The sequence below is a fragment of the Paenibacillus sp. FSL M8-0228 genome (genome assembly GCF_038007385.1).
GTDB lineage: Bacteria > Bacillota > Bacilli > Paenibacillales > Paenibacillaceae > Paenibacillus > Paenibacillus polymyxa_D.
The window spans coordinates 645,031-702,701 of sequence record NZ_JBBOXA010000001.1; the positions used below are offsets into that span (position 1 = coordinate 645,031).

Genomic DNA, 57,671 nt, shown 5'->3' on the forward strand with positions numbered 1-57,671 from the left:
TGGTCAGATTTATAAGCCCTAAAGGGCAAGGAAAGGGATAAGCCATGACTGCAAACATCTCGAAACATATGAACGTTACCACGCTTGAGATCAAAACAGGATTGAAAGGTTTCGTGTACATCCATAATTACGGTAGGCACTCAATACAGGGATCAGGCTGGGGATTCTTTGCTGGTGGTAATCTTTACGCACTTAATCTTGTCATGGTAATCAACAACAACGATGACGTGCATAAGTGTATCGCAAAAATTAACGAAATTGACTGGATCGATTTGTATGACAAAGCGGAATGCACAGACTTTTTGCGCCGGATGATTAGAGATTAGGGATTACTAGCATATCAAAGGAGAGGAATAGATTGATTGAAAAATGTAACTATTGCGGTAGCCAAGTAATCTGCGTATCGACAAAAGAATTCTATGGTCGTGACTACGGCGGTCACATATGGAAATGCACAGGCTGTGACGCTTATGTGGGGACGCATAAAGGCTCTAAAGTTCCACTAGGAACCTTAGCTAATAAGGAACTGAGGAAGCTTCGTAATCAGGCTCACACTTTGTTTGATCCGTACTGGAGAAAAAGACATATGAGCCGCCATGGAGCATATCGAAAACTTAGCGAATTTATGAATCTTCCAAAGGCGGAAACTCATATAGGTATGTTTGATGCAGATAAATGCCGCAAGTTAATTAATGGATTTGCTGATTTTATTGAAAAGGGAGGTCTAAACCATGGATAAGAAGATACAAGAGATACGGGAAGCACATGCACGTGAAGATAATATGCTGCTGAAATACCCAACGAGCAGTACGCGGAAGGCGCATGAATATATTGGCTACCTCCTACAACAGATAGAGATTAAGGATAAGGCACTGGAGTTTTATGCGGATAAGAAAAACTATGAGCAGGAAAAAGTGAGTTTTGATGCTGAAGGCATAGATGTTTACTGGGAAGCGCCTGAAATACAAAATGACGGTGGCGAACGAGCCCGTGCAGCTTTGAAAGGAGAGGATACAGATGAGTAAAGCAAAGATAACAATCACTTTCGAAGCTGTATACGAGGTGAATCACAAAGACTATTTAAAACACGTTAATACAGATGAACAAGCACTGGATTGGGATATAAGAGCGATAAAGTCGGAGCCTGAAATGTTTTTGGAAATGTTCGATTATGAAGATATGGCACTGGTAAATGTAAAAGGCGAGTTGGTGGAAGGAGAGGATACCCCATGAATCCAATAGACGACTATGACTACTTAGATAAGGACCTAGAAGGATCGCTTCGTATAGCTAGAGCAGAGGTAGAGTGGGAGAAAGCACAGGAGGATGAGGCAGCATGATGAAAAAGCATTATCGTACAGGTGGATCTATCCGGGAGCAGGCACAGCCAGTAAAAACAAGTAAGTTGCCCATGTACGCTGATGACCTCATAGAAAGCCTGTATAAGCCATTACACCCAAGGGATACCCAATACATTCTGTTTCAGGATGAACAAGGCGTGGCGCGCTCCAAGATTGCTAAGAAGCTGGGTATATCAAAAGCCAGAGTAGTCCATGAGATTATACTCCTTCAAGAAATGTCTACAAGAGAAAGGAATAAGTACCGCAAGTATGAAGAGGATGAATCAGCATGAGGGCTAACAAGTATGGAGCCCAGCAGACAGTATTAAACGGGATAACCTTTGATAGCAAGATGGAATCTATGTATTACACACAGCTGAATCTTATGGAACGAGCTGGCTTGATATCGGATTTAGAGTTACAGCCGGAGTTTGTATTGATACCAGCATTTAAAAAGCTTGGTAGGACGATCAGAGCAACAAAGTACCGAGCAGACTTTAAGTATAAGGAGCACGGTAAAACCATAGTGGTAGATGTGAAAGGGGTGAAGACCAAAGACTTTAACATCAAGCGAAAACTATTTGACTCCAAGTACCCGGACATTGAACTCAAGTTGATTACTTACAAAAATGGAGGGTGGGAAGAGATATGATAGCATGTTGGATCAACCACAAAGACGGATATACCCTTATGGACGATTCTGGGACTTGTATAGGCGCGTTACTGGTCATGGATGACCGAATACTAGGACGCAAGTTAAAAGGCCTCTACGAGCCTGTTACGTGGTTTAAAATGGATGGTCATATTTTCATAGGCAAACCACCTGATAGACAAATAGGAGCCTAACCATGGATTTAATAGCAGCGTTATTAATATATGCAATCGTAATGGTTGCCATACGCAAATATTTGAGATAGTCAAGTGACAGACACATACGAAATGTTGTGTAATAGTGCGAAAAATGTACTATAACGACACTATATATGGTATAATCATAGTATAGAGATGAAAATAATCGGATAACGAGGTGTGTGTAGGTGGACAAACAACAACAGCTAGAAATTTTGCGATATGAATTACGGACGGAACAGCAAAAACTCGCAGCAGCGGACCAAAACAAGGTGGCTGTGCTTACTCAACAAATAGCAGATCTTGAACAGGAAATAGAACAAGAAGCGCGACTTGCCGAATATAGTCAGCGAGAGGAAGAAGCGCATGCTGAAATTGCTTATATACTGGACGGGCTTGAAGTAGATGGTATGAAAATGCGTCAGCTATGCAGTAATGAGGGAGCTTACCAGGTTCTGCGTATCGCAGTACAGCAAATGATGACTGAACGGGACACAAAATATCTTGAAGAACTAAAACGAACACAAGAAGAGGCAACGGCCGTTAAAAAAGAGCGCGATGATCTTCAAAAGCAATACGATGACCTTTATGAACAAACAGACAGTCTTAAAAAGGAATTACAAGCGGCTCAAGAGGAGATTGCAGACCTTGGACAGAAACGAGATGCAGCTGCTCAAGAAATTACACGGCTTAATAGCCGCATTGATGACTTAAGAGCTGAGGCTGCTATTGGTGCATCTGCTGCAACTAAGGTGATCAACAGCAATACATCTGGCGCACTGGCTGAGGCTGTTAAGGCATATAAAGAGTCATTGCCAGCTATTTACGACGTGACCCCATTGGATAACGCCGGAAAAAAATTCGGTGCTAAATACGCCGCAACAGACGAATATTTTGAAGACTACTACCTGTATATACGCAAATACCGGGAGGTAACGGCCCAAGAGGCCGAGCAGTTTCGAAGAGAAGCCGAAGAACAAAAACGTGCTAATGAGGATCTGGCACAATCTGGCGGTGTGGAAAAGGCAGACATCGTAGAACTGCCTACGCAGTTTCAAACGCAAGAGGACACAACCGACGGAGTGGCTAAAGGGGACGCTGGTGAGCAAGTGGCAGGAAAGACAATTGAGGAAAGACTCACGGCGTTAGAAGCAATGGTATATGGTAAAGGAGAGGTAGCCTAACGGCTGCCTTTTCCTCACATGCTTGAGCGAGATAAAAGCGTGATGCAGCATTATTGGTTTAATCATCCGGGTATAGAGCACCCATACGCGGTGATGATTGACTTAAAGGATGAAGAGGCGACAGGTTCATTGCTGGTCTACTTCGACTTTGATAGACGAGGTTGGAGTATTGGACGTTGGACAAAGCCATCATTTCACTTATACGAAGAATACAAATTACATGAAGGGTACAGAGAAGTTGCTTTTGTGCCATTGACCGAACTGAAGGAGGGAGAACATGGATAAGGAAAAAGTTATTAAATTACTTATAGACTACAGGTCTTATGAATTTGCTGTAAGAAATATAGAATCAGGTATAGGTTCATCAGGACCATTAATGCCAATAAACATGAAAAATCACAGGCTAATGAGGGCAGGTGATTGGGATTATAGACGATATTCGTTGATTGTAAAAATGATCAAAGGTGCAGTTGATGAAGTATTATCTGATAACGAACGAACTGTAATCACCCGAAAATATCTGGATCAAAATAAGAAGTCTATCAAACAGATAGCACATGAACTGCATCGAGATCGTGGTACAGTAACCTCCTGGCATACATCAGCATTAAAACATCTGATAAATGCCTTGAGCCCGTTGGATGAAGAATTTGAACATATTGAAAACTGCGACCACATGTATGATAGGGACGGACACTTTCAATATCCCGCATAAAACCCTCATAAATCCAGCATATTATTCCCACAAAACCCACACGGGAACGGGTATAATAGTAGTATAGGAAATATGCGATGGGCAACGGTAGCTAAATGCGCAGTCGCTGTCCACGCTGTTTCTTCAAGATAGCCACATGCATAAGGGGCTTATCGGATTAGCCATCGGAAAAGATGCATGAAAAGGTGCATGCGAATAACCGATATACATGCAGCTGAGGCGAATCAAAAATGATATCTGTACAGAGAGGGTAACGGGTAACCGTTGCTCTTTTTGTTTTGCCGAAGGCCATCGAGTCGACCGAAATACTTAACGAAGTGGAGGCCGTATAGAGGGTTTACTATATAGCATCCCGTAATCTAAACCCGAAACACCGAGAGGTGACGGTAAAGTAAGGTACACGGGAGAGAGGAGGTACACATGGCAGGACGACCGAGTAAATACGAATCGCATGTACAACCAAAGCTCCTGCTAATTGAGGCTTGGGCAAGGGACGGATTAACTGAGGCTGATATATGCAAGAATCTAGATGTTGGCAAGGATGCGTTCATTTCTTACAAGAAAGAATATCCCGAATTGGTAGAAGCCTTAAAAAACGGTAAGGAAGTCATTGACGTTATGGTTGAGAACGCGTTGCTCAAGGCTGCACTTGGATATGAATACAGGGATGAGGAACTGAATAAGGCCACAGGAGAACCGATTGAGCTAAGGAAAACTGCTCATCCTAATACAACAGCGTTAATATTCTGGTTGAAAAACCGTAAGCCGAAGGAATGGAGAGACAAACAAGAAATAGGTTTGGAAGGAGATCTGAACATAAAAGTATCACTGCCGAAAGGGTTTGGAGCCGATGCCGACGATTAACATCGATTTAACCGAGTTGCCGAACCTGACGAACGACACGTTCTATCCACTCTACGGCAACAAGGATAGATATCTGGTGTTAATGGGTGGCGGCGGTTCGGGTAAGTCGGTGTTTACGGCTCAGAAGATCATCCTGCGGCTGCTGACTGAACAAAAGCATCGTATCCTTGTATTGCGTAAGGTAGCTAAAACATTGCGTGAGTCGGTGTTTATGGAGCTTAAGAACGCCATATACCGATGGGGGCTTGAAAAGCTGTTTAAGATCCCAAAGGGCACCAGCTCTGAATTGCATATTAGCTGTATTAATGGCAACGAAATATTATTCGCTGGTTTGGATGATGTTGAGAAGCTTAAGTCTATCTCAGGTGTAACCAGCGTTTGGATGGAAGAGGCGAGTGAGTGTACTCCTGAAGACTTCCGTCAGCTTGATATACGGCTACGTGGACGTACTGTGAACTATAAGCAAATGATGATTACGTTTAACCCGATTGACATTAATCACTGGCTTAAGAGGGAGTTCTTCGATAACCCTAAGCCAAACGCTACAACGATCCATAGCACATACAAGAACAATAAGTTTCTGGATGATGATGCTATTAGGGTATTGGAGGCATTTAAAGAGACTGACCCCTATTTCTATCAGGTGTATGCGCTTGGTGAATGGGGAGTGCTTGGTAAAACAATATTCAACGCTCAGAAAGTCAGCGAGCGTATATCATACCTTCGTGTCCATGATCCAGTGGTGCAACGAGGGTATTTTATTTACCAGAAGGATGTAGCGGATAAGATCATTGACGACACTATTAAGTGGATAGAGGACGACAATGGATATATTAAGGTGTTTGAGCAACCGCAGTCGTACACACCTTATGTTCTTGGCGGTGACACGGCCGGCGATGGATCAGACAACTTTATAGGACAGGTAATCAACAACATTACAGGCAATCAGGCTGCTGTATACAAGAATCAGTTTGACGAGGACTTATACGCTGAACAGATGTACTGTCTTGGTCGTCGCTATAATGACGCGCTGATTAGTATAGAAACCAATTTCAGCAGTCACCCAGGTAAGGTGCTTACACGGTTGGGCTATCGTAATCAGTACGTCAGAGAACGAGAGGATACGTTTACTGGGTCCATAACGAAGGCATATGGCTTTAAGACGGATAGATTAACTCGCCCCTCTGCTATTGCTGATCTGGTTAAGATAGTGCGCGAAGAAGTACACCTGATCAATGATATTGATACGCTGAATGAAATGCTGACGTTTGTTCGTAATGAAAAAGGTAAACCAGTAGCTCAGGAAGGCGCACATGATGACTTGGTTATGGCGCTGGCTATTGCTTACTACAGCCGAGGTCAGCAGGACGATAAAGCATTTGAAAGAATGGTAGAAGAAAAGCCAACGCCATTCCCGTTCCGTAGTGATGATATGAATACAACTGACAGTTACTTAGCGTGGTAGATAATGTTAATATAAGGAAAAGGGAGTGGTGAGTAAATGTCGAAAACATACGGGAATTACGTTGTAGTGGATGGCGAATTGGGTATTATTGATGAAAAGGTCATTGAAGAAGCGAAAGAGTTACTTTTGGAACACGCTGAAGAATCCATGCTAGAAACAGGTGTTGAAATAGACAAAGATCGTGTGGAATGGGTGATTAGGCAAGCTTATAAAAGCTCTTTCGGACCAGTGCCTGAGAAACTGACAGAAGATTCTGAACCGGTTATAACTATAGGTTGGAAATATATTGTGAACGAAACCGAGTAAATCTCAAACAACCACACATATTGAATTTAGAGCCTGTCCTGCGAGCGTAGGATGGGCTTTTTGATACTAAAATGCCTAAAGCAGGAGGTGGCATCAAATGGATGAAGCTATCAAACTGGGCGACCTACTCAAGCTACCTGACCTGGAGGAAGAAACAAAGCAGCTTATTAACGCCAAACTACGTGAGTTGATAGGTGAGGTGAAGCCGCCTGTACCGCTCACAGAAGCACAGCAACAGGGCATGATTAGCCTGATGCAAGAGTATCTACATGGCCCTGCGAAGAAAGAAGGTGAATAAGCATGCAGCAGACAGTTGATAAGCTGGCTGGAGAACTGGAGAAGCAATATAAAGATGGCCTGTCCTATTTCCGTAGGATGGGCTTTCTTGATAAATGGCCTGAGTATGAGCGGTTCAAAGCGTCTGACCAGTGGCCCGCTGCTACACAAAGGACTAAGCATCTACCGCGTCCGGTGTTCAACGTCATTAAGATGATCGAGACGCACAAGGTTGCTAACGTCATGAGTGAGCAGATTAAGATGATATTCAGCCTTGAAGAGGTTGATGATCAACAGCCGGAGCAAGAAGACGACCCGGGCGAACTGTTTAGTCGTAACAGCGAGGCTACATGGGAGCGTATCAAGCAGGATGAGCTGAACGAGGAGGCTTTGGACACAGCAGCCAACACAGGCACCGCCATATGGCATTACTACTGGGACAACAGCATTAAGGGTGGCAACAAGTACCCATACATTGGAGAAATGGAAGGTGAAATCCTTGATCCGATTAATGTTTTCTTTGGTAACGAGCAACAAAGAAATGTCCAGAAGCAACCTTTTATTATTATATCCAGTCGCGAACCAGTCGAAAGTGTACGGGATTATGCAAGAGCCAACGGAATATCGACAGCCATGGCAAAGCAGATCAAACCGGACAAGGAAACTCAGGATCAAGGGTATGACATGGCGAAGGTGGAGCTTAATGATAGTAACAAGGTAACGGTGCTTACGAGGTATTGGAAAGGAAATGGAAAGGTAATGTTTTGCAAGGTTGCTGCTGGTATTACCATCAAGAAACCAACATCGACCGGGTTATCCCTTTACCCCATCGCTGTCATGCAGTGGGATAGACGTAAGAAGTCCATACGCGGCATAGGAGACACGGAGGGGCTTATCCCTAACCAGAAGGCTATCAATACATTAGTAGCCATGCAGATACTGTCTGTGCAGCTTACAGGCTGGCCTAAGCTGGTATACAAGTCAGGCGCTATTAACCCGAGCAAGGTGACTAACGCACCAGGTGAGATGATAGAGGACAATTCTCCTCCCGGCAATGGTGGAGTTAGTTACCTTAATCCGGGGCCGATAAGCGCGAATGCAGCTAACCTAGTAGAGTCCATTATGGCATTTACAAGACAAATGACCGGAGCAGACGAGGCAGCGACTGGATCAGCACCCAGCGCAGACCTTAACGCTACGGCTATTATGCTGCTACAAAAGGCGGCCGCTATCCCTATCGAGTCTATTAAGCGCCGTTTCTACCGGGCTATAGAGGACATCGGTCGTATTTGGGAGGATTTTTGGAAGGTTAAATACAATCTGTCACGCCAGGTCTTGCTAAAAGACGAAGAGGGTGACGATTACGCCACTATGTTTAATGGATCACAGTATCAGGATGTGGGATTTACTCTTAAAATCGACGTTGGTCCATCATCCACATACAGTGAGTCATTGGTAGTATCCGGGCTTGAGAACGCGCTGGGTGCTGGCCACATCACGTATGAACAATACCTCAAGTACATGCCGAAGAACACAGTACCTTATCGAGATCGTCTCATGAAGGAAATGGACGAGAAGAAGGGTATTATTGGCATGATGGAACAGATTGTAGAACAGATGTCACCAGAGGAAAGAGCACAGTTCGACACACTCACGCCTGAACAACAGGTCATGACGCTGCTTAATGTGGTTGCACCACAGCAGCCAGCACCAGAAATGATGGGGCAATCACCACAAGCAGTACCAATGCAACAACCAATGCCAATAGGCATGTAATACGGGCTTCTGCTGAGACTGCGGAGGCCCTTTCTATATACAAAATCGGGCGTTGAATCGTTATGGTCGCCGCATAACAAGGAGGAATTAGTGTGGAAGATCAATTGGGAGTGCAAGAAACGGGCGTTGAAGAGGCATCTGCCGCCGAGATGCAACAAGAAACAGGTACAGAATTACAACAATCCGAGCAAGTAGATACAAACACGGGCGTTGAAGGGTCTGAGGTCGCCGCTCAGAACGATGAAAAAGGTTTTGCTAATGCTTTGAAGGCTCGTGAAGAACAAATTAGAGCCAAACTTGAGCAGGAATATGGAACTAAGGCTAAAGAAGCTGAAAAGTACCAGCAAATGCTCGATCGAACAGCAAAATATTACGGTTTCGACAACCACGATGATTACATGGCAGCGCTGGAACAGGCTGAGATGGACAAACGCATCCAACAAGAAGCTGACAAACTTGGCGTGGATGAAGAGGTTATTCGAAATCACTTGCAGCCTCTTAACCAAAAGGTGAGCGAGTACGAAAGACAATTGAATGAATTGAGGGAAGCCGACGCATTACGTCAGGTAGAAGCTCAGATTACCAGCATGGAGAAGGATACGGATCAATACCCGGACTTTGCTAAGTACAAGGACGATGTGATCAATCTTGCTGCTAATAATGGCTACCCGTTGGACGTGGCGTACAAACTCGCTACGTACGAGGCGCGCGTAACTAACGCTAAAACTCAAGCGGAGCAAGAGGCAATACGAAAACTACAACAAAACGCGGACAGTTCCACGGGCTCACTCGGTGCCGATGCGCCAGATCAAAAGGGTGGATACCTCGGTATGAGCCCAGCTGAGCGTAAAGCATTTAGGGACAGCAGGCGTGGACGCGTAATCTAAGGAGATGACCAGACATGGCAACACAAGTACAAGGTTATAACGCAACAACCGGAGTTAACGCATTAACGGCTGAACAAGCGGAGTTTTACCAAGACGAAATGCTGGAGAGATTGATTCCCGAGCTTCAATGGACTAAATTTGCTGAGAAAAATAAGAACATTCCTAAGCGTAAGGGTGCGACAACCAGTTTCCGTCGTCTGAATTCTTTGGCTGTTAACACCACGGCGTTGACTGAAGGTGTTACTCCAGACGGTGTGAACTTGGATATCGTAAAAATCACTGCTACTGTACAGGAGTATGGTGCATGGGCAAAAATCTCTGAGTTTATTGACCTGACTGGCCTAGATCCTTTACTGCAAGAAACATCAGGATTGATGGGGGAAAACGCTGGTGAATCAATTGACATCATAAGTCGTGACATTGTGGCTGCTGGTACAAACGTATTTTATGCAAATGGCAAGGCATCACGTAGTACGTTGTTGCCAGCAGATAAAATCACAGCGCTAGATATCTTGAAGGTACGTCGGACGATGAAGCGTAATAAGGTTAAGCCTATCCGCTTGCCTAATGGTGGTACTGGATATGTAGCGCTTGTACATCCGGACGTCGCATTGGACATCATGCAGATGCAAGAATGGAAGGATCAAAATACCTATGTTGACACCAAGAATCGCGAGGAAGGTATGCTGGGCAAGATGTACGGCATTTACTTCATGGAAGTAGACAATGGCGTTAAATTCGCTTCCGGTTCGGCTGGTGCTCCTGCTGCCAATGATGCTTACGCTACTATCTTCCTTGGTCGCGGGGCGTATGGCCTGCCGGACATCGAGGGATCTATGAAACCTGAAATCATTGTTCACCAGGCTGGTTCTGGTGGTGTAGCTGATCCGTTGAACCAATTCAATACAGTCGCCTGGAAATGCGCCTTCGCAGCTGTGCGTTTGCAGGAACTGGCTATCGTTCGTTACGAATCTGGAGCAACAGTATAATACGCGGAGCCTTCGGGCTCCTTTTAATTTGAGGAGGAAACAATATGGCGACGAAAGATAATGAGAAAACACCCGAACAAATGCAAATGGAAGAGAAAGCGTTGGAACGTCAAGCGGCGGCCGATGAAAAAAGCGCAGCTGAACAGTTGAAAGCAATGCCCAAAGTTAAAATTATGATCCCGGATGATCCTAATAACCCGAATGATAAGGTAGTTCCTATCGTCTTTAATGGCGTAGTGAACACGGTGCCTCGTGGTAAACCAGTTGATGTACCGCAAGCCATTGCGGAAATCTATATGTATAGCTATGAAAAGACGCGTGAGGTTAACCAACGCATCGAGAACAGTACTAAAACTGAAATAAAAGGTATGTAACAAGGCCCCACTTGGGGCTTTTTCGTTTATAGAGGGGTGACACAATGTGAAACTGCAAGAAATACTGGATGAAATTGCAGAGAAATACCCGCATGACCTGTCCAATGAAAGTGTAATCCGAAAAATTAATACCGTGCAAAATGAACTATTTCGTACAACTTTCCGAATCAACACAGTCTGGCAGGATGACATTTTAAGTGATGTGTTTATCTACCCCTTGCCATGTTCACCGACAAACGTAATTGATGTATTAGTGAATGATCAGGAATACATGTATCAGGATGTAAAGAAAGGATCGAATGAACCGTTCTATTACTTCACTGATGGTGATGACCTTGGCATCTATCCAACGCCTGAAGATGACTGCCAAGGAAGATTAATGATTTTTTACTATCGCGAACCATCACAACTGACTGTATCAGATATGAACACAGCACCAGACCTAGACCGTGATTTTCACATGCTATTGGTGTACGGAACGCTTGTGCAAATTGCAGAAAACTTCAATGATGTGGCTATGGTGAATAACTTCACAGTCAGATATAACGGTCTGATAGAGGAATTCCAAAAATCGAATGATGAAAGACCGGATTACCCTGTTATTGAAGATGTCATGGGGGTGTGGTCATGAGCCATGGTTCAAAATTGATTGCAGAACAATACCGTAATGCAGAGTTAGTAAAACGCTCCTTCGGAGATGTGTTTTATGTTGCCCCGTCTTTTGGCGTCTTTCCTGGTGGAACAGATGTAACTAGCAAATTACAAGCCGTGGTTAATCAAGCGAATGCGGAAGGCAGGACTACCATTGTTATGCCTAGCGGCGAGTACAAGGTAACTGCAATTTCGAATGATGAAAATATCGTGTACTTTGGGGACGGAGCCAGCTTTGTCGGTGGGTACAGCAAAACGATAAATAGTCTTAGCTCACAGTTGAGTATCACGGGACAGATAACGGATTTGGAAAATTCAAAGTTAGATAAAAACGGTACCATTATAGTGCCGCAAATAAGTAAAAACGGTGGTCTTATAGACCAGACTTATTTGACAGATGAACTCAAACAAATGATAGCCGGAACAGCGCCAATCAACGCAGTACCAGCGGATAATAGTATAAATTATGACAAGACCACATTTCTAAAAGCCGCAACAAATCTGTTTGATACATCAAAGGTTGTTTTTGGAATCGTTAGCTCAGCTGACGGAACCATAATTACGCATAGTGGTTATTACGCTAGTGACTTTATCCCTGTGTCTTATGGGAATGTTTACAAAACAACGGCAATTGCCGACTACGCTTTCTATAATGCCAGTAAAGTCTTTGTATCTGGAGTAGAAAACCCATTAGCGCCAGCCACAATAAATCCACCAAATAGTACCGTGGCATTTGTGAGAGTGACAATACCAGTGTCCAATCTTAATACAACAATGGTGTCAAAGGGACAACTGCCATCTACTTATCTTCCATATGGTGATTACAGAGTCGACATTGTGGATGAAGGCCTACGAGAAGCGATTAATAACAGCGTTAATTACAGATCGAAATGGACGGGGAAAACGTGGAACGCCATAGGCGATAGCATTACTGAGCACAACGCAAGAACAACAAAAAACTACCAAGACTACATCCAGGGCATAATCGGATGTACTGTAAACAATTATGGATTGAGTGGAACAGGATGGCGCACACCTTCTGTGTCAGGTGGTTCTGATGCTATTTATCAAAGAATGGGCTCATTTACAACAGATGCTGACTTAATAACCGTCTTTGCTGGTACAAATGATTGGGCAGAAGTAGGGATTGCATTCAACATGGGAACATTCGGAGATACAGACCCTGCTGTAAGCTTTTATGGTGCACTAGATTATACGATTAAGCAGCTTATTAATAAGTACCCTACCAAAACAATAGCTGTCTTTACACCAATCCCACGCGAACCAGCCTGGGCGCTTAATAACGGTGTTACGCTTGAACAAGTTGCTGATGCAATCATTAAAGTAGCAAATCATTACAGTGTGCCTGTGCTTGATCTTTACCGCACAAGCAACGTATATGCATGGAACGAAGTCTATAGAAATTACGCGCTTCCTGATGGTCTACACCCCAATGATAATGGGCATATGAGATTAGCTGACAAGGTATTGGCATTTTTAAACAGTTTATAGTAACCTAATAATTGTCGGCATATTCCATATATTTCATTGGAGGGGAAAAAGATTTGAAAAAGTCAAAATATCTTATCATTGGCGCTATTATAGGAGCTATTTTGATTACATGCGGAGCCGTTTTTGCTGGTACTCCAAGTGATGGAATCGAATCTTCAAAACGTGAATACCTAGTTTCTAGTAAGTGGAATGGCAAGGTTTGGAATGTCATCGGTGATTCTATTACTGAACACAACACAAGAACTCATAAAAACTACCAAGATTATATACAAGATAAAATAGGTTGTGTTGTAAACAATTATGGAGTTAGTGGCACTGGTTGGCGTACTCCATCTGTTACAGGCGGATCTGATGCATTTTATCAAAGATTGGATTCGCTTGATCCAAAGGCTGATCTAATTACAGTGTTTGGTGGAACGAATGATTGGGCAGAGGTAGGAACGAAGTTTGTCCTGGGGAGTTTTGGTGATACTGACCCAAAGAAATCGTTTTATGGGGCAGTCGACTACACAATAAGACAATTAATCAACAAGTACCCAACTAAAACCATAGTTGTGTTTACTCCCTTACCAAGAGAGAACCCTTGGGCCGTTAACAATGGGGTGACTCTTGAGCAGGTTTCTGATGCCATTATAAAAGTCTCAAAACACTATTCTGTACCAGTTCTAGATTTGTATCATGAATCAAATGTATACGCATGGAACGCTGATTACAGAAACTACGCACTGCCGGATGGGTTGCATCCAAACGATAATGGACACAAAGAATTAGCAGACAAAATATTGACATTTATTAATACATTGTGAGGTGAAACCGTGAAACCTTGGATTGCAGCACCTCAAAAAAGTAAAACAGCTGTTGTTACATTAGCTGATGGTATCAATCAATCTATGGAAGCCATAGAAATCAAGGATAGCCAATGTGTTGCAACAATCAATCTTGATTCGTTTTTGTATCCTACGCTGCAAGTGACGGATGGACACACACTACACAGCCAACATACTGGCTATATAAGCCGCATTTTCAAGTTTGGCAATAAGTTGTATTGCACCAACGGCAAGGGACTGTATAGGTATTCTGGAGGTTCTTGGGTGGCGGTATTCGAACCTGGAGGAGAAGATAACAGTCGTCCATGGCCTTATTCAATGTTCTTTGACGGTAGTAAACTATTTTTTACTGATGGGGACATTCGTCTTCGCCAGTGGGATGGCGCTTTTGTTACCACAATAGATAATGCCCCAATAGGCGAATCGTTCATAACGTCGCACTCTAACCGTTTCTTTTTAGCTGGTAAAGGTGATAACCTGTTGTCCTTCTCAGGGCTACGAGACGCTACAGACTGGACAAGCACAGATAAGTATGTTGGAACAGGCAAGATCACAGTAGAAACGTCGGATGGTGATAAACCAAGCGGACTGACTGCTTTTTCTAACCATGTCATACTGTTCAAAAAGAACACGATGCATAAGTTGTTTGGCGAGGATTCTACCAACTTCAACATGACCCAGCCTTACGGCGTAGGATGCGTCTCAGACCGTTCTATTGTACCGACAAGGGATTCACTTTACTGGCTTGGCCCGGATGGATTTTACGACTATATGGGCGGTGCTGCCCCAACGAAGATTAGTGACCCAATAAAAAATTACATCGCTCAAATTAATATGTTATACGCCCATAACTGTTGCGCTGGCACAGATGGGCGTTTTATATATCTATCATTGGTCACGGGTACAGCAACATTGCCTAATGTGACGCTTAAATACGATATGCAGGGCGGTCGCTGGTGGCCTGTTAGTTTTGTGGCTACTTCTTATTACCTAGATGGTCAGACGCTTTACTTCGGCACGGCTGACGGAAAGATCATGCAAATGGGCGGCAATGACTTTGCAGGGTCAGCTATTAACTGGAGTATCGAAACCAAGCCGTTTTCAGAGGGCGACGAGACGATAAGAAAGACCATTAACCGACTGTTTATCGTGGCAGACATAGAACCAGGATCAACGCTCAATGTCGCCTATGCTGGCGGCACAGAAGGTGGTACGTGGAATCAGGTGTATACCACTAGTAACGGCACAGGTGCAATCCAAAGTATCCGTATCCCGGTTATTGTCCGCACGCCTGAAACGTGGTACCGCCTCAAGTTGTACGGTACAGGCAAAGTGAAGATACATCGTATTATAAGAGAGGTGAGCAAGCGCAATGGCTAATGTTGAATTGCCATCTGTAAACCCTAGCTTAGGGGATATAAGTCAAAGTGGTGTTGATCAGCTTCGCTCGCTGGTTAAACAGTTGCATAATGCGTCAGTTATGCAGACAGAGGAATTATTGTACATCCTTAATAACCTGGATACGCGTAACGTAAACGAGATTGATGGGGATATCCTTGTTACTGGCACGATTACGGCGGCTAAAATGAACGTTCAAAAGCTATCCGCTATTGCTGCCGATCTCGGAACAATAACGGCAGGGGTAATTGATTCAGTTGAAATATACGGCTCATATATCGCAACAAGCCGTGACCAGTTTCCAAAAGTGGAAATGTCGCCAGCTGGATTTAAGGCATACGGTCCTTCGGGCGGAGAATCCATGTCACTTGGTCAAGCTGATGATGGTGGAGCGCTACTATTTATGGATAACGGGTCCCCACGCGGTTCGATCTTTGGTGATGCCAATGGTCTTCAAGTAGGGAATATGGCGAGTGTTCATATTAAGTCAACCGATGATAAGACTTATCTGGATGGTGCAGTTAGTTTTGAAAATGCAACGGAAGTTAGCGGATTGAAGATGGAGTACATTGAATTATTGGAGAACACTTTGGGTGAAATCAGAGGTAATATCAAAAATGACATGATCATAAACGCTACTTTTGATCCAGATACAAGAAACTTGAAACTTTTTAGTGAGACGAGAACAGTAGCAACTGTTTTCATTCCAAGCGGATCAAGTTCTTAATTTTGTTTACTCACCCCACATTGGATGGTAGAATCAGGATAAATCTACTATTCGGAGGATGCAAACGTGAAGAAATGGTCTTATTTACTAAGCGGTATATTAATTGGCGCAGTGGTTGCAACAACTGGTAGTGTATTTGCAGATCAGATTAAGTCTATGGTCGGACAGACAGTAGCAGGAGAGTACAGCGTGAAAGTTAACGGTAATTCGCTGACTGAAAATGCTATTGTAGTCGATGGCAAGGCACACGTACCTTTGCGGGCTGTATCCGACTCATTGGGGGCTGGTGTAAAAGTGGACGGGAAAACAATTCAAATAGATACTCAAGCTAGTGCTAAATCACTGGTGGAAACCCAAAATACTTCTCAGCAGGAATCTGAAAATAATCAAATTTATACTCAAAATATAGAAGCAAGGATAGCGTCTATAAAGAGTGATAAATCTTTTTGGGAAAATTCGCTTAAAGGTGCAGAGGATAGCCTAGCAAAAAACAATAAAAGGATAGATGAATTAACAAATCTTCCAGCTAGTAACGACCCAATTACTCAGGAAAGTAGGAAGAGATCTTTAGTTCACACGCAGGGACTTATAGAGGAATATAATAAAAAAATAGCTGAGTACAAAGAAAAAATCGCCAAGTATGATGAAAAAATTGCAAAACTAGAAGCGGAACTTGAAGCTTCGAATAAATAAATCACTAAGGACTCTCAAACGGGGGTCCTTTTATTATGCCCAAAGGGGTGAAGATATGGCGGTCACGAAACAATTGAAGATCGGTAATGGTGGAGCAGACTATAACACGGCTGAGGGAGTATTAAAGAAGAAGATTGCACAGAACCAGTCTAGTATAGCCAATAACGCTGCATACAAGCAGAACGAGACACAGCGTGCCTTACAGGTCATACAACAACGTCAAGCGGCTGGATTGGATACATCGGCACAGCAAAAGTACCTGACCACAAACCTCGGGTACAAAGCACCTACTACTACGCAGTCACAGCCAACAGCAGCGCCATTCAAGCCAGTTAACACGACCAGCACCAACACACAGCAAGGGTCTGAACTCATGGGCCTAATGAAGCAGATAGCTACCAGACAGTCTACGCCATTCTCGTATGACGTTAACAGCGATCCGGAGTATCAGGCAGCCCTTAAGCGTGCTCAAACAAATATCCAGACGGGCAACAATCAGGCACAAGCCGAAATGAACCGTCGCGGCATATTAAACAGTACAATCACATCCGATCGCATGGGCGAGATTGCCGCAAATGAAATGGGCCGAGTAGAAACGGATGTTGTTCCTTCACTAGTTAGTCAGGCTTACCAGCGCTACCAGAACCAGCAAGCACAGGAGCAGCAGCAGTTCCAGAACCTTGGAACCACAGCACAGATGTATCAGGGAGAGGATCAAAGAGGCTTTGGTAACCGTGTAACGGAAGCTGGTTTAACAGGCAATTACATGCCTGAGGGAGCACAGGGGATTGTAGATAATATCCTATCTCTCAAGCAGCAAGCAGAGGCTAAGGGAGTCACCGCGCAGCAACGGGCACAGTACAGCGCACAGGCTGACGGATTACGGGCGCAGCTTCTTTCTATGGGCGTTAACCCTAATGCTTATGCAGCCAATGTAAACTCTACTGCAGCACGTGCTGTTAATCCGGGTATCCGCACTCTGCAAGCTCAACAACAGGATCTAGCAGCACAGGGTCAAGCGTTTAACCAGAACCTACAAACAGCACAGTATAACCAAGGTGTTCGCCAGTATGATCAAAACTTTGCTTATCAGGTGGCACGTGATGCGATTACAGATAAGCAGTGGCAAGCAGTCTTTGACCGGGATGTTAGTCAGTTCGGCATGAACTATGCTCTACAGAGTTTACAAGAAAGAAATAACCAAGCATATCGTCAGGCTACTCTTGCACTTGATCAAGATCAGAATACTAGACAGTGGCTAGAATATGGAGATGGTCTAAATGCTGGAACTCAATCCAAGTATAGCGGCGCTACAGTCAGCCAAGTAGTTGATGCTGTACGACAACAATTCGTAGATCCAAACACCAAAAAAATACCTACTGATGAAAAAACACAGGAAACTATTTATCAGCAAATAGTAGGTATGAATTTGCCAGACGGACAAGATGATCAGGCGATGTTATTATCTGGACTTTCGCGTGATATCATCAAAAAGTTTGATAAAAAATATGGAATAACATCGGGAAACTGACTAGCCCCGGTGGTTCCGGGGCCTATCAAAACTATTACAAAGCTGCAAAAGACGCAAAAGCAAATCCACGTAATTATGCTTCTGCTTCTGGCGCAATATCTCGGGCAATTTCTGACGGTGGGTATCCAGCCAACTGGCAGCGAGCAGTAGAAGAGTTAGTAGCGCGAGAGTCTAGTTTTAATTCAAATGCGAAAAATCCAAAGTCCACAGCTAAGGGGTTATTTCAATTCTTAGACGGTACTCGTAAAGGGTATGGTCAAGGAATAACAAACTGGAATGATCCTTATCAACAATCAGTTGCAGGATTGAAATACATTAAAGCTAGATACGGAACACCTGAGAAGGCTCTCGCATTTTGGGATAAAAATAAATGGTATTGAGGTGGAGAAAATGGCATCGCGATATGAACAGTTTGTTGAACAGCAACGGAAGCGAGCGCAACAAGTAAAAACAGATGCTCTTAATGGTACGCTTCAACGGCAACAACCCCAGCAGAGAATGAATAGGCGTACAGCAGCATTTGAAGCTAATGTTGCTGCGCAGCCGAAGCTCACAGATACAAGCGCATTATCTGCGTTGCCAGATGCTCTCAAGATCGGACCGGGATTTATCGAGGGCAGCACATTTGCACGTGCAGCAGCTGGTAACCAAAAAGCTAAAGATACGTACAAGGCGGCTACGGGCCTGGATATCCAGCCGCCCCAAGGTCCCCCTAACCCTACTGAGTACCAATTGCGTATGGCTGAAATTAATGAGACATTGCGCAAACATCCTTCATTGGAAATGATACGGCCTTTTTCAGAAGGTGTGACTAAGTTGATGTCCGATACAGACACAGGTAATTTTGCGAATCGTATGATTAGCACAGGCGGCGGCATGGTAATTGGAGATCGACCGTACTACAACGTCACTACAGGCAATGCAACAGCGGATAAAGTAGCGGACTATGCAGGTAATGTAGGTGGAGTATTAGCAATGGGATTTAATCCTGCTGCTCCAGGCGTTAAAGGACAGAACCTATTCACTGGTCCTTTGGAAGCAGCAGAAGGTGCACTCGCTACACGTACGGGTCAAGCAGTTACCGGAGCGTTAAGCAAACAAGCCTCCCGATTACCAGGAGTAAGCGCAGCAACTGCAAATAGTTATGCGCGTGGTGCCTTGAGTGGGGCGGCGGCTGGAGCAATCAACAGCACTGCAATCGGGATCAACCAAGACCAGACTACGGGGAAAGAGATGTTGCACAATGCGACATTAGGGGCTGCCCTTGGTGGAGGTGGCGACGTCGTTTTAAGAGGGTTTGGATCTGGCTTACGTGAAGGATTGAACAGGTTAAAAGGCGGAGAACAAGTGATGCCACAAGCAGAAGAAATGCTTGCTTTACCTCTTGGACGTACTGATCAACGTATGGCACAAGCTGGTCAGCGTTCAAGTCTGACACGTGGAGACGATGCTATTGTAAACCCTACAGATTGGAAGCCTGAACCTTTGGGACTTCCTGCTGGGCGTAATTCTACTTTTATTGGTGAGTCGCCATTACCGACGCAGCGTGTGGGAGCACGCCCAGGAGCAAGCCGTGAGCCCGTACAACGGGTGAGTGAATCTTCTATTAACCGCCAGCGAACATTTAGTATGAGTGATCCTGCTGTACCTGAGTTTATGCGTGTGAGACAGGCTAGACAAGAGGCGGCTATGGCTAGACAACAAGCGCTAATTAACGAGCCAATTGTTGTTCCAGAATCAGTACCTAATCGTATACCTATTAGCGAAGCTCCACCAATGAAGTCAAATTGGTTCACCAATTTATTTGGAAATAAAGGAGTCGGTATATCCGCCGGGTCGAGAAATGCAAGAAGAAACTTAGCTACAACAGAAGGGCAGATTGTTGATAACCCTTTGCGCACAGATGTGGAAGGTATAAAGGCCCAAGGCAAGTCTATGCTACGCACATCCTACAATAATCAAGTAGATTTAATGCGCCCACTCAAGTATATAGACCAAGAAGCGTATGAGGCAGCTCAGGACGTAAGACGTGCAAATAACCTAGCCAATACAACGGTACAAGATAAGTTTGTTGATCTAGAAGGTAATGTAATTGGTCAGAGCCTTAAAGAAATAGGAAATAAAGTAGCTCGTGGTCAGGGGCCAGCTTTTGAAGACTATCTTATTTTGCGCAGAGCTGAGACTCGTATGGCACGTGGCGAAAATGTGTATGATCCCAAATTGGAAATGACCTTAGAAAAAGTAAAAGCACGTAAATCCATGCTTGAGCAGCGTTATCCTGAGTTCAAAGGAATAGCTGCTGAGTGGGACGATTATTATCGTAATTTACGGAGACTTGATCCTGATCTTGTGAATGAAAGTCAGGTAGCTGCTATGGAAGCTGCAGAACCATTTTATGCGAGTATGAGAAGACAGTTTTCTAAAGCCGAAAAATATTCTCAGCCATTTGCAATGAAAACGCGGGGATTCAGCGGCCAGAAAGCACCTATTAAAGATCTTAGCCCAAATGGTTCGGTTCGCAAGATTGTTAGCCCGTTTAGATCGGCAATTGAACAAACAGGTAGCTGGTACAATGCTTCTTTACGTAATCGTGTTATGAAAAATGTTTATCAGCGGATTGAAGCTGATCCCAAAAGCTTAAAGGGCATCATTGAGATTGTTCCAGAAAATGCAGAGATGCGTGCGAAATCACTTGAGGAAATTAATAATGTGTTGAAGACCGATGGAGTAGAAGGCTTGATGGAGAAACTTGACGCTGAATTAGTGCCGATGTTTCGTAAATCTGCTCAGAAAGGTGAGCGTACAGATAATATAGTTACAGTTATGATTAATGGTAATCCTGTAAAGATGCGTGTGGAGAATCCAGAAGTATTCAAAGCTTTGGTTGGAATGGGACCAGAGGAAAGTAACTTTGTGATGGATCTCTTGGGTAAGTTGACGAACGCCACTAAATATGGAGCTACTGGTGCGGGTGCGCCGTTATTTGCTGCTAAGAGCGCCAGTATAGATGTTATCCAGTCATTGATACAATCCAAGAACCCAGTTAGACATTTACCTGATTTGTTCCATGCAGTTATATCTTCTATAGCGGATACACTGCCAAAAGGGACGCCAGGCGTAGAAAGAATTCGGGCATTAGCTCAAGATTTTAGAAGAACTGGCGGCGAATATTCCGCCGTACTCTTGGGTGATAAAGCCTTGAACCGATCGGTATCGGGCATTCTACGTGAACCTTTTGCATCTCCTAGGGGCATTGGACGAGGAATAAGGGCTACTGCATCAACTCCATTCAAAGTTCTACACAAGGTTTCTGATATATCCGAGAACGTTAACCGTATCGCGGCTTACAAAAATGGATTGCGTCAGAATGGTAATGTAAGAACCCCTGAAGCTATCCGCAGTGCGATGCGAGATTCTCAAGAGATAACGGTAAACTTTAGCCGAAAAGGGGCAAAATCACCGGGGCTCGAAAAAGTGTTCCCTTACCACAATGCTGCTGTACAAAGTATCCGCAAATTTACAAAACAGTGGAAAGATAACCCTGTCAAAACAGCATTCGCTGTAGGTGGTCTTGTCATTGCACCTAAGCTTTATGAATATGCACAATTTAGTGATGATCCTGACTATCAGATTATTCCTGCTCGCGAAAAGTACCGTAATTTCATTGCACGTAAAAATGAGGATGGTACATTTGCTAAAATACCAATGCCGCCAGAGTACAATGCTATTGGAGCAGCTTTAGTTGATATGCTAACTGAATTCAAAGATGGTAACCCAGTAGATTGGGGTAAGTCAGCGGATGCTATAGTAAATGCTTACACACCTCCATTTCTAAGTGGAGCTCTACAAGGGTTTACGCAAGGCGGAGGTATCAAAAAATCATTATGGGGTACACTCAACGCTACGTCATTAGCGGCACCAATTGCCGTGGCATCCAATCAAAGTTTCACAGGTGCGCCTATTGAATCCCAGGATCTAGCGGCAAATTCGCCTGTAAATCGTTATGATGAACGTACATCTAGTGTGGCTAAAGAAATATCTAAAAAGCTAGATAAAATCAATATGGGGCTGTCTCCTAAAAATGTGGATTATCTTTTGAGAGCATATGGAGGCGATCCAGCTAGATTACTGCTACCGTTAACTAGTGAACAAGGGGCAGGCAATGTACGCAATACACTGCTTAAAAACTTTATAGCTGACCCTCAGTTCAGCAATACACTCACATCAGATTTTTACGATGCCAAAGAAAAAATCACACAGGCTTATGCAGATCACCAAGATGGTAAAGCAGACTTGCCAAGTTGGTATAGTGAAGATCTTCGCAAGCTTATTACGTCACAATCAAGCGGATCAATAACGAAGAGATTGTCAGAATTGAAAGGTCAGAAACGAGAAATAGGAAAAGATAAATCTTTATCTGATGAACAGCGAGCGGAACAGCAAAGAGAAATTCAGATGGAGATTAACAAAATCTACATTGATATAAATCAACGTATGGAAGAAGCAGGAGTACCATTATAATCGTTTCATAATAGTGCATTGTGGTAATAATTACTAACTACACACCTTATTAAGGACCCCAGATTATCTGGCGGTCCTTTTCTTTATGGAGGTCACTATGGATTACATTGAGCTGGATGATGATAGCCGTGAGTGTGCGGTATCTCCAGAGTTTTTGAATATGGTTTTATGGTTACTAGGCCCGACAGCACGAGACAAGTTTTTATACCCGGCGGTGGACAGCAATGTACGACTTCATAATTTCAGCGGCAGAACAGATCATCAAGAATGGGCTTTCACTGTCGACGGCAGCCGGAATAATATTTTTGATTCTGAAACAGAAGAAAGTGAAAAGACTACTTCGGAAGTGGCTACCTTGGCTACTGACAGAGGAACAAGATATACGAATGATGCGGATGGAGTCCAAGATAGATTTAATCATGCAGGAGGCCGGGATTGAATGGGATGCGAACACGCCAAACGAAGATTTGCCAAACTTTCTGAAGGGGCCAAGACGGCCCTTTTTATTATCCTGGGCGACGTCTACCTTTGCCCAAGATGCCGACAAATCCAACAACTGGAGGGACAACGAGATGGCGAAAAAGACGATCGTAATTGATGGAGGACATGGAGCTAAGGATTCGGGCGCACTCGGTCCAGCTGGTAAGAAGGAAAAAGATTTTAACCTAACAATGGCGATTAAGGTAGAATCATTTTTAAAAGATAACCCAGAACTAAAGGTAATCCTTACGCGCCGTACAGACGTATTTCTGGAGCTAAAAGAGCGTGTATCCATTGCCAACAAAGCTGGCGCACATGCCTTTGTATCCATCCACGCCAACAGCAGCAGCAATCCAGATGCAACAGGCACAGAAACGTATTATATGCGTCCTACCAGCAAGAACCTTGCTAACACCGTACACAAACATATGGTAGCAGCTACAGGGCTTAGAGACCGCGGTGTTGCTTATGGTAACTTCCAAGTTATCCGTAGCACAACAATGGATGCAGTCCTGGTTGAAGTCGGCTTTATCAGCAACTCAGTGGAAGAAGCAACGCTGTTTGACGAAGATTTTCAAAATCGTGTTGCTCTTGCCATCGCCAAAGGCTTGTGCACTCACGTAGGCGTACCGTTAACGGGTCCAGATAAGCAGCCTACACCAACGCCTGTTATACCTAAACCAGTCGATAAGCCAGTAACGTACCCAGAAATTGAGGTGATCGTAGGTAGACAGGATTTTGTTGGCTATAGCATTAACAATGTAACCTTTGTACCATCCCGGCCTATCGGTGAAATGCTTGGCGGTAAGATTGGATATACAGGCGGCAAGGTTACTATCAACGGTCAGGCGGTAGAAACGGTAAACATCAACGGTATCGGTCATGTGCCAGCTCGTGCGCTAACCATAGCACTAGGAGCACGTATCTTTTGGGACAAGACAAATCCAAAACGGGTAGACATTTTCCCTAAACTATAAAAAAAGAGGAGTGACATATAATGAAGGAACAATTAATAGAAGCGGCTCAACCATATGTGTTAACCATCGTAACTGCCTTAATTGGTTTACTGGCTACCATTGCTACAAGCGCATTGAAGCAAGCACAGAAGAAAGCTACAGAATACTATGTATCCAACACATCTGTTAAAGACCGGGAGTTTTTGCACAAAGTTGGTGTTGAGGCGGTCGCTTATGCGGAATCAGTATTTAAGGACTTCGAAGGTGATAAGAAGCTACAGGAGGCCACAGACTATGTTATTGGCAGGCTACGGGTAATGGGTATCAATGTAACTGAACAGGAGATACGGGCCGTTATCGAAAAGGCTGTACAAGATTACAATGCAAATGCAAAGAAATCTGCTTGAGCCCTTCGGGGCTCTTTTTTATGTTAAAGTTTGTACCTATGCACCCAGTGGTTTACCAATCGGAGGCATGATAATATCGTTTACCACAGAAGTGACAATCTTGCCAAACGCTCCACCGATGATAACACCGACCGCGAGGTCAATCACGTTACCCCGTACAGCGAATTCTTTAAATTCTTTTATAATACCTTTTCCGCTCATGTGAGTGCTCACCTTCTTTGCATAAAATCATTTATCTATAATACATGCTATGTCAATTGAGGGCAATTCCAAATTGATGTATTGCACTTTGTCACAAAATCACATGTTCATTTGTCTTCTATATGTAAACCAATAATGGAGGCGATGTATCGTGAGTTTAAGATTCAATCACAGAGCAGTGAGTCCTAGCACGTTCAAGGCAATGATGGAGATGGAAAAATATATTTCCGGTCGTTTTACAGACAAAGTATTGTACGAACTACTGAAAATTAGAGTATCCCAAATCAATGGATGTTCCTATTGTCTGGATATGCATGCGAAGGATTTGCTCAAGCTGGGGGATTATGCTGACCACATTTTGCAGCTAGCCTTATGGCGGGAGGTTCCTTTGTTCACGGAAAAAGAACGTGTTATGCTTGAATTAGCTGAAGCGGTCACCCGTATTTCTGAACAAGGGGTACCTACGGATTTGTACAATAGGGTCAGAGAACAGTTTACAGAGGAAGAATACGTAGATTTGATAACCGCAGTTAACGTGATTAATAGTTGGAACCGGATTGCAATTGCAACGGGGATGTATCCGGGCATTCTTTAATGAACAGGGGGCTATGCTTTGTCTGGCAAAGAACATAGAATTGAACAACAATCGGTGGATTTAAATCTGGAGGAGCTGTATCAAAGATATCGCAAATATTCTTTTGCCATTGCTTATCGCATGCTTGGAACGGTTACAGATGCCGAGGATGTAGTTCAAGACTGCTTTGTCGAGCTGAAGAATAAGCCCCTGGATGATTTACACAATCCCAAAGCCTATGTAGCCAAAATGACGATGAATCGGTGTCTAAATCTGTTGAACTCTGCACGCAAGCAAAGAGAGACATATGTAGGACAGTGGCTGCCGGAGCCGTTGGGTGAAAGTGCAGATCTTCCTGCGGATTGGTTAGAGCGTAAAGACATGATATCTTACGCTTTTCTGGTTTTGCTGGAGCAGCTAAAGCCGATAGAGCGGGCTGTTTTTGTGCTGAGGGAAGCTTTTCAATATGATTACAAAGATATTGCGGAATTGCTAGGGAAGACTGAGAGCAACTGTCGTCAGTTGTTCAGTCGCTCCCGTCGTATTCTATCTTCGGGAGAATCTGCCCTTGAGGCTCAGTCCAGTCGCAATGTGAATAACTCTTCCCGAATAAAACTACTAGAACGTTTTACAACCGCCTTTCTTGCCTACGATGTGACTGCTATGCTGGAACTACTGGCTGAACAACCTGTATTCGTGTCAGATGGCGGAGGTAATGTGCATACGGTGATGAGACCGATGGTTGTACGCAAAGGTGTTCTTGCCCTGTTGACTTCTCGTCGGGTATTAACCGTTTTACGAGAAAGAGATGTGTTCCACACCGTCATCAATGGCGAGGTCCAGCTGGCATTTCTGGAAGACGGAAAAGTGAGAGAAACCTTATGTCTCATACTGACACCGGACGGGGAGCATATTCAGAATTTTTATTTAATGGTTAATCCAGATAAGCTGGGACACATCCATATAGACGGGGATTTTGCAAAAATCCCATAAGCGACTTCCAATGAATAAGATATAGATCGAAATGGTTTAGTTCGTCTATATCTTGCACTCCGGAGCGACTGGAATCGAATTTTTCAAAATCCTGATAGGACAGAAGAAGCTAGTGTAAAAAAATGAACTGCCCAAACATAAAAAACCTTGATTCCTTGCTTAGGATCAAGGTTTTTTGCTGTTTTCATAACTGCCGGGCTTGATGAAGAGCCAGATCGCCTATCCAGGGAAGCTTGAGCCACTTTCCTTGTCCCGCACGAATTAACAAGATAATCCACAAGGCAAGGCCTGCCAGCGTTAGCAGGGAAGCGAAGAAAGGACCGAGTAGGGGGATGAATCCTACCAGCACATGTCCGATCATGAGGGCTACAAAAAGAAGTATGGATTGCAGTGCGTGAAATAATACGAATCGGCTTTTCTTTTCCAGCATGACAAAGGCCAGCGCGCCAATAAAGGCGAACAAATAGCACAGGACAGCTGCTATATTTTCATCCAATCCTGTGGAAGACTTATAGACTGACATGTCAGGCATATCCTCCTTTATAAAAAGATTCAAGCTAAGTCTCCGTACTATACAAGCTATGAGGACAGGATTGAAGGATATGCCCGATCTCGGTAAAAAAAATGGCTCTACACAAAGGATAAGCGGTCAAGCGAGTGGATATACTCGAATTTGGCGATAACCTTTGGACTGCGCTTCTGTCGCATCGCCCACAAGCTTCGCAGATTCGATGTTCGACTGTAGCCAGACGAGCTTGCAGACTCATTGAACCACTTCCACCTTACGAATTGCCTGATAGTCTTTCCCGAGAATCCGTTTCGGTTCCCGCCAAACGTTTTAGAAACGTATTTCTCCAGTTTAAGGACAATTCTTCAACTTCAAGAATTTGCTTAATACCCTCGATATGATTCTTCTCTTGATGCATAATTCGATTGGCAAATGAAACCGTAATTGCTTTCGGATGGCGATGAAGGAGGGATAGTCCGTCGGCTTTAGAGGCAACTCCCTCTTCCAAAACGCGGAAGTAGAATCCCGTGTGGCCTGTTTGCTGTACCTTCAAGGGCATGTCCGGTACGCCGTACTTGATGGACAACTTGTAGCAAGGCTGTCTCGGTTGGCTAACTTGAACGATAGCTTTGCCAAGCTTAAAGACGTCTCCAATGCAAACGTCGGATTCTAGCAAACCCTTTATCGTTAAATTTTCCCCGAACGCGCCGTAATCGAGCGGTCTCCGTAATTCATTTTCCCAGAACGGATAGTGCTCGTAGGGATAGACGCATACAGCTTTCTCTTTACCCCCGTGATGAACTAGATCGCCCTGCCCATCCCCTTCGAAGTTTAGATAAGATAAATACAAATATTCATCTGTGGCCGACTTGAATATCCCCGTAGAAACGTTCTTCTGATTAAACTGGATCTGCTTGGGCATGCCGACATTAAGTGAAAGGATTTTAATAGATGCCATTCGGATCACCCCTACTCCAAATTTTGGTCAACGAGTTTTGCTAGATGCTTCTATATACCGCGTTCCTGCATATGTTCGCCCGCCTGAAGCGAGAATTTCTATGATGACTACGCCTTATTACATTTCGGTAATTCCTCTTTTGACTCTGTTCGTCCTCGTTTCCATTTTACACTCCTCTATGCGCTATTTGCGAATTTTCGATGAGTCTCCGTTAATGGGATAGAGTCCTTTTTGGGCAACTCATCGTTCCGGGAGCGATTTTTCGTTCGAACATACCCGATCTCGGTAAAAAAATGAATTAGAGAATGTGTATAAAAATACGAAAAAGGCTGAACGAAAAGAATTCGTTCAGCCTTTTAAACGGTTATGCACATGTTTTGCACATGTTGTATACACTTTATCCACCACATATTAATGTTTATCCACAGAAATAACATTATTTATACACAAGTTGTGCACAATCTGTAGATAATATTACGATAATTTATACTTTGCACACAGTTTGTCCACAAACTATCAACATATTGGGTGTAATTGTGGATATACTTTCGTAATTATCGGTCACCAGTTTTTAAATGGCGGCGTGGATGTGTGATTTTACCCATTTTATTCTTGTCATCCTCTTTGGGGATAAGTCGTTCATCGGTACGTCCCTCGTGATGGTTATCAAAGGCATATTCGGTCATTTTCCACTCGGAAGTACCCAAAACTACATCAGCGGGAAAATGCTGGCCTCTGTGCAAATGCTGCTCATGTCCATCCTCATCAATATAAACACCGTCCACTTCTACCTTATCACCCGTTAGTGGGAGTAAATCCTTTCCTTTGCGTTCCATTGGTATCCCCTCCGTCTGGCTTATTCTCCGTTAATTTGTCCGGACGGAGGTTCTTTTATCCACAAGCTGATGCAAAATATCCTCGGCAATTTGGTCTGCGGGATGAGGTTTGCGAAGTAGCTTAATCGCCTGCGTCATCTCTCCAGCAAGAGAGGGGATGGAAATCAGGTCGAGACAATGCTGAATCAGCTCCTCCGTAGTGCGAGCAATCCGAGCAGCTCCTTTTTGCTGCAAATATAGAGCATTATTTAGCTCCTGACCGGGTACGGGCTTGAACACAAGAATAGGCAAACCGGATGCAATGCTTTCTGAGAGTGTAATGCCGCCCGGCTTCGTAATCACCAGATTGCTCGCACGCATAAGTGCTGGAACAAAGTCCACGAATCCATAGGTGTAAATGTCCGGGTAGTCTGCATACAGCGCATCCAATTCTGCCTTCAGTTGCTGGTTACGACCGCAGACGATGAGTAGCCGCAACTGAGGAAGCTGGCTTAATTGCTGACAGATATCCATTATGCCGGATAGCACACCATAGGCGCCAGCCATAATGAGTAGCGTAGTAGTCTCAGCCTGTAGGGGTGGGATTAGCTGTTCTTGAACAGGCGCTTCGTCGGCAGACATGTTATAAAAAGAAGCGTGGATCGGAATGCCCGTCGCGGCAATGCGTTCGATCGGTATTCCCCGCTGGGCAGCTTCCTGCTGCATATCCTCAGTGGCTACATAGTAGCGGTCAATATCGGGATGCAGCCAGCGCCCATGCAGATCGAAATCCGTAACCACGTTGACAATCGGCAAATGCATTCCCATTTTGCGACGTAACGCCGGAAGCGCGAGCTGCGGGAATGTATGTACTACGAGGTCGGGCAACTCCTTTTTCAGTGTGAGCGTAAGTTGACGCATTCCGAATGAATGCAACACATGGCCGAAGGCCGATGTAGCCTGCATACCGCGCGTGATGTTATAGACCCATCCGTAAAGCTGTGGAATGGTTTTGAAGCTTTGCATATATACAAATTTGGTCAGACTGTTCAACCAGGGATGAGATTCAGCCATTAGGTCAAGTAGTCGTACCTCGCAGTGTCCGAGTCTTCGCAAACTGTCCTTAATTGCCCGGGCGGCCTGTACATGGCCTTCCCCGTAACTGGCGTACAATATTAGAATTTTTGGTGGTAAGACTTCCATGATTGTTTAGCCCCCTATATTCAATAAGCACATTGAAGCTCATTTCAGGAACGTTCCAAGTTGAGGGAGGATACGGCTGGCAAAACGTAACGCTCCAGTAGTGTTCGCGGATTTTTCCAACGGCTCACCTTGCTGTCTGCTGTAAATACCGCGACTGCGTTCGCTTCTGGCACAAGATAAATTTGCTGTCCTCCATGTCCGTGTGCACACGCGTAGTTGATGCCGTGGAGTCGTCCTGTCCACCATTGGAATCCGTAATCCCCGAATTCTGGATAGCCTTCGACCTGTCGCTGTGTCGCCTGATGCAGCCAATCGGCCGGTATCAATTCTTTTCCGTTCCAGCTGCCTTGATGAAGGCAGCAGTCGCCGAATTTAGCCATGTCACGCGATTCAGATATAGCCCGATATGTCCCATGGTGTAGCCCTCTGGATCTTGTGCCCAACCACTTCTCCCAAAACCTAAGGGTTCGAACAGATGCTGGAGAGCGTACGTATAGGCGTCAATCCCACAACAATGGGTCAGTAGCACGGACAACAAGTGCGAATCAACACTGCGATATTGGAATACACCGAGTTGATCCTCCTGTACAGGTAAGCGCAGGGCAAAGGACGGCCAGCTTTTGCTGCGATGAAAACGGTGGATAAAAGCTTCTCCGAGCTTTTTGCCTGTCTGCCAATACAAGCCGGATGTCATGGTCAACAGATGGCGAATCGTAATCTGCTCTAGCAGTGTTTCCTTCCGCCTAGGTAAATACTCAGGCAACAGCTTATGTACAGCCGTCTCTGGCCCGGGCATATCACCGCGAGCCATAGCTATGCCGATGAGCGTGGAAGTGAAGCTTTTGGTCGCTGATCGCAAATCGTTCAGAGAGCTTGCTTCATGACCGTTGTAATAGCGTTCCCAGATCAGTTTACCGTGGCGCAGCAGCAGGAAGCTGTGCATTTTAGGAAACTTGGCTTGAACTTCACGGTCTGCCTGATCAAGTAAGGAGGCATTGATGCCCTCCTCTTCACAAGTTCCTATGTTCAGGGCAGACATACGGGCAACAGGTGCAGTGAACAGCGGAGCATAGCGGCTCATCCTTTTCCCTCCTTGTTATGTTTATTTATTTTACCCCAAACACATACACTCCAAAAACCGATAAATAAGGTATACCCTCTGTGCAACAGCTGATGTAGTACCCCAAATGACATGATGCGTAAAAGATAGGTAAAATCAATGTAAATTTACTGGAAAGCTGAAAGCTGTATCTGAATATGTTATAATGGGGTAGTGATTCAGCCAAAAGAAAATCGGTTAATACAAGTGTCAGGTACATGCCTGCCTAAGGCGTTCCCGACCTAAGCTGCAATTAGACATACTACTTCACTGCATAAGGACATCAATACTTTTCGGCATTCTCTTCAACGGAGCACTTATTTTCAACGTTTTGGGAGGGAGTTACATGGCAACGAAAGGTCACAATGAAGTTAAGGAAAGTCTGCGGGAAATGACTCGAATTTTCCGGCCTAAGGATCCCAAAAAATTTGTAAAGGAATATGTGCGAAAATACCGGATTACAGGAGGGTATGAGGAAGAGTTGACCATGGTGGTGGAAAACGAACTCGGTCGCATAAATTCTTCAGTATCTTAAAGGGTTCGATTACCCGAAAAACTAGAAATACGACTTTTATAAACCGTCTATCCACAGAGGAGACGGTTTTTTTGTGTCCGCCTTGCATACAATGGGATAGGTTTAGTGAATTTGTATGCTCAAAGGAGGCGGATTCCAATAGAGATAGCGATACGAACACCGGAGGAAATCGGCTACATGAGGGAGGCCGGACGTATTTTGGCAGATTGCCATCGTACGCTGGAAAGTCGTATTCTTCCGGGAATTACAACGCTTGAAATCGATGCTTGGGTGGAGCAGTTTTTAAGCAAGCGTGGAGCCACGCCTGAACAAAAGGGCTATAAAGGTTTCCCTTATGCCACCTGCGCTTCGGTCAACGAGGTGGTGTGTCACGGTTTTCCATCGGAGCGAGTGCTTCATGATGGGGATATTGTGACCATCGACATTGTGGTTAACAAGGACGGTTGGCTGGCTGACCGAGGATGGACCTATGCGGTAGGTAACATTAGCCGCCCGGTAGCACGACTGTTGCGGCAGACCCATAAGGCGTTGATACGAGGTATCGAGGCTGCCCGCCCGGGGAGGACGTTGGGGGATATCGGGCATGCTGTGGAAAAAACGGCAGGCTGGCGGCGGTTCGGCAACGTCAAGCCTCTGATCGGGCATGGCATTGGTCGCCAAATGCATGAGCCGCCAGAGGTTCTGCACTACGGTCGTCCCAAAACGGGATTACCCCTGCGCGAAGGGATGGTGATTACCATCGAGCCGGTATTTACCCTCGGAACCGAGGGGGCCGTGCTCTGGGGGGACGATGGCTGGACCATCAGCACAGCAGACGGCAGTTGGGGAGCCCAATACGAGCACACGATTGCGATTACAAAGAACGGCCCTTATATTTTGACCTCGTAAAAGCGAGTTGTGCCATAGGGAGTCAATGTGCGGGTCCTTTGCATAAGGCTCTCTAGGTAAGTTTTTTTCAGGATGATGCATTCATCGGAAACAGCCATCACAATTCCCGCCACTTTGCCGTCCAGTCCTGGAAAAAAGCAGATACAGAGAATAAGCGCGAGAATTGCAAAGCTACAGAAAACAGCCTACCGATAAAGATAGGTTTGGTAGCATCACGATAATACGTATGACGAGCTGAATGTCATCCATGCCGTTCGGTGCTTGTTAATAATAAGTCCCTGATATATGTTACGGACAGCTACCCATATGTATAGTAAAGTAAGAACCTGAAATACGTTCTTGGTAGGTTCGATCAATTCCGGGGACATACCAAATACATATTGAAAGACCAGATTGCCTACGGGCGTCAACCCGATACTCCAGCCTATGATCAATACAGCTACAGCCACGAACGTACATAAAATGAAACAATTTTATTCAAGTCGAATCCTTCAGGAATGAATGAATAGCAGTGAACATTTTTATTATAGATCAAGATTCGGATCGTCGGTATATGGAAAGTATAATATTGGAAACTAGGAGTGGAACTCACATGATCATCAGGGAAGCAACGATATCAGATGCCGAGGGCATCGCCAAGGTGCACGTAGATTGCTGGAGGACGACGTACAAAGAAATAATGCCCGCCCAGGTTCTGGAACAGATTTCCTATGAGCAAAGAACAGAACTGTGGAATGCGAATCTATCCAGTGAAGACGGTCATCGGGTATATGTTGCTGAAAATGAGAAGGGGGAAATCATCGGATTTGTGAGTGGGGGTCCGGAAAAGTCAGGTGAATATCCCCCGTATGGGGGAGAAATAACGGCAATTTACGTTTTGAGTGAATACCATAGTTTAGGCTTGGGGAAGAGACTATTTTTACGTCTGCTTCAACATTTCAATAGTATGGATATTCTCTCTGTGATCGTATGGGTGCTAGCAGATAATCCAGCATGTACCTTTTATGAAAGGTTGGGAGCCAAACTTATAGTAGAACAACATATTATAAGTTTGGGTGGCAAAAATCTGAACATGGTGGCTTACGGTTGGATACTATTCGGATAGAATACGCTTTTGTCCTTCCAAGGCACGAATGGGTGCGATATTTTGCGTAAATTCCAACGTTCCCAGATAGCGGCCCTCTGCATCACGGATGGCAAAATAACGAATGTAGACAAATTTATCCTTGATTGGAATCCAAAAATCTTCAACATCCTTGCGGCCTGCCTTAAAATCTTCCAGCAGCTTCTCAACGACATGCACGCTTTGGGGTGGGTGGCAATTCTGTACGGTACGACCAATGACGGCTTTCGTGCGCGCGAAGATTCGTTCCTTACCATGGGAAAAATAGCGAACAACATCATTTTCATCGATAAAGGTCAGGTCAACAGGTAGATGGTTCAACAGCAGTTCCAATTGTTGTACGGATACAATCCCTGTCTCGAATCGCACGAAGCCTTGCGGTGTTCCTGATGTGCCTTCCGTTTGCTCAAGGGCTTCTGCAGGCTCCTCTGCCCGTTCGGGTATCCATTCGCGTTCGGGGGCGGTCAGGCAGAATCCAATTTCCTCGCTTTCCCGGGCTATTTTCAGCCATTCATCCTCTGTCAGCTTACTGAGTGCCATCGGCAGCAAAATATTCTCTTCCTTGAATATCATTTCATTTACTTCACTCATGATATGGGCAAGCGCCTTCCCAATCTGTTCACGATCCCCGTTATATTCGGCGAGCAGACTCTTCGCTTCCTTAATCGCGGCACGAATGCCGTCGTCCACACCCCACATGACTTTGGTCGGGCCAAAAATTCCATAGCGTTCTAGATAAGGAAAGACCAAGTTTTCTTTACGACTGTAGTGCTTGTCGAGATCCATTAGCAGACTTAAATCCTCAAGCAGCTTGTAAATAACCTTGGGACTGTCCTCCTTTTGAAATTGCTCTGCATGCAATGCCAACTTAAAGTTGACCAGTCGTTCGATCTCCCGATTTTCCAGCTTGAATGTGTGGACAGGATGTCCCGGTTGTTCCTCCGGTCCTGAAGGACGGTGAATATCCTCAATGGAGCCCTTGAAGATCGAAGTATGCACGGAACAGAGCCGCTGAACTTCCGATACGGGAATTCCCTCCTCGGTCATCAGTGCGTGCTCCATAGCTGAAATTTCCGCCACACTTACTCCGCCAACAGCCTCTGCAAAACGCGCTTTCACCTCTTCGACGCTTTTCCCGGCATGTAATTCTTTTATAATTTCCTTCAGTGTTCGTTGACGTTCTGTTAATTCCTGTGCTGTATGTTCACGGTTGTTAATTAGCTCGCTCATGATCGTTAGCTCCTTTATTTTTGAATGGTAAAACCATGTTGCAAAAACGTGCGTTCCACGGTTTCCATAGCTACTTTTTTCAATGCAATACCTTTGGACAATGTCATAAAACGACCTGCGGTTTGTAACATGCCAGGCTTGGCGATATCATGAAAACCCAGCTCTACCATAATGTCCTTCACTTCGGGATAACGGTTAACAAGGTTAAAAATCGGCTCATCCCAGTGCAGTATCTTATCCATTTGTTCATCCCCTTGATTGAGAACGTTTATCATTTACAGAGTAGCATAGGTCCTGACGAGCTATTGTGATTGTACGCACAATTTACATTCAGGTATTGACAGTTGTAATTCATGGTTTATATACTGTGTATAAAGATATATACAGTAATAACATTGATTACTTTAATAATAACTTCGTATGAAGAGAGAACGAGGTCGTCATTACAGGCAGTGCAGAAGGGATCAGGATAAGAAAATGACAATCATCAAGCAGGCATGGAAGATTACCCGGCAGGATTTTCGCAACAATCCATATGTTATGCTGTGGACATTGCTGTTTATTGCGTATTTGGGATTTACCATGAGTTTTGCTGTAAGTGTGCATTGGGATGAACGTGGAAACTTGAGTCCGGTAGCCGATTTTATCATGCTGGTGTTGATTCCGTTTCTCGGATACATTTATAACCGCCGTGCATTTAAATATCTTCAGGAAGATTCCTATACGCATATGCTAGCCTTTTTCCGCACCTTGCCTATACCGATGAATGCGGTGATTATGAGTCGAATTCAACAGGCGCTTTTGGCGTTTGTTGTGAATAGTGTGATATTTTTCACTCTCTTGTTTACGTTGTCAGCTACGTTTCGGGTATATGCCAGTACAGGTTTCTTTGTATCGTTTGCACTTACCTGGATAGGCTACGGAATGCTGATTCAAGCCATTTATATTCATTTGGAATTTCTTAAAAAAGGTAAATCCTACTTTTGGCTATCCATTGTCATCATGCTAATTTGTGGGATAGTTACGATTATAGTTCGAGTATGTGGGGCCAATCTGGTATCGATAACGGCATTTTACAGCAAGGAATGGCAGCTGTTGTCTCCGGTGATGTGGGGAGCGCTGCTGGCAGGAGCTCTGGGTATGTGGATGTCCTACAGGGTGACACAGCGTAAGCTTATGAAACGGGATTTAACTTAGCGGTATGTGTACAAAGATAGATAAAAAGGGGGGAGAAGCAGGTGAATATACCAGTGCAAATTGATGAGAATAGCGCGGAACCGCTGTATGCGCAGATTGAAAAGCAACTTCGCTCACTCATCGTAACCGGACAGATTGCAGCGGGAACGCTGCTTCCCTCCATTCGGGAGTTCGCAGGGACGCTCCGCTGCAGCGTCATCACCGTCCGGCGGGTCTATCAGGATTTGGAGAACGAAGGCTTGCTTCGTACCCGGCAGGGAACGGGCACCTTCGTAGCTCTGGTCGAAGACGATAAGCGCTCAGGTTACCGCCTTAAAGCAGTGACCGAGGCGTTGGAAACGGCGATTGACACAGGCATCGCTGTACAGATGACAGAACAGGAATTGTTGGAGCTTTTCGCAGAAATGGTGAAGAGAAGGTATGAAGTCCAAGTGAAGGAGTGACGCCCGTGAAAAACGATGTAAACCATCATGTGGAAGTTCCTATGGGGATACAGATAAAAACACCCATTATTGAGATGAGCCAAGTCTATAAAACTCGAGGTAACCGGGAAATTGGACCGATTAATCTAACCATTGAACCGGGATATGTAGTCGCTTTGGCTGGACATAACGGATCGGGCAAAAGTACATTGATTCATCTGCTGACTCAGCTTATCCACCCGGATTCCGGTGAAATACGTTGGTTCGGTCAAGCGTATCCGGACGGCATGCCGGCAGATACACGACAATGGGTTGGGTATATGTCAGAGCAGCCGACCCGTGAGGAAGATCGACTCACAGCAGAAGCAGCAGCGGCGTTTCGAGCCTTGTGGTATCCCGGCTGGGATGAAACACGTTTTCAGCGTCTGATGGAACGATTTCAGGTTCCTCAGCATACGAAATTATCGCGCATGTCCAAGGGAGAGCGCCGTAAGTTTGAACTGGCTGCAGCCTTGGCGCCTCACCCTCGTTTGTTGCTGCTGGATGAGCCTTCGTCGGGTTTAGACCCTTTTGCCTGGAAAATCATGCTGGAGGAACTGCGGGATTGTATGGAGAACGGCAAAACGACGGTCATTATTGCCACTCATATCATAGACGAGATTAAGCGTTTGGCGGATTATATTGTCCTGATGCATGATGGCAGGCTGCTCGGCAAGCTGGAAAAAGACCATTTGCTCGAAAATAGCAAAGAAATGTGGTTTGAAGGCACACCGGAGGAGGCATCGGAACTTCCGGGTGTTGTAGAGATGGAGAGCGAAGGCGGATTGCAGCGAATTGTAACGTTGGCAGCCGGAGAGACCAGCGCCATCTTGGAACAAGCGGGCATCCGCCCCATCCGTGTGCGGCGTTTGGAACTGGATGATATTTTAGTATATTGGTCTGCGGGACAACTATCAGAAGATGCGGAGACATACACGCAGAAAAAAGGAGCGGAGTAATCATGAACATGCTGGAATTGAAAGAGGTCGTGAAGCAATATGGGAACCACACGGCGGTGAACGGAATTTCGCTGAATGTGAACGGTGGGGAGATTTACGGACTACTGGGAGGCAATGGAGCAGGCAAAACGACAACGATGCGCATGGTGCTCGGTCTGATTTACCCTGATGGAGGTAACATTCAATATGAGGGCAAGCCCTACAGCAAGGAGCTACAGCGGACGATGGGCTATTTGCCCGAGGAGCGAGGGTTGTACCCCAAGGTGAAGGTGAGCGAGCAAATTAACTATTTGGGCAGGTTGCGCGGAATGTCGGCTAAGGAGGCGGACAAAAGTCTACGCTACTGGCTGGAGCGCTTTGGGGTGCCCGAATATTACGACAAGCGGATTGAGGAGCTATCCAAGGGAAATCAGCAGAAAATGGGCTTTATTGCCGCCGTTGTGCATCGCCCGACGCTGCTCATTTTGGATGAGGCCTTTAGTGGGCTTGATCCGGTAAACGTTGAATTGCTTAAGGATACGGTGAAAGAGCTGAGGGACGATGGGGCTGCGATTTTATTCTCGACCCACCGCATGGAGCATGTGGAGGAACTGTGCCGCCATATTACGATTTTGCATCGCTCAAATACAGTTGTGCAGGGAAGTGTGCAGGAGATTAAGGGCCGTTACCCGCGTGAAAAAGTTCGTCTCATCACTACAGGTGAAGTGAACGGACTGGAACAGCTGCCCGGCGTGCGCCGTGTAGAGCCTATGGATCGCGGCTGGATGCTGCATATTGAGCAGCCGAATGCGGCGAAGTTGGTATTACAAACGGCGTTGGAGCAAACGGATGTAGAGCATTTTGAGATCAAGGAACCTACGCTGAACGAGATTTTCATAAGAGAGGTGGGTGATTCCCATGAATAGACTGGGTACGGTAATCGGTTTTACGTTTCGTCAGAAGGCGAGAACCAAATCTTTTATCATTACAACGCTGGTACTGGCCTTGCTCATTACGCTTGGTATGAATCTGCCATATTTGATTTCTTTGTTTAAAGCAGATGGGACAGGAGGTTCGGGCACGACGGCAGCCGAGCATCATCGCTTGGGACTGATTGCCGGGAGCCGGATAGAAGTGGCGAATCAACTGGAGAAATTCACCAAGGAGCAATCCAACCCGGCAGCCATCTGGAAGCGTTATGACAACGTACAAACACCAGCCATGCAGCAAGCCTTGAAAAATGGGGAGCTGCAAGGTTACGTACAGTTCACGGAGCCTACCGACAAGGGAGACACGTTTCCTAAAGTGGAATATGTCTCTGTAGAAAAAGAGCCATCTCCTGCTGTAATTACATTGTTGCAGACGGGACTTCAGGAAGCTAAGGTCAAAGCCATTATGGGCGGCAATGCATTGACCAGTGATCAAATTCGTGAGATTAGCACACCTGTAATAGTGGACAGCAGGGAAGTAGACGGTTCGTCTGAGGCAGGGGGAGCTGTGGGGACAGAGGAAAAAGAGACCTCTATGATTAACTATGGTTTGGTCTATGTACTGATGATTTTATTCTTCACCTCCTCCATGATGACGGGGAATATGATTGCTGCAGAGGTGACATCGGAAAAAAGCTCACGTATCATGGAGATTCTCATCACAAGTGTCTCACCGTTGACCCAGATGTTCGGAAAAATTATCGGCATTTTCCTGGTCGGCCTGCTGCAAATTGCTGTCTTTGCAGCCGCTGTATGTGCCAACCTTATGCTGCCGCATAATAATGTCATTCTTAGCTCAGCCGGGCTGGATCTGTCGCAACTGAATATCGCGGTGTTGGGTTATGGTCTGGTATTCTACATCCTCGGCTACTTTCTCTACGCAGTACTGTTCGCCGCGGTGGGCTCCATTGTTAGCCGTACCGAGGAGTTGGGACAGGCGATCATGCCGATTACCGTGCTGTCACTAGCAGCCTTTTATATCGGTATCTTCAATATCGCCGCATCTGATACGATTTTCGTAAAGGTTGCCGGGTACATCCCATTTTTCTCGCCAACCGTCATGCTGTTGCGGATTGGTCTGGAACGGGCGAGCCTGCTGGAAATCTGGCTGTCACTTGGTATTCTGGTCGCCTCCATTTTGCTGTTCGGTTGGCTGGCCGCCAAGATCTACCGTACGGGTGTCTTAATGTATGGTAAACGTCCTTCGTTCAAAGAGCTAAGAAAAGCTATGAAGGCTTACAAGATTTAAATTTTTAGCAATACATGTGAGTGTGTGGTGTCATAATTAATGAGAATGTATTCATAATTAATGAGAAAAAAATTTCATAATTGATGAGAAATGAATATTTATACACTAGTATACATCGGTGGAGTTATTGTATGGTGTCCGAATATAAGAAGATGGCGAAGAAATAAACTATTTGAGGGGAATGATTTAAAATGACAAAAGAAAAGGATTAGTACTGTAAAAATAAAGTAATAGACTGGAGTCGTTGACTTAACAACGTTTTCGAATTGAAGAACCGTCAACTTTTGAGAAATAAGTTTTAGACTAATCCATTAAATGAAACAGCGGCAGAACAAGACCTGATAAATAAGGTCTTAGACTGCCGCTGTTGTTGTTAAACTAACGTTTCCCGTTAGTCTAACATTACATATTTAACTATTTATAAAGTTTTTTAAATCATTTTCTATAAAGTGATTTGGTTTCCATCCTTTTATTAGCTTATCTACTAAAAATGTATCTACCGCACTCAATGAAATTCCTAATAAAGTGCCAGCTCCTGAGCCACCTACTGTATTAAGTAAACCTGCACCTGTAAACAGCCCAACCTGATTGTTTTAGATGGTAATTTCTCAGCCCAAGTATTTGCATTATTAGCATTAAAGTATTCCTGTATTAAATTAGCTTCTGGGGGTAAATCACCAATAAACTCCTTGAATTTTCTACTATTTTCATATATAGATATATACTCTGAAAAAGTCTTTTCCCCGGAATTCAAAACTCCTCTAACATTTCCAGTTTTCAGTACAAAATTATTAAATGTTTCTATACTATTACTTCCACTAACGATTTTGTTATAAAGGGAATCAAATCTGTTCGCAATTAAGATAGAAGATGATGGGCTTAATTGGAAATCCGATGAGTGCTTTGACCATACTTCAAAGCTAGAAAAAGTCGAAAAATAACTTCCTAGAAATGAGAGAGGGTCAATTATCTCTTACCTAATATTATGTTCTAATTCATATCTTTTTAAAAGAGCATCATCTTCTATGATGTGTAATTTTAACTTAATATCTTTTGGAAGTTTCTTTAAAAGTAAAGGATTGGTCTTTATAAGGAAATTTTCTAAGTAATTTATGATTTGTTCTTCAGATTCCATTTCTTCTGCATACTTTTTTGTTGTTTCAAAATAAATATCATCTCTACTCATTAATCTGTAAAGTTTTCTTGCCAAAGGTAAGTCTGTAAAATGCCCATTAGGACTATTCAACCCACCTTTTTCCCACAAGTAATCTAAGTATGGGTCTACATCATCTTCATCCATTGAGGTAAACATTATTTCTGTTTTATCATCGTGGTGGAAAGTTCTAGTAACTGGTACAACCCAGAAATAAACTAATTCAATATTTTCTTTATGTTCTTCTAAAAATGGAATAAATTCAGCGGGATGGACTTGTGAAAACAAACGATTTAACAGATTCTCATTGACGATTATTTTTACCTTATCATAAAAAATTGCTTTCTCTGCTCTTGTCCCTAAATCGCAATCACTAGAAACACATATACTTTCAAACATTACAGCAACCTCCATATAATCCACATGGTATAATCTACCATTACTAATCTGCTGCATTAATTCAAGTACATTTATTCACAATCCATATAGTAATTTTAACATAAAGACTCAATAATAAATCACTCCCCCCTTATGAGGGATCAATATTTTTTACAATGCTACAACCATACTAGTTATTGAAATCTCATGGTTAACCTATCTGTCCGTTAGCTTAATGAAGCATCGTCAGTCTCTCTATTTTCTCAGTCTACAACTTTATTTGCTGAGTCTAACACTTTATTTTTTAGTCTAGAACGTTATTTTCTCCTGACAATTAAAATGCGCTGATGTTATTGAGTATTGTGGTACTACTGATTCTTTGGGATGGCTAATGAGTACAACAGGTTCAATACTAAAAGAAGCCAGGAGAATGATGGGCTCGGAGTCTTAAGTAGGATAAGAAAGTAAATAATATGTAATTTCTCCGAATAGGTAGGTTCAATTGCGAACCTACCTTTTTTCATTGAATACAGTTATAGCTATTTCTATAAATAAAAAAATTATTTGTATTATGCGACATAAGGACAATTTATTTTTAAATATATCTTTTAAGAAAATCTAATATAAACGTATTATTTATATCAGATTCATTTAAGTATAAACTGCTACTTATAAGCCTAACTTTACGCAAATGCAATAATTAGAAAGGAGATAGGGCTGAATTGTGAAGAGGTTTTTCGTCTTTTTAAAAATGAGATCTACGCTAAATGCTTCTCTTAACTCATTTTAATTTAGTTACCAAAATACCTTCTACAGTTCGGGCGCTTACTCATCTGAAAAATTCATTACACATCAAAACTTAATTAACGCGAAAAACATAACTTATTTGGAGGAATATCATTGAAAATCAAAGTGCTGATTCAATTTCTTATTTATTTATGTCTATATTGTAATGATAGAAGTACACTATGGTTATTAACTATAAGGAGCAAAAAAATAAAACATAAGAATGTGAGAAAGATTAATTTTTTAGTTTTGCTATCTCTCTCATTCATACTACCTTGGTATCTGAAAATCTTATTCATCTTACCTTGCTTAAAAATAACAGTGTATATGCTCTGAATAAAAATGGTTCCCTGTATCTTTGTTACATACAACTTGATTAGGAAGACTTCGTGGAGCCTCTATGAACGATGCATGTCTCAAGATGAATGGTCTCATTCCGTCGATCCGGCTGCTCCAATCGAGCCAACAAGGACTCAACGACGCGTGTACCGAGTCCGTACGGATAAGTATGTACGGTCGTGAGCGGAGGATCGATAATCTTGGCATTAGCAATATCGTCAAAACCTGTTACCTCGATTTGTCCAGGAACATCGATGTGCAACTCCTTTAGCGCACGAATAACCGAAATTCCAATATCATCGTTGGCACAAACAAATGCTGTCGGAAGCTTTGGAAGCTGCTTCAACTGTTCAAGCATCCACTCAACAGATAGATAAGGATTGTTGTCCTCAAGCTTGATGCTGAACGTCTCTCCAGATGAAGCGCGATGCATCCGGAGGGCTTGATCGTAACCAAGCCAACGCTCATAGAAGCTTCGACAGTGATTGTGGTCTCCGATAAATCCAATCTCCGAATGGCCGCGTCCAATGAGAGAACGAGTAAGATTGTATGTCGTGCGGTGATTCTCCATCAAGAGGATGTCGAATTTGTGTGGAGAGTTCAACGACTCTGGCAAAAAATCGATAAATACCGTTGGAATGCCCGTGTTTAGAATAGTTTCAATATAGGCTTCTTGGAAGATCTCAATACAAACAATTCCGTTCACATTTGATTGGTTAATATTGGAGGGCAGTGTGCATGAATGGATATCCTCAGGATTGACAAGAGATAAGATCAGATTAAAGCCTTCAGCGCGCAGGGAGGTTTCCATTCCTTTAATCGTTTCAGAGTAGAAGCTGATGGCGTTAATGTCCCCTCGTGTAAGAAGAGCAATATTGCCTCCATTCATAAAACTGTAGTTTTTGTATTTCATCTCCGCTGCTTTTTGGATTACTCTCTTTTTTGTGCCCTCTGGAATTTGCGGATGGTTGTTGAGGGCTTTGGATATGGTATTTCGAGACAGCCCCATTGCATCCGCGATGTCTTGAACCGTTACTTTCTCAGCCATAATAAGCTCCTTTTTATCCTGCTTCATAAAATCTTAAATGATAAACAAAAATTTATTCAAATGTAAATGTGAATGTGGTTTTTAGCTTGAAAACAATTCTTTGATCTTGCATACTGCTAATAAACATTCCCCTCTTATACTACACTACTCTTTGCCTTTTTTGTAGTAAGAGTTAGATAAAAAAGATTCTATACTATTAGGATAAATCGGTGTTCTTCTAAGAAAAGAAAGAGAGCTAGACCCCTTCTCGTGAGGGTTTGCTATCAAGGAAATATATAAACTTAAACAAGTAACAGAGTGAGTGGGATTTTCATTGCTTTTTATTTTTGAAAGCGCTATACTTTTGGTTATATAAATTAATGTTTATAAATATTGATTATAAATGTAAACTTGATGAACAATTAAATGCACAAGTATAAGTATTTTGAGGGTAAGGATGGAGGTAAACTAAAATGAGCTCTGTATAACCGGCTGTGATTTTATTGAGCTTTTCCGCCGGATAGCCAAATTACAGATTCGCTACACAACTCCTAAGACGGGGTCGAAAATTACAAACACTGAGTATTCTGCGGCGGGTCTTGCCGTTCCCGTTGGCTGGGAAACCGATGTCAATGCAGCAGTTTATAGCGAGATTTAAATGGGGTGCTGCGTAAGGATTCCTACTGCTTGTAATATATCGTAGGTACGGGGGGGCGGTGTTAGTGTTTATTCGGAAGGTGAAATTATACATATACTTGTATATCCGAAGAGTGGACAAATGCTGACCAGACGGCATTCTGAAGATGAATTCGTTAACATAGGGACGCCTTGAAGGCCATTGAAGCCAGATGAGAAAAAGGACCACGAGCTGCCGTTGAACCATATCGCATTAGATATGGAAGCCTTCTATATTGCTGGTCCATAAACCCGTGTCATTTTACTTTTGTCAACTCACAAAATTTTTTGGGCGGCGTTATGCAGCTGCTGCTGATTTTCCCGCTGAACCGGTAGGTTGTGCTCCGGAACCTGAACGGTTATTTCAATTTAAGTGCCATCTTGGAGCATAAGGATGAGTATAGTGTTCCACCGGGCTCGGATATTATTGAAAATTAACAAAAAGGGAAAGAGAGAGGGGAGTCGGAGTTTGAACATTCCCAATAGTCTCGTTCAAATTCTAAAATAGAAATCACAAGTTCAAGCTCTATATATTTTATAACAAATTTAATATGCTATCCCGGCCAGTTACTGTGCTGTAACTGGCCGCCTTCTACTTTTTTGGTAGAAGATGATTATTCCGTAGAGTAGAAATGGAGGGTAATCGATGAAAAAGAAATTCAAAGCTGTGCTGCACATCCTCATGGTGATGGCTATTATTATGACTTCATCTGGAGTTTACGCCGCTAGTCCTGATACCGGCTGGGCTGCACGGGCGGAAGGTAACACAGGAAAATCGGAAAAGGAGGGTCTTTCTATTTTTGAAAACGTTATAAATCTAAATACAAATTTGACAGGATGGCAGGTAAAAGGAAATGGCAAGTGGGGAGATGCCGCAGAAGGGCTCCTGCTGACATCTGATCCGCAGGAGGACGTGATGGCCATCTCAGAAACAATAGCAGATGATTTCCTGTATGAAGCCGATGTTATGATCAAGGATATGCAAGCGGATGCTTCTTTGCTCTTCCGTTCCAATGAAGACGGATTGAATTCGTATATGCTTCAAATTGCACCGCAGTCCGGTATTATCCGTTTAAAAGATGCGGGCAGTGGAGCAGGTAAATTAAATGAAGAGCATCCGGTTTCGCTCAAGAAAGGGGAGATCTATCATCTCAAGGTAAAAGCTGAAGGGGCCTCGCTGAAAGTATATTGGGGAACTCAATATAAGCCTGTGATTGATGTTCAAGACAGTTCATACCGATCTGGCCGCCTTGGACTTCACGTCTGGGATGGGTCAGCCTTGTTCCAAAACATAACCGTTAGCGATCTGAAAGGGAATCTGGGTTTGGTACTTGTGAAAAAAGGACAGTGGCAGCCTGACCTCAGCGGCCAAAAAGGAACGTCTGTGAACCAGAGCAAGGCTCAGCAAATCTATAGCAGGCAAGCTGCTGACTTTGTATATGAAGGAACAATCGTTTTCCGCTCCGATGCTGCTGCCGCTCTAGCTTTCCGGTCCTCTACCGATGGAACACGTGGATATGAAGCTACTCTGGTGAAGGAAGGAGAGCAGGTCCGCGTATCGCTGACGAAAGCGGATGGAACTGCAATTGCAGGCTCAGAGCGACCTTATCCGAGCTTAGCGGGGGCGAAGCATTATGTGGAAGTAAAGGCAATGGGTAACCGGATTCAAGTTTTCGTGGACGGTTATACTCCACCAGCAATCGATGTAACGGATCATTCGTATTCAACAGGAAACGCCGGTCTTGTTGTGAAAAAGGGAAGCGCTTACTTTCAGGATGCTTATGTCACGGAGTCTAATAATTATTATACTGAAACCTATCGTCCCCAGTATCATTATACACCGATCCGTGGGTACGCCAGTGACCCGAACGGGTTGGTCTATTTCGAAGGTGAATACCATCTTTTCCATCAGGATGGAGGCACATGGGCCCATGCCGTCAGCAAGGATATGCTGAGCTGGAAACGTCTGCCGATTGCACTTCCGTGGAATGATTACGGGCATATCTGGTCCGGATCTGCTGTGGCGGATGTAACGAATACTTCAGGCTTATTTACGGATTCGGGCGGCAAAGGTCTGATCGCCTATTATACTTCCTATAACCCAGATGGTCCTAATGGCAACCAGCGCATTGGCCTTGCTTACAGCAAGGATCAGGGGCGTACGTGGCATTATGCCAAGAATCGTCCGATCGTGGTTGAGAACCCCGGCAAGAACGGGGAAGAACCGGGGGGATGGGATTTCCGCGACCCTAAGGTGATTCGCGATGACGAGCATAATCGCTGGGTCATGGTAGTGTCCGGTGGTGATCATATCCGGTTCTTTACATCGGCTAATTTGCTGGACTGGACGTTGACCGACAATTGGGGTTATGGAGATTATGTTCGTGGCGGTGTGTGGGAATGCCCTGACCTGTTCCCACTGGTCGTGCAGGAAACGTCAGAGAAGAAGTGGGTTCTCATGATCAGTACAGGGGCGAATTCGGCAACAGGAGGATCGGATTCTGAATATTTTGTGGGAAGTCTGACTGCAGAGGGGAAATTCGTAAATGACAATCCGGCAGGAAAGGTGCTGAGAACGGATTTTGGCAAGGAGTATTATGCATCCATGTCTTTCTCGGACATGACGGATGGGCGCAGAGTGATGTTGGCGTGGATGTCCAACTGGGATTATCCGTTCGCTTTTCCGACTTCGGGCTGGAAGGGGGGACTGACTGTTCCGAGAGAGGTTGCTCTGGTCATGACCCCCGACGGACTCCGTCTCGCCCAGGGTCCGATCAAGGAGATGGAACATCTGCGCAGCAGGCTGTTCTCTGTAACTGACAAGATGATCAATCCATCTTCTCCAAACCTGCTGAAGGGACTTGTTTCTGGAGCATATGAGATTGAAGCCGAACTGGAGATTCCGGCTGGAAGTAACGTAACAGAGTTTGGTTTTAATCTACGTGAAGGTGCGAATCAGAAGACTGTGGTGGGTTATAAGCCAGGCGAAAGTAAATTGTTCGTGGATCGCTCTGCTTCCGGAGCTACGGATTTCTCCAATCTGTTTACCACAAGACATGAAACGGGGATGAAAGCCGAGAACAAGCGGATCCAGATGCGGATTTTGGTGGATGAATCCTCTGTTGAGGTCTTCGCTAATGGAGGCAAGGTGGTTTTCTCCGAGGTCATATTTCCTGATCCGGCCAGTAGGGAGATGAGCTTCTATAATCAGGGTGGCAATGTGAAGATTGTTTCTCTGTCGGTAAACAAGCTTGGATCAGTGTGGAATTCGGATAACGATTCGCCACTACGGATTGCAATGGACACGGGTGACCGTGAACTAGGGATAGGGCAAAGCGAAACGCTGCGGGCGGCAGTGGAGAATGGGCCTGGCAATGGTGTTCACCCGCTGGAGTGGAAATCCAGTAATGCCAAGGTGGTAGGCATAAAGGGAGCCGGCGCTTCTCAGGCAACTCTTATGGCCAAAAAAGAGGGCGAGTCCGTCATTACTGTATCCACCCCAAATGAAAAGGCATCCGCCAGCCTTCTTGTAAAAGTCTCTGGCGGCGAGTTTCATACCAGTCTCAGCGGCTGGACCCCAGATCCGTCAATGGCTTCATGGGTACTCAGCAAGGATGGAATTCGTGGAAGATACTCAAGCGACGCGAATTATATGGCCCAGGAGCAGGCTGGGGATTTTACTTATGAAGCTGAACTGAAGCTTGGCACGTCCGGCGGGGCTGGTTCACTTCTGTTCCGTGCAAGCGAGGATGGGCACAGCGGCTACTACCTGAATCTAGATCCTAACATGAAGTCTATTCGCCTGTTCTACAAAATAGATGGACGATTCGAGGAACGACAGGTTCTGGCGAAAGTCCCGGTCTTCATCCAGCGAGGCCAAACCTATAAAATAAAGATTCAAGCGGAAGGCCCGCATATCGTGGTACATATGGGAGGACTGAAAATAATGGATCTGAAGGATGGGACCTTTGCCGAAGGTCATTTCGGACTTCATGTCTTTGGCGGCTCTGTCTCTTATCAGAATGTAAATGTGACAGGAGGGAAACCGGCCAAGTTGAGGGTATCAAGCCTCGTGAACGTAGCATTCCAAAAATCCATATATACAGCCCGCCTGGCAAATGGCGAAGCAGTTAGTGTACAGGATGCAAATGAAGCCTCGGATCAAAAATGGGTGTTTGTGCCGACCGGAGATGATGCAGGTTCCTATTCCATCCGAACGACCTCCGGACAGGCGCTGGATCTGGACGCGGAGCACAATAAAATTCAGCTCTATTCTTATTTGGGCTACAATAATCAGCGGTGGATTGTCCACAAAAATAGGGATGGTTCGGTTGTCATTATCTCAGTTTATCATAATAGGGCTTTGACCATATCCGAGGATGGTTCAAAGCTTACGTTAGAGACTCCTCCAACGGATGAAATGCGACGAAATAGGTGGAAAGTAAGCTCTGATTTTTAGTTCTATCCTGTAGAAAAGCCCCTTCGCTTGGCGTAGAGGGGCTTTTGGCAAAAGGCGGATTTGTTATTGTGTTCATGCAGCTTCAGCTTACTTCTGTCAGGTTAGGAAAATCAATTTCTTGCTGGTCAGGAAAGCGTCGAGCTTCTTTCGCTTTTCGTATCGCCAGCGAGTGATAGAGACTGAGTGATAGAGACATATGAACAAGACCCGTTGAGATGTCCATGCTGCAAGCACCAGATGTTGCTTGTGGTGATTTGGCATGCCGATTTGGACGGATTTATTATTATGTGCAACGAGAATATAAAAAATCAAAAGAAATGGTGAATAATAAATGATGATAAACCACGAGGCCAAGGGAACGAATAGGATAAAATGAAATGGATTTGTAGGAGCCAAGGGAAAAGAGCTTTAGGTATGGATAGACTTTGTGTGGAATGTGGGACGGAATCGAATAAACCAAACATAACTTAACGATGGGGGCATTATTAATGAATATGGATGATGAGAAATTACTGTAGTGCTTTCAGAATGAGACTTTTCCCCTTGTAAGAAACAATTTTTAGACAGGGGAATGATGTACTTTGAAAATTTCAGATCGAGTATTAAGGCTTTATCTAAATCACATTTGCTTGGATTTGTGGCGGGGGCCTTACGGCGGTAAAAAGCACTATGACTAAGACGAAAGCCTCCAAGTGGGGAGTATTATTCTTCTGATGACCATACCTTTGATTATCAGGGCAAAGCTAACCCTCAGGACCATCCGGCAATTTTAAGTCACTTTATCGATTGGGAGTGGTTTTTCTTAGGTTGTGGGAACGATAGAGTCAATGGTTCTTCGGTCTTTGATGAAAGTGTTGAGTTCATTATTTTAGAGTTATAACAAATGGGTAAAAAGAAGCCCATTATCGTCGATACCTTTATGGAACCAGCATTTTTAAGAGGAATTTCTGCCTACAACCAGGTTTTCTTTGTGTTTGCCGAAGATGGACTAATTCGATCAGAGTATTTAGATCGAGATCACCTGAGAGGCATGGAGGATTTATTTCCTGTTTTATTTGATCCACAATGTACAAGAAGTGAAACACTAAATACAGTTGTTAAAGCTTCAAATCACTACCTACAATAAGCACAGCAATGTGAATTAAAATGTTTTATGAAAACATCTGAGTCAAATAAAAATGGAATATTATCGGCAATCGAAAATATTTTGGTCTGTCTTAAATACAAGGAGCTACTACATAGGATAGTAGTAGTTTCCTTTTGATTAAACTCCCTTGATATGATTTAGTTTCCTCACTTCACTTTCCAAGGAATAACTAAAAAGGTGTCCAGCGACCCTAGGATCGTCGGGACACCTTTGCTGTTCTTACAGTTCGATTTTTGTTTCACCCTGTTGCTCTATGAAATGCTTAACTTCTTCCAACGATGGCAAGGCTGCAATCGCTCCAACTTTAGTGCACACGATAGCGCCGACTTGATTGGCAAGTGTTATAAATTCCTGCTGTTGCTCCCAATCGGAGGTAAATGCCTTGGGCTGACTCAGCTGGCTGATTTGATACAGCATAGCTCCGACGAAGGCATCACCGGCACCGGTAGAATCGATCGATTTAACAGTAATACTGCTGATTAGCGAACGGGAGGTACCGCTTGAGATGAGAGTACCTTCTTTCCCCAAGGTAACTGCCACCGTTTTGGCTCCCAACCCATGCAAAAGATCCAATGAAGCATTGCGGTCAGTCAGCCCCGTAATGATATTTAATTCCTCTTCGCTTACCTTTACGAAATCCGCATTGTGTATTCCTCTTCTGGACAATGTTATAAACTCCTCCAGCCTATCTTTCCAGAGGTCCCCCCGGTAATTGGGATCAAAGGAGGTAAATTGCCCATTGGCTTTCGCTTCGTCCAATAAAGACAAATACGCTTCCCGGAAAGGATCGGCGAGCAAGGCCGTTGCCGAGCCAAAATGCAGAATGGCAGCCTGTCGAGTCCATTCTCTATCAATGTCCTGCAGAGACAGCTGACGGTCAGCTCCGCGGTTGAATACGAAATCTCGTTCGCCGTTAGCGGCAAGGGAAACAAAGGCCAGTGTAGTCGGTGTTTCCGGATCAAAAAGAAGCATGGAAGTATCCACATGCTGCTCCTCCAGCGTTTGCTTCAGGTAGATACCGAAGGGATCAGCACCGATTTTCCCCAAGAATGACGCTTTTCCTCCGAGTTTGGCTACGGCTGCGCTTACATTTGCCGGAGCACCGCCAGCCTGCTTGGAGAAATGCTGACCCTTGGCAAGATTAACATCAATATCCGTGCAGAAAAAATCAATGAGCAACTCGCCCACACAAAGAACCGTTCTGTCATTTTTCACTTTGATTCACCTCTTGGTAGATTTAGTTTAGAACAGGGGTCGAGTCCCGGTATACGATATCCGTTGCAACATGAGTCACTCGGTATGGCATGGTATTGTCTTTGATTCTGGACAATAACATTTCGGCTGAAATAATACCCATCTGACTACTGTAAATATGCACGGTTGTAAGATGAGGCTCGACAACCCGGGATTCCGAAGCATCATCGAACCCGCAGACAGCAACATCTTCTGGGACTTTAATCCCTTTGTTTTTTAAAGATTTGATCACGTTGATGGCAATGAAATCATTGGCGCAAATAAAGACGGAGGGACACTCCCTCAGAGCATCCAACTGCTGTTCCATCCAGTTCTCCTCTATAAAGAAGTTGCGGTCAGGCGCTACAATGCTATGGGCAGGATCTACGGCGATTCCTGCTTCTGCTAAGGCCCTATTAAATCCGGTCCAGCGTTCATTGAAGCTTTTGCAGTGATTGTAATCGCCTACAAAACCGAAGCTTTCATAGCCATGATCGATTAATTTCCGGGTAACACAGTATGTGCTGTGTTCATTTTCCATTAATACCAGATCCGCCTTCAATTCTGGATACATCATATCCGCAGCGCAATCAATAAAAATGGTTGGGATGCAAAGATCTGTGATCAGCTTGCTGTATTCCTTGCTGAACATTTCGATGCAGAAAATGCCAGCCACATTCGAAGGTTCAAAATTGCCGGGTAGGGTCATCGAATTGATATCATTCTCACGGACAAAATAAATGGATAAAGTATAGCCCTGTTTGCTGATTTCCTTCTCCAGTCCGCTGATCAACAAAGATCCAAAGTGTGAGCTATTAGGAAGATTACAGGTCAAAAGTGCGATATTGCCTTGTTTTTCAGAAGCTGTTTCCATATAAGAAAATTGTTTGTATTTAAGCTCCATTGCTTTTTTGACCACCTTGTCCCTAGTAACGGTGGGAATACTCTCCACTCCATTAAGCGCCTTGGATGCAGTGTTTCTGGAAATTCCCAAGGCATCAGCGATATCTTGTATCGTAACCTTTGACTTTCTCGTCATATTGTTCACCTTATTCTCCGAATTAAGATTCTTCATATTTCTAAATATATAGTATTTTCATGTTTTTAACAATGTATTTATTCAAATGAACAATAAAGGTTTACGTTTGTTTATTTATATTGTGTATTTTTGATGTATTTTTGCTAAAAACATTATAATTATCTTGAAATACGCTTTTTGAATGAATTTTTCACCCGAATTATATTGACTAATTAAATGTACATCTGATAAATTGTAAGAGTGAAATATGTTCAAATGTAAATTGTAAGCCCATTCATTTTGGGAATGTGTAAAATTCTCGTTCTGTTGGAGGTGTGGATATTACAAGCAAGTATTTGAAAAACATCTTGGTTAATTATGTCAGAGAGATGACATAACATGGCTTATATTTTGTGTCGTATAACAAGCCGTGAACAGTAGGAGGGAAAATATTGGCAAATTCGATCGTTCAAAAAAGGGGATTAAAGGCTTCAGAAACAAAAAAAAGAAACCATTGGTTAAGCTATATGCTTCGAAATTATATATTGTATTTGTTTCTGCTTCCGTCCATAATTCTTACCGTCATTTTCAAGTATGTTCCCATGTACGGCTCGATCATTGCGTTTAAAAATTTCAGCCCAAGAAAAGGCATCCTCGGCAGCGAATGGGTTGGATTTGAACATTTTCAGCGGTTTCTTTCATCACCAAATTTTTATGACATATTAATGAATACGCTTAAATTAAGCGCTTACGGTCTTATTCTCGGCTTCCCAGTACCCATCATTCTGGCCTTAATGCTAAATCTGGTCAGAGGAGCGAAGTTCAAGAAGAATATTCAGCTTATTGTATACGCACCTAACTTCATCTCGGTTGTTGTTGTTGCCGGTATGCTGTTTGTTTTTCTATCGCCAGCTGGAATAGTGAACGCTTTGGTAACAACCTTCACCGGCAAGCCGATTGCTTTTATGACTGATCCTGCCTATTTCCGAACGGTATATATTTTGTCTGGTATATGGCAAACAGCGGGCTGGTCCTCTATCATTTATGTGGCCACCTTAGCCAATGTGGACCCGCAGTTGCATGACGCTGCAACAATTGATGGTGCTTCATTGATGAAGAGAATCTTCCACATTGATCTGCCAGCTCTTAAACCCGTCATGGCCGTCCTGTTCATTCTCGCTGCAGGAGGTATTATGTCGATCGGCTATGAAAAGGCTTACCTAATGCAGACGGCTCTGAACACACCTACCTCGGAAATCATCGCGACTTACGTATACAAGGTGGGGTTGCAATCCGGCGATTATGCTTATTCTACGGCAATCGGGTTGTTCAATTCCGTAATTAATGTATTCCTGTTGATTTTCGTAAATACCGTCGTCAAGAAGCTGAACGAAGGAGAAGGGCTGTATTAAAGAAGGAGGTATTTATGGATATTCATTACACCGGGAAGGACCGGATTCTGCTCATCATCAATTATATTCTACTTGGTTTGTTTGTTCTCGCTATTCTGTTACCGCTGGTTTATGTGGTGCTTTCGTCCTTTTTAACTCCAAATACCCTGATTACCAAAGGGTTTGCCATTACATCATCAGACTGGACACTCACGGGATATGCCAAAATCCTAAGCAACAGTGCCATGATCCGCGGTTTTTTTAATGCTATTTTTTATTCAGCAGCCTTTGCGTTCGCAACCGTATTATTTTCCGTCTTCGCGGCTTATCCGCTTGCGATTGAAGAGTTGGTAGGGAAACGGTCCATTATGATCTTTTTCCTGATAACGATGTTTTTCGGTGGCGGTCTGATTCCTACCTATCTAGTGATTAAGGATTTAGGCATGTTGAATACGGTGTGGGCCATTATTCTGCCCGGCTCGATCAGCGTATTCAATATTATTCTGGCAAAGACCTATTTCCAGGGGCTTCCCAAAGAGCTGTTCCAGGCGGCGAGTATAGACGGAGCTTCTGAGCTCAGTATTTTCTTTAAAATCGTCCTGCCGCTTTCCAAGCCTATTATTTTTGTTCTAGCTTTATACGCTTTTGTCGGACAGTGGAATTCTTATTTCGACGCCATGATTTATCTGGATGATCCGAAGCTGTTTCCGCTTCAACTGGTACTGCGCTCCATTTTGATACAGAATCAGGTTCAGCCCGGCATGATTGCCGATGCGATGGCACAAGCGGAGCTTAAGAAATTGTCTGAAATGATTAAATACTCTGCCATTGTCATATCAAGTCTGCCTTTGATTGTCATGTATCCATTCTTCCAGAAGTATTTTGAAAAGGGTGTCATGGTAGGTTCGATCAAATAACAAATCGGGGGAATAGAGATGAAAAAAACATTACTAACCTTGTCTGTGTTGGCACTTTCTACTTCACTGCTTGCCGGATGCGGCGGTTCGGGCAATAATTCTGCGGCATCCGAAGATTACAAGCTGGAAAATGTTACTCTGCCGCTTAAAGAGAAAGTTACTTTGCATTTTATGACTCAAAGCTCGCCGCTGGCACCTTCCGATCCAAATGAAAAGTTGATTTATAAAAGACTGGAAGAAAAAACAGGGGTGCATATCGATTTTACCAACTTCACCTCCGATTCCTTCATTGAAAAAAGAAACCTTGCTGTTGCCAGTGGAGATCTTCCAGATGCCATACTGGATGCCGGATATTCCGATTACGATTTGTTGAACCTCGGAAAGGATGGAACTATTATCCCTTTAGAGGATTTGATTCAAAAATATATGCCCAATCTGCAGAAGGTATTAAAGGAAGCGCCTGAGTACAGATCCATGATAACCGCACAGGACGGGCACATTTATGCCTTTCCTTGGATTGAAGAACTGGGTTCTGAGAAGGAGAGCATTCATTCTGTAAACGACATGCCATGGATCAATGTGGAGTGGCTGAAAAAGCTGGGACTTAAAATGCCAAAAACCACCGAGGATTTAAAAAAAGTTCTGCTCGCATTTAAAAATGGCGACCCTAACGGAAATGGCCAAGCGGATGAAATCCCGCTGTCCTTTATGCTCAATAACGGCAATGAGGACCTGAATTTTCTGTTCGGATCATTCGGTCTTGGGGACAACGGCGATCATACGGTAGTGACCAATGAGGGGAAAGTGGTCTTCACTGCCGATCAGGACGGTTACAAAGAGGGGATTAAATATCTTAATGAGCTGTATAAACTGAACCTGATCGACGAGGAATCATTCGAGCAGGATTATAACACGTATCTAGCCAAAGGTCAGAGTGAAAGATATGGCCTCTACTTCCAATGGGATAAGGCGAATATTTCAGGAGACAACGATAAATATGAACTGATGAATCCGCTCGCCGGACCAAGCGGTGAAGTCAATGTGACCCGCACGAACAATCTCGGCTTTGACCGGGGGAGAATGGTGATTACCAGTGACAACCAAAATCTCGAGCTTACGGCAAAATGGATTGACCAGCTGTATGATCCTATCCAGTCCGTGCAAGACAACTGGGGTACCTACGGCGACAAAACTCAGCAGAACATTTTTGAATACGATGAAGCGAGTCATATGCTGAAGCATCTTCCGCTTAAGGGAACGGCCCCTGTCGAGCTACGGCAAAAAACGAACATCGGTGGTCCATTAGCAATTCTTGACGAGTATTACGGAACGGTTACGACTAAGCCCGATGATGCAGTGGGACGGCTTAAGCTCATGAAGGAAAGACTCGTTCCTTATATGAAGGCTGACCATAATTTCCCGAAAGTCTTCTTCTCTCTGGAGGATCAGAAGCAGATCTCCACATTGGAAACCGATTTGTTTGCTTACGTTAACCGCAAGCGGGCGGAATGGATCAAGACGGGTAAAGTGGAAGAAGAATGGGCCGAATATAAAGCCGAGCTGTCCAGACTGGGGCTAGATAAATGGCTGGAAATCAAACAGAAAGGCTATGACAGATATCTCAAAGATCAAAGCTGAAACATTTAAATGGTAGTATTTCAAATTCATTTGCAAACGAGCAACTCAAATTATTATGTTAAATACCTTATCAACAATCAAGAGGAGAGCGGATACTATGAAAGAATTAAACCTAACGGACGACTATAGCGGCAGAAAGAGAAAAAGTAACTATAGTGAGACGTACAGGCCTCAATTTCATTATTCACCGGAGAAAAATTGGATGAACGATCCCAACGGCATGGTTTACTTTGAAGGAGAATACCACCTGTTCTACCAGCATACGCCCCATGATACGCAGCCTGATTTTGGCAACATGCATTGGGGGCATGCGGTAAGCAAGGATCTAGTGCATTGGACTGAGCTTCCACCAGCGATTCCACCTGGGGAGGACGGAGCGATCTTCTCGGGGAGTGCGGTGGTGGATAAGAACAATACCAGCGGATTTTTCAAAGAGGAAGGATCAGGATTGGTGGCCATTTATACAAATGAGGGCAACAAGGCTCAGCCTGGAAAACCGCAGGTGCAAAGCATTGCTTACAGCAAGGATAAAGGTCGAACCTGGACAAAATATGAAGGTAACCCGGTTTTATTTCCAACGGACACGCTAGACTTTCGTGATCCGAAGGTGATTTGGCATGATGAATCATCAATGTGGATCATGGTTCTTGCCGTAAGGGACCGTGTAGAATTTTACACATCTCCAAACCTGAAAGAATGGTCTTTTGCAAGCGAATTCGGTTCCGACATTCCACATATACACCGAGGGATATTTGAATGTCCTGATATATTTCGAATCCAAGTGGATGAGGATCCTAATACCACGAAGTGGATTCTGATGCTAAGCGTCGGGGATAGAAATGGTGTGAATCCAGACGATCCGGAACCACCGGCAGGCGGTTCTGGCATGATGTATTTTGTAGGCAACTTTGACGGTAAGTCGTTCACGCCAGATGAAGCGTTGGAATCCATCGATACTATCAAATGGGTAGACTATGGATCAGACTTTTACGCGGCCGTGTCCTGGAATGGCATTTCGAACGAAGACGGACGAAAGATTTGGATCGGCTGGATGAATAATTGGCGTTATGCTACCACGCTTCCTTCAAAGGAATGGCGTGGCAAGACATCAATTCCCCGGGAGCTACAGCTAAGGACTTATCCCGAGGGACTTCGCCTAATCCAAACACCCATAAATGAATTAAGTCAGCTAAGAAAACCGATTTTGTCTCTACAAGACTTGACGATTAAGCCAGATATGAACGTGTTGTCTGATATTTCCGCAGCCAAGGCAGAAATTATTGCAGAATTTGAAATCGGTACTGCTATGGAATTCGGGTTTAAAGTACGGAAGTCCGCCAATCAGGAGACGATCATCGGATATAATATCTCGAATGAGGAATTGTTCGTCGATCGGACGAAGTCGAGCGCCACTGATTTTCATTCAGATTTCACAGCAATACACAAGGCCACTATGAAGCCAGAGCATGAGAGGATACAGTTGAGCATTTATCTGGATTGGTCAAGTGTCGAAGTCTTCGGCAATCATGGAAAAACAATCATTTCAGACATGATTTTCCCGGACTTCGAAAGTAAGGGACTAGAACTCTACGCCATTGGTGGAGAACTGAGGGTCGTGTCGCTTCAGATCAATGATCTGGTAAGCATTTGGGGAAATGAGAATGTTTAGACAGTAGTTATGATTATCATTCCAATTGAAACGTTCTTACAACAGAACCCGTTAAGCAGCGGCTTGATTCGACGAAATGGTTACAGCCCGATTGCTTATATCCGTATCTAAACTGGTCTCCAAAACTAATTAAAGTATTATCTTATGCCTGG

General features: G+C 44.1%; 57 protein-coding genes and 2 pseudogenes (1 of these 59 running past the window's edge). 47 read left to right on the forward strand and 12 right to left on the reverse strand.

The genetic code is table 11. The annotated features are described in order from the left end of the window. The 31 genes from MKY98_RS02945 to MKY98_RS03090 all read left to right on the forward strand — a co-directional run. Positions 1 to 15, forward strand: partial view of a hypothetical protein gene (locus MKY98_RS02945; protein WP_341010626.1) — the 3' end only. The gene continues 189 nt to the left of window position 1, outside the view; the window shows 15 of its 204 coding nt (coding positions 190-204); its start codon lies off the left edge, out of view; it ends in the stop codon at positions 13 to 15. Between the two features lie 29 nt (positions 16 to 44). Next, complete coding sequence (locus tag MKY98_RS02950) at positions 45 to 326, forward strand: hypothetical protein (RefSeq protein WP_341010627.1); 282 nt, start codon at positions 45 to 47, stop codon at positions 324 to 326. Between the two features lie 32 nt (positions 327 to 358). Continuing rightward, complete coding sequence (locus MKY98_RS02955) at positions 359 to 739, forward strand: zinc-finger-containing protein (RefSeq protein ID WP_341010628.1); 381 nt, start codon at positions 359 to 361, stop codon at positions 737 to 739. After that, positions 732 to 1,025, forward strand: a complete 294-nt coding sequence (locus MKY98_RS02960; RefSeq protein WP_341010629.1) for a hypothetical protein — start codon at positions 732 to 734, stop codon at positions 1,023 to 1,025. The genes MKY98_RS02955 and MKY98_RS02960 overlap by 8 nt, the downstream gene beginning before the upstream one ends. Continuing rightward, positions 1,018 to 1,233, forward strand: coding sequence for a hypothetical protein (locus tag MKY98_RS02965; protein ID WP_341010630.1), 216 nt, complete (start codon positions 1,018 to 1,020; stop codon positions 1,231 to 1,233). The genes MKY98_RS02960 and MKY98_RS02965 overlap by 8 nt, the downstream gene beginning before the upstream one ends. Before the next feature lie 103 nt (positions 1,234 to 1,336). Further along, positions 1,337 to 1,633: a hypothetical protein gene (locus MKY98_RS02970; protein WP_341010631.1), complete on the forward strand. Its 297-nt coding sequence runs from the start codon at positions 1,337 to 1,339 to the stop codon at positions 1,631 to 1,633. Continuing rightward, positions 1,630 to 1,992 (forward strand): DUF1064 domain-containing protein, encoded by a 363-nt coding sequence (locus MKY98_RS02975; protein WP_341010632.1) that lies wholly within the window; start codon positions 1,630 to 1,632, stop codon positions 1,990 to 1,992. Before MKY98_RS02970 ends, MKY98_RS02975 begins: the two co-directional genes overlap by 4 nt. Beyond that, positions 1,989 to 2,186: a hypothetical protein gene (locus MKY98_RS02980; protein ID WP_341010633.1), complete on the forward strand. Its 198-nt coding sequence runs from the start codon at positions 1,989 to 1,991 to the stop codon at positions 2,184 to 2,186. Before MKY98_RS02975 ends, MKY98_RS02980 begins: the two co-directional genes overlap by 4 nt. A 191-nt stretch (positions 2,187 to 2,377) precedes the next feature. Continuing rightward, on the forward strand, positions 2,378 to 3,373 hold the full coding sequence (locus tag MKY98_RS02985; protein WP_341010634.1) for a hypothetical protein: 996 nt from the start codon (positions 2,378 to 2,380) through the stop codon (positions 3,371 to 3,373). 39 nt (positions 3,374 to 3,412) lie between these two features. Then, positions 3,413 to 3,658 carry a hypothetical protein gene (locus MKY98_RS02990; protein WP_341010635.1) on the forward strand — a complete coding sequence of 82 codons (246 nt, stop codon included), beginning with the start codon at positions 3,413 to 3,415 and terminating at the stop codon, positions 3,656 to 3,658. Then, entirely contained in the window at positions 3,651 to 4,088 is a 438-nt protein-coding gene (locus MKY98_RS02995; RefSeq protein WP_341010636.1) for a hypothetical protein, read from the forward strand. The genes MKY98_RS02990 and MKY98_RS02995 overlap by 8 nt, the downstream gene beginning before the upstream one ends. A 420-nt stretch (positions 4,089 to 4,508) precedes the next feature. Next, positions 4,509 to 4,952 carry a hypothetical protein gene (locus MKY98_RS03000; RefSeq protein WP_069010878.1) on the forward strand — a complete coding sequence of 148 codons (444 nt, stop codon included), beginning with the start codon at positions 4,509 to 4,511 and terminating at the stop codon, positions 4,950 to 4,952. Then, positions 4,939 to 6,417 carry a PBSX family phage terminase large subunit gene (locus MKY98_RS03005; protein WP_069010879.1) on the forward strand — a complete coding sequence of 493 codons (1,479 nt, stop codon included), beginning with the start codon at positions 4,939 to 4,941 and terminating at the stop codon, positions 6,415 to 6,417. The genes MKY98_RS03000 and MKY98_RS03005 overlap by 14 nt, the downstream gene beginning before the upstream one ends. A gap of 36 nt (positions 6,418 to 6,453) precedes the next feature. Further along, complete coding sequence (locus tag MKY98_RS03010) at positions 6,454 to 6,723, forward strand: hypothetical protein (protein ID WP_341010637.1); 270 nt, start codon at positions 6,454 to 6,456, stop codon at positions 6,721 to 6,723. 97 nt (positions 6,724 to 6,820) lie between these two features. Further along, entirely contained in the window at positions 6,821 to 7,021 is a 201-nt protein-coding gene (locus MKY98_RS03015; protein ID WP_025686001.1) for a hypothetical protein, read from the forward strand. A gap of 2 nt (positions 7,022 to 7,023) precedes the next feature. Further along, a complete protein-coding gene (locus MKY98_RS03020) occupies positions 7,024 to 8,775 on the forward strand; it encodes a portal protein (RefSeq protein ID WP_341010638.1) in 1,752 nt (583 codons plus the stop codon). Between the two features lie 92 nt (positions 8,776 to 8,867). Further along, complete coding sequence (locus MKY98_RS03025; protein ID WP_341010639.1) at positions 8,868 to 9,662, forward strand: hypothetical protein; 795 nt, start codon at positions 8,868 to 8,870, stop codon at positions 9,660 to 9,662. 14 nt (positions 9,663 to 9,676) lie between these two features. Further along, positions 9,677 to 10,651 (forward strand): N4-gp56 family major capsid protein, encoded by a 975-nt coding sequence (locus tag MKY98_RS03030; RefSeq protein WP_341010640.1) that lies wholly within the window; start codon positions 9,677 to 9,679, stop codon positions 10,649 to 10,651. 44 nt (positions 10,652 to 10,695) lie between these two features. Then, complete coding sequence (locus MKY98_RS03035) at positions 10,696 to 11,025, forward strand: hypothetical protein (RefSeq protein WP_341010641.1); 330 nt, start codon at positions 10,696 to 10,698, stop codon at positions 11,023 to 11,025. Positions 11,026 to 11,071: 46 nt separating this feature from the next. Next, positions 11,072 to 11,656 carry a phage adaptor protein gene (locus MKY98_RS03040; protein WP_341010642.1) on the forward strand — a complete coding sequence of 195 codons (585 nt, stop codon included), beginning with the start codon at positions 11,072 to 11,074 and terminating at the stop codon, positions 11,654 to 11,656. Beyond that, positions 11,653 to 13,188, forward strand: coding sequence for an SGNH/GDSL hydrolase family protein (locus tag MKY98_RS03045; protein ID WP_069010887.1), 1,536 nt, complete (start codon positions 11,653 to 11,655; stop codon positions 13,186 to 13,188). Before MKY98_RS03040 ends, MKY98_RS03045 begins: the two co-directional genes overlap by 4 nt. Before the next feature lie 53 nt (positions 13,189 to 13,241). Beyond that, a complete protein-coding gene (locus MKY98_RS03050; RefSeq protein WP_069010888.1) occupies positions 13,242 to 13,994 on the forward strand; it encodes an SGNH/GDSL hydrolase family protein in 753 nt (250 codons plus the stop codon). Between the two features lie 9 nt (positions 13,995 to 14,003). Next, positions 14,004 to 15,395 carry a hypothetical protein gene (locus MKY98_RS03055; protein WP_341010643.1) on the forward strand — a complete coding sequence of 464 codons (1,392 nt, stop codon included), beginning with the start codon at positions 14,004 to 14,006 and terminating at the stop codon, positions 15,393 to 15,395. Further along, the gene (locus MKY98_RS03060) at positions 15,388 to 16,140 is read left to right on the forward strand and encodes a hypothetical protein (protein ID WP_341010644.1); all 753 of its coding nucleotides are present in this window, start codon (positions 15,388 to 15,390) and stop codon (positions 16,138 to 16,140) included. Before MKY98_RS03055 ends, MKY98_RS03060 begins: the two co-directional genes overlap by 8 nt. A 66-nt stretch (positions 16,141 to 16,206) precedes the next feature. Continuing rightward, a complete protein-coding gene (locus MKY98_RS03065; protein WP_341010645.1) occupies positions 16,207 to 16,833 on the forward strand; it encodes a stalk domain-containing protein in 627 nt (208 codons plus the stop codon). Positions 16,834 to 16,888: 55 nt separating this feature from the next. Further along, on the forward strand, positions 16,889 to 18,364 hold the full coding sequence (locus MKY98_RS03070) for a hypothetical protein (RefSeq protein WP_341010646.1): 1,476 nt from the start codon (positions 16,889 to 16,891) through the stop codon (positions 18,362 to 18,364). A gap of 107 nt (positions 18,365 to 18,471) precedes the next feature. Further along, the gene (locus MKY98_RS27020; RefSeq protein WP_370682679.1) at positions 18,472 to 18,744 is read left to right on the forward strand and encodes a transglycosylase SLT domain-containing protein; all 273 of its coding nucleotides are present in this window, start codon (positions 18,472 to 18,474) and stop codon (positions 18,742 to 18,744) included. 10 nt (positions 18,745 to 18,754) lie between these two features. After that, the gene (locus MKY98_RS03075) at positions 18,755 to 22,885 is read left to right on the forward strand and encodes an LPD38 domain-containing protein (protein ID WP_341010647.1); all 4,131 of its coding nucleotides are present in this window, start codon (positions 18,755 to 18,757) and stop codon (positions 22,883 to 22,885) included. A gap of 97 nt (positions 22,886 to 22,982) precedes the next feature. Further along, positions 22,983 to 23,324, forward strand: coding sequence for a hypothetical protein (locus MKY98_RS03080; protein ID WP_341010648.1), 342 nt, complete (start codon positions 22,983 to 22,985; stop codon positions 23,322 to 23,324). Further along, positions 23,272 to 24,342, forward strand: a complete 1,071-nt coding sequence (locus tag MKY98_RS03085; protein ID WP_341010649.1) for an N-acetylmuramoyl-L-alanine amidase — start codon at positions 23,272 to 23,274, stop codon at positions 24,340 to 24,342. Before MKY98_RS03080 ends, MKY98_RS03085 begins: the two co-directional genes overlap by 53 nt. Positions 24,343 to 24,362: 20 nt before the next feature. Then, positions 24,363 to 24,728: a phage holin, LLH family gene (locus tag MKY98_RS03090; RefSeq protein ID WP_341010650.1), complete on the forward strand. Its 366-nt coding sequence runs from the start codon at positions 24,363 to 24,365 to the stop codon at positions 24,726 to 24,728. A gap of 42 nt (positions 24,729 to 24,770) precedes the next feature. Here the strand turns inward: MKY98_RS03090 and mscL are convergent. After that, positions 24,771 to 24,929, reverse strand: a pseudogene (gene mscL / locus MKY98_RS03095) (large conductance mechanosensitive channel protein MscL); the annotation flags it as partial. 151 nt (positions 24,930 to 25,080) lie between these two features. On the opposite strand from mscL, the gene MKY98_RS03100 reads away from it, so the two are divergent. Then, a complete protein-coding gene (locus MKY98_RS03100; RefSeq protein ID WP_069010897.1) occupies positions 25,081 to 25,524 on the forward strand; it encodes a carboxymuconolactone decarboxylase family protein in 444 nt (147 codons plus the stop codon). 18 nt (positions 25,525 to 25,542) lie between these two features. Continuing rightward, on the forward strand, positions 25,543 to 26,496 hold the full coding sequence (locus MKY98_RS03105) for a sigma-70 family RNA polymerase sigma factor (protein ID WP_069010898.1): 954 nt from the start codon (positions 25,543 to 25,545) through the stop codon (positions 26,494 to 26,496). 184 nt (positions 26,497 to 26,680) lie between these two features. On the opposite strand, the gene MKY98_RS03110 is transcribed toward MKY98_RS03105, so the two are convergent. From MKY98_RS03110 to MKY98_RS03130, 5 genes and pseudogenes are all read right to left on the reverse strand, one after another. Further along, complete coding sequence (locus tag MKY98_RS03110) at positions 26,681 to 27,019, reverse strand: DUF4870 domain-containing protein (RefSeq protein WP_029515944.1); 339 nt, start codon at positions 27,017 to 27,019, stop codon at positions 26,681 to 26,683. Between the two features lie 259 nt (positions 27,020 to 27,278). After that, entirely contained in the window at positions 27,279 to 27,962 is a 684-nt protein-coding gene (locus tag MKY98_RS03115; protein WP_029515943.1) for an MOSC domain-containing protein, read from the reverse strand. 554 nt (positions 27,963 to 28,516) lie between these two features. After that, positions 28,517 to 28,798, reverse strand: coding sequence for a hypothetical protein (locus MKY98_RS03120; RefSeq protein ID WP_029515942.1), 282 nt, complete (start codon positions 28,796 to 28,798; stop codon positions 28,517 to 28,519). Positions 28,799 to 28,828: 30 nt separating this feature from the next. Next, entirely contained in the window at positions 28,829 to 29,980 is a 1,152-nt protein-coding gene (locus MKY98_RS03125; RefSeq protein WP_029515941.1) for an MGDG synthase family glycosyltransferase, read from the reverse strand. A gap of 44 nt (positions 29,981 to 30,024) precedes the next feature. Next, positions 30,025 to 31,061 (reverse strand): annotated as a pseudogene (locus MKY98_RS03130) (serine hydrolase domain-containing protein). Between the two features lie 364 nt (positions 31,062 to 31,425). Between MKY98_RS03130 and MKY98_RS03135 the strand changes: the two are divergent. From MKY98_RS03135 to MKY98_RS03145, 3 genes are all read left to right on the forward strand, one after another. After that, positions 31,426 to 31,614, forward strand: coding sequence for a hypothetical protein (locus tag MKY98_RS03135; protein ID WP_007428354.1), 189 nt, complete (start codon positions 31,426 to 31,428; stop codon positions 31,612 to 31,614). Between the two features lie 105 nt (positions 31,615 to 31,719). Further along, on the forward strand, positions 31,720 to 32,502 hold the full coding sequence (gene map / locus MKY98_RS03140; RefSeq protein ID WP_081317543.1) for a type I methionyl aminopeptidase: 783 nt from the start codon (positions 31,720 to 31,722) through the stop codon (positions 32,500 to 32,502). Between the two features lie 592 nt (positions 32,503 to 33,094). Further along, positions 33,095 to 33,607, forward strand: a complete 513-nt coding sequence (locus tag MKY98_RS03145) for a GNAT family N-acetyltransferase (RefSeq protein ID WP_069010899.1) — start codon at positions 33,095 to 33,097, stop codon at positions 33,605 to 33,607. On the opposite strand, the gene MKY98_RS03150 is transcribed toward MKY98_RS03145, so the two are convergent. Together MKY98_RS03150 and MKY98_RS03155 are read right to left on the reverse strand one after the other, a co-directional pair. Then, entirely contained in the window at positions 33,596 to 34,855 is a 1,260-nt protein-coding gene (locus tag MKY98_RS03150) for a DUF438 domain-containing protein (protein ID WP_029515937.1), read from the reverse strand. The genes MKY98_RS03145 and MKY98_RS03150 overlap by 12 nt on opposite strands. A gap of 14 nt (positions 34,856 to 34,869) precedes the next feature. After that, the gene (locus MKY98_RS03155) at positions 34,870 to 35,097 is read right to left on the reverse strand and encodes a DUF1858 domain-containing protein (protein ID WP_029515936.1); all 228 of its coding nucleotides are present in this window, start codon (positions 35,095 to 35,097) and stop codon (positions 34,870 to 34,872) included. Positions 35,098 to 35,332: 235 nt separating this feature from the next. On the opposite strand from MKY98_RS03155, the gene MKY98_RS03160 reads away from it, so the two are divergent. From MKY98_RS03160 to MKY98_RS03180, 5 genes are read left to right on the forward strand one after another with little or no spacing between them, the layout of a single operon-like run. Then, positions 35,333 to 36,052, forward strand: a complete 720-nt coding sequence (locus MKY98_RS03160) for a hypothetical protein (protein WP_029515935.1) — start codon at positions 35,333 to 35,335, stop codon at positions 36,050 to 36,052. Between the two features lie 41 nt (positions 36,053 to 36,093). Beyond that, on the forward strand, positions 36,094 to 36,495 hold the full coding sequence (locus MKY98_RS03165; RefSeq protein WP_039270421.1) for a GntR family transcriptional regulator: 402 nt from the start codon (positions 36,094 to 36,096) through the stop codon (positions 36,493 to 36,495). 41 nt (positions 36,496 to 36,536) lie between these two features. Beyond that, positions 36,537 to 37,472 (forward strand): ATP-binding cassette domain-containing protein, encoded by a 936-nt coding sequence (locus tag MKY98_RS03170; protein ID WP_069010966.1) that lies wholly within the window; start codon positions 36,537 to 36,539, stop codon positions 37,470 to 37,472. Positions 37,473 to 37,474: 2 nt separating this feature from the next. After that, complete coding sequence (locus tag MKY98_RS03175) at positions 37,475 to 38,377, forward strand: ABC transporter ATP-binding protein (protein ID WP_029515932.1); 903 nt, start codon at positions 37,475 to 37,477, stop codon at positions 38,375 to 38,377. Then, positions 38,370 to 39,689 carry an ABC transporter permease gene (locus MKY98_RS03180; RefSeq protein WP_069010900.1) on the forward strand — a complete coding sequence of 440 codons (1,320 nt, stop codon included), beginning with the start codon at positions 38,370 to 38,372 and terminating at the stop codon, positions 39,687 to 39,689. Before MKY98_RS03175 ends, MKY98_RS03180 begins: the two co-directional genes overlap by 8 nt. Positions 39,690 to 40,662: 973 nt before the next feature. On the opposite strand, the gene MKY98_RS03185 is transcribed toward MKY98_RS03180, so the two are convergent. Both MKY98_RS03185 and MKY98_RS03190 read right to left on the reverse strand, forming a co-directional pair. Beyond that, positions 40,663 to 41,241, reverse strand: a complete 579-nt coding sequence (locus MKY98_RS03185; RefSeq protein WP_069010901.1) for a hypothetical protein — start codon at positions 41,239 to 41,241, stop codon at positions 40,663 to 40,665. A 1,141-nt stretch (positions 41,242 to 42,382) separates the two neighbouring features. Continuing rightward, complete coding sequence (locus tag MKY98_RS03190) at positions 42,383 to 43,393, reverse strand: LacI family DNA-binding transcriptional regulator (protein ID WP_029515929.1); 1,011 nt, start codon at positions 43,391 to 43,393, stop codon at positions 42,383 to 42,385. Positions 43,394 to 44,693: 1,300 nt separating this feature from the next. On the opposite strand from MKY98_RS03190, the gene MKY98_RS03195 reads away from it, so the two are divergent. After that, positions 44,694 to 48,506, forward strand: coding sequence for a GH32 C-terminal domain-containing protein (locus tag MKY98_RS03195; protein ID WP_069010902.1), 3,813 nt, complete (start codon positions 44,694 to 44,696; stop codon positions 48,504 to 48,506). 883 nt (positions 48,507 to 49,389) lie between these two features. Continuing rightward, positions 49,390 to 49,632 carry a hypothetical protein gene (locus MKY98_RS03200; RefSeq protein ID WP_069010903.1) on the forward strand — a complete coding sequence of 81 codons (243 nt, stop codon included), beginning with the start codon at positions 49,390 to 49,392 and terminating at the stop codon, positions 49,630 to 49,632. Between the two features lie 240 nt (positions 49,633 to 49,872). Here MKY98_RS03200 and MKY98_RS03205 read toward each other — a convergent pair whose 3' ends face one another. Further along, on the reverse strand, positions 49,873 to 50,868 hold the full coding sequence (locus MKY98_RS03205; protein WP_029515926.1) for a carbohydrate kinase family protein: 996 nt from the start codon (positions 50,866 to 50,868) through the stop codon (positions 49,873 to 49,875). Between the two features lie 22 nt (positions 50,869 to 50,890). Then, a complete protein-coding gene (locus MKY98_RS03210; RefSeq protein ID WP_029515925.1) occupies positions 50,891 to 51,925 on the reverse strand; it encodes a LacI family DNA-binding transcriptional regulator in 1,035 nt (344 codons plus the stop codon). 506 nt (positions 51,926 to 52,431) lie between these two features. On the opposite strand from MKY98_RS03210, the gene MKY98_RS03215 reads away from it, so the two are divergent. From MKY98_RS03215 to MKY98_RS03230, 4 genes are all read left to right on the forward strand, one after another. Next, positions 52,432 to 53,316 carry an ABC transporter permease gene (locus tag MKY98_RS03215; protein ID WP_230584986.1) on the forward strand — a complete coding sequence of 295 codons (885 nt, stop codon included), beginning with the start codon at positions 52,432 to 52,434 and terminating at the stop codon, positions 53,314 to 53,316. Positions 53,317 to 53,330: 14 nt separating this feature from the next. Then, positions 53,331 to 54,212: a carbohydrate ABC transporter permease gene (locus MKY98_RS03220; RefSeq protein ID WP_013309484.1), complete on the forward strand. Its 882-nt coding sequence runs from the start codon at positions 53,331 to 53,333 to the stop codon at positions 54,210 to 54,212. 18 nt (positions 54,213 to 54,230) lie between these two features. Further along, positions 54,231 to 55,850: an ABC transporter substrate-binding protein gene (locus MKY98_RS03225; RefSeq protein ID WP_029515922.1), complete on the forward strand. Its 1,620-nt coding sequence runs from the start codon at positions 54,231 to 54,233 to the stop codon at positions 55,848 to 55,850. 97 nt (positions 55,851 to 55,947) lie between these two features. Next, a complete protein-coding gene (locus MKY98_RS03230) occupies positions 55,948 to 57,519 on the forward strand; it encodes a glycoside hydrolase family 32 protein (RefSeq protein WP_081317544.1) in 1,572 nt (523 codons plus the stop codon). Positions 57,520 to 57,671: the final 152 nt, after the last annotated feature.

What these genes read in the sequence shown, in the direction of transcription:
- MKY98_RS02960 (WP_341010629.1), top strand. Translation starts at nt 732, where the DNA reads ATGGATAAGAAGATACAAGAGATACGGGAAGCACATGCACGTGAAGAT.
- MKY98_RS03080 (WP_341010648.1), top strand. Translation starts at nt 22,983, where the DNA reads ATGGATTACATTGAGCTGGATGATGATAGCCGTGAGTGTGCGGTATCT.
- MKY98_RS03200 (WP_069010903.1), top strand. Translation starts at nt 49,390, where the DNA reads ATGGGTAAAAAGAAGCCCATTATCGTCGATACCTTTATGGAACCAGCA.
- MKY98_RS02950 (WP_341010627.1), top strand. Translation starts at nt 45, where the DNA reads ATGACTGCAAACATCTCGAAACATATGAACGTTACCACGCTTGAGATC.
- MKY98_RS03030 (WP_341010640.1), top strand. Translation starts at nt 9,677, where the DNA reads ATGGCAACACAAGTACAAGGTTATAACGCAACAACCGGAGTTAACGCA.
- MKY98_RS02980 (WP_341010633.1), top strand. Translation starts at nt 1,989, where the DNA reads ATGATAGCATGTTGGATCAACCACAAAGACGGATATACCCTTATGGAC.
- MKY98_RS03210 (WP_029515925.1), bottom strand. Translation starts at nt 51,925, where the DNA reads ATGACGAGAAAGTCAAAGGTTACGATACAAGATATCGCTGATGCCTTG.
- MKY98_RS03020 (WP_341010638.1), top strand. Translation starts at nt 7,024, where the DNA reads ATGCAGCAGACAGTTGATAAGCTGGCTGGAGAACTGGAGAAGCAATAT.
- MKY98_RS02970 (WP_341010631.1), top strand. Translation starts at nt 1,337, where the DNA reads ATGATGAAAAAGCATTATCGTACAGGTGGATCTATCCGGGAGCAGGCA.
- MKY98_RS03160 (WP_029515935.1), top strand. Translation starts at nt 35,333, where the DNA reads ATGACAATCATCAAGCAGGCATGGAAGATTACCCGGCAGGATTTTCGC.
- MKY98_RS03180 (WP_069010900.1), top strand. Translation starts at nt 38,370, where the DNA reads ATGAATAGACTGGGTACGGTAATCGGTTTTACGTTTCGTCAGAAGGCG.
- MKY98_RS03035 (WP_341010641.1), top strand. Translation starts at nt 10,696, where the DNA reads ATGGCGACGAAAGATAATGAGAAAACACCCGAACAAATGCAAATGGAA.
- MKY98_RS03195 (WP_069010902.1), top strand. Translation starts at nt 44,694, where the DNA reads ATGAAAAAGAAATTCAAAGCTGTGCTGCACATCCTCATGGTGATGGCT.
- MKY98_RS03015 (WP_025686001.1), top strand. Translation starts at nt 6,821, where the DNA reads ATGGATGAAGCTATCAAACTGGGCGACCTACTCAAGCTACCTGACCTG.
- MKY98_RS03190 (WP_029515929.1), bottom strand. Translation starts at nt 43,393, where the DNA reads ATGGCTGAGAAAGTAACGGTTCAAGACATCGCGGATGCAATGGGGCTG.
- MKY98_RS03070 (WP_341010646.1), top strand. Translation starts at nt 16,889, where the DNA reads ATGGCGGTCACGAAACAATTGAAGATCGGTAATGGTGGAGCAGACTAT.
- MKY98_RS03115 (WP_029515943.1), bottom strand. Translation starts at nt 27,962, where the DNA reads ATGGCATCTATTAAAATCCTTTCACTTAATGTCGGCATGCCCAAGCAG.
- MKY98_RS03230 (WP_081317544.1), top strand. Translation starts at nt 55,948, where the DNA reads ATGAAAGAATTAAACCTAACGGACGACTATAGCGGCAGAAAGAGAAAA.
- MKY98_RS03225 (WP_029515922.1), top strand. Translation starts at nt 54,231, where the DNA reads ATGAAAAAAACATTACTAACCTTGTCTGTGTTGGCACTTTCTACTTCA.
- MKY98_RS02995 (WP_341010636.1), top strand. Translation starts at nt 3,651, where the DNA reads ATGGATAAGGAAAAAGTTATTAAATTACTTATAGACTACAGGTCTTAT.
- MKY98_RS03120 (WP_029515942.1), bottom strand. Translation starts at nt 28,798, where the DNA reads ATGGAACGCAAAGGAAAGGATTTACTCCCACTAACGGGTGATAAGGTA.
- MKY98_RS03090 (WP_341010650.1), top strand. Translation starts at nt 24,363, where the DNA reads ATGAAGGAACAATTAATAGAAGCGGCTCAACCATATGTGTTAACCATC.
- MKY98_RS03110 (WP_029515944.1), bottom strand. Translation starts at nt 27,019, where the DNA reads ATGTCAGTCTATAAGTCTTCCACAGGATTGGATGAAAATATAGCAGCT.
- MKY98_RS03170 (WP_069010966.1), top strand. Translation starts at nt 36,537, where the DNA reads ATGGGGATACAGATAAAAACACCCATTATTGAGATGAGCCAAGTCTAT.
- MKY98_RS03045 (WP_069010887.1), top strand. Translation starts at nt 11,653, where the DNA reads ATGAGCCATGGTTCAAAATTGATTGCAGAACAATACCGTAATGCAGAG.
- MKY98_RS03145 (WP_069010899.1), top strand. Translation starts at nt 33,095, where the DNA reads ATGATCATCAGGGAAGCAACGATATCAGATGCCGAGGGCATCGCCAAG.
- MKY98_RS03155 (WP_029515936.1), bottom strand. Translation starts at nt 35,097, where the DNA reads ATGGATAAGATACTGCACTGGGATGAGCCGATTTTTAACCTTGTTAAC.
- MKY98_RS03075 (WP_341010647.1), top strand. Translation starts at nt 18,755, where the DNA reads ATGGCATCGCGATATGAACAGTTTGTTGAACAGCAACGGAAGCGAGCG.
- MKY98_RS03215 (WP_230584986.1), top strand. Translation starts at nt 52,432, where the DNA reads ATGCTTCGAAATTATATATTGTATTTGTTTCTGCTTCCGTCCATAATT.
- MKY98_RS03135 (WP_007428354.1), top strand. Translation starts at nt 31,426, where the DNA reads ATGGCAACGAAAGGTCACAATGAAGTTAAGGAAAGTCTGCGGGAAATG.
- MKY98_RS03150 (WP_029515937.1), bottom strand. Translation starts at nt 34,855, where the DNA reads ATGAGCGAGCTAATTAACAACCGTGAACATACAGCACAGGAATTAACA.
- MKY98_RS03185 (WP_069010901.1), bottom strand. Translation starts at nt 41,241, where the DNA reads ATGTTTGAAAGTATATGTGTTTCTAGTGATTGCGATTTAGGGACAAGA.
- MKY98_RS03125 (WP_029515941.1), bottom strand. Translation starts at nt 29,980, where the DNA reads ATGGAAGTCTTACCACCAAAAATTCTAATATTGTACGCCAGTTACGGG.
- MKY98_RS03085 (WP_341010649.1), top strand. Translation starts at nt 23,272, where the DNA reads ATGATGCGGATGGAGTCCAAGATAGATTTAATCATGCAGGAGGCCGGG.
- MKY98_RS03000 (WP_069010878.1), top strand. Translation starts at nt 4,509, where the DNA reads ATGGCAGGACGACCGAGTAAATACGAATCGCATGTACAACCAAAGCTC.
- MKY98_RS03175 (WP_029515932.1), top strand. Translation starts at nt 37,475, where the DNA reads ATGAACATGCTGGAATTGAAAGAGGTCGTGAAGCAATATGGGAACCAC.
- MKY98_RS03220 (WP_013309484.1), top strand. Translation starts at nt 53,331, where the DNA reads ATGGATATTCATTACACCGGGAAGGACCGGATTCTGCTCATCATCAAT.
- MKY98_RS02965 (WP_341010630.1), top strand. Translation starts at nt 1,018, where the DNA reads ATGAGTAAAGCAAAGATAACAATCACTTTCGAAGCTGTATACGAGGTG.
- MKY98_RS03005 (WP_069010879.1), top strand. Translation starts at nt 4,939, where the DNA reads ATGCCGACGATTAACATCGATTTAACCGAGTTGCCGAACCTGACGAAC.
- MKY98_RS03010 (WP_341010637.1), top strand. Translation starts at nt 6,454, where the DNA reads ATGTCGAAAACATACGGGAATTACGTTGTAGTGGATGGCGAATTGGGT.
- MKY98_RS02975 (WP_341010632.1), top strand. Translation starts at nt 1,630, where the DNA reads ATGAGGGCTAACAAGTATGGAGCCCAGCAGACAGTATTAAACGGGATA.
- MKY98_RS03060 (WP_341010644.1), top strand. Translation starts at nt 15,388, where the DNA reads ATGGCTAATGTTGAATTGCCATCTGTAAACCCTAGCTTAGGGGATATA.